At 66.9% G+C, this 52,610-nt stretch carries 39 protein-coding genes and 1 pseudogene; 24 read left to right on the top strand and 16 right to left on the bottom strand.

The window, feature by feature from the left end; translation table 11 throughout:
* Nucleotides 1–192: 192 nt before the first annotated feature.
* Nucleotides 193–1,392 carry a CaiB/BaiF CoA transferase family protein gene (locus tag WBB14_RS09360; RefSeq protein WP_424239572.1) on the bottom strand — a complete coding sequence of 400 codons (1,200 nt, stop codon included), beginning with the start codon at nucleotides 1,390–1,392 and terminating at the stop codon, nucleotides 193–195.
* A gap of 160 nt (nucleotides 1,393–1,552) precedes the next feature.
* Here WBB14_RS09360 and WBB14_RS09365 point away from each other — a divergent pair, with 160 nt between their 5' ends.
* The 8 genes from WBB14_RS09365 to WBB14_RS09400 all read left to right on the top strand — a co-directional run bounded on the left by WBB14_RS09365 (nucleotide 1,553) and on the right by WBB14_RS09400 (nucleotide 10,039).
* Nucleotides 1,553–2,605: an AraC family transcriptional regulator gene (locus tag WBB14_RS09365; protein ID WP_424239573.1), complete on the top strand. Its 1,053-nt coding sequence runs from the start codon at nucleotides 1,553–1,555 to the stop codon at nucleotides 2,603–2,605.
* 119 nt (nucleotides 2,606–2,724) lie between these two features.
* Nucleotides 2,725–4,257, top strand: a complete 1,533-nt coding sequence (locus tag WBB14_RS09370) for a class I adenylate-forming enzyme family protein (RefSeq protein WP_424239574.1) — start codon at nucleotides 2,725–2,727, stop codon at nucleotides 4,255–4,257.
* Complete coding sequence (locus WBB14_RS09375; RefSeq protein WP_424239575.1) at nucleotides 4,254–5,438, top strand: lipid-transfer protein; 1,185 nt, start codon at nucleotides 4,254–4,256, stop codon at nucleotides 5,436–5,438. The genes WBB14_RS09370 and WBB14_RS09375 overlap by 4 nt, the downstream gene beginning before the upstream one ends.
* A gap of 10 nt (nucleotides 5,439–5,448) precedes the next feature.
* Complete coding sequence (locus WBB14_RS09380) at nucleotides 5,449–5,892, top strand: MaoC family dehydratase N-terminal domain-containing protein (protein WP_424239576.1); 444 nt, start codon at nucleotides 5,449–5,451, stop codon at nucleotides 5,890–5,892.
* A 22-nt stretch (nucleotides 5,893–5,914) separates the two neighbouring features.
* Nucleotides 5,915–6,322, top strand: coding sequence for a MaoC family dehydratase (locus tag WBB14_RS09385; protein ID WP_424239577.1), 408 nt, complete (start codon nucleotides 5,915–5,917; stop codon nucleotides 6,320–6,322).
* A gap of 19 nt (nucleotides 6,323–6,341) precedes the next feature.
* The gene (locus WBB14_RS09390; protein WP_424239578.1) at nucleotides 6,342–7,166 is read left to right on the top strand and encodes an SDR family NAD(P)-dependent oxidoreductase; all 825 of its coding nucleotides are present in this window, start codon (nucleotides 6,342–6,344) and stop codon (nucleotides 7,164–7,166) included.
* Nucleotides 7,167–7,182: 16 nt separating this feature from the next.
* On the top strand, nucleotides 7,183–8,337 hold the full coding sequence (locus WBB14_RS09395) for an acyl-CoA dehydrogenase family protein (RefSeq protein ID WP_424239579.1): 1,155 nt from the start codon (nucleotides 7,183–7,185) through the stop codon (nucleotides 8,335–8,337).
* Nucleotides 8,338–8,377: 40 nt separating this feature from the next.
* On the top strand, nucleotides 8,378–10,039 hold the full coding sequence (locus WBB14_RS09400) for a long-chain fatty acid--CoA ligase (RefSeq protein ID WP_424239580.1): 1,662 nt from the start codon (nucleotides 8,378–8,380) through the stop codon (nucleotides 10,037–10,039).
* A 19-nt stretch (nucleotides 10,040–10,058) separates the two neighbouring features.
* Here WBB14_RS09400 and WBB14_RS09405 read toward each other — a convergent pair whose 3' ends face one another.
* The 9 genes from WBB14_RS09405 to WBB14_RS09445 form a co-directional block, all read right to left on the bottom strand.
* On the bottom strand, nucleotides 10,059–10,841 hold the full coding sequence (locus WBB14_RS09405) for a slipin family protein (RefSeq protein ID WP_424239581.1): 783 nt from the start codon (nucleotides 10,839–10,841) through the stop codon (nucleotides 10,059–10,061).
* Between the two features lie 46 nt (nucleotides 10,842–10,887).
* Complete coding sequence (locus WBB14_RS09410; protein WP_424239582.1) at nucleotides 10,888–12,342, bottom strand: NfeD family protein; 1,455 nt, start codon at nucleotides 12,340–12,342, stop codon at nucleotides 10,888–10,890.
* A 118-nt stretch (nucleotides 12,343–12,460) separates the two neighbouring features.
* Entirely contained in the window at nucleotides 12,461–13,441 is a 981-nt protein-coding gene (locus WBB14_RS09415) for a Bug family tripartite tricarboxylate transporter substrate binding protein (protein WP_424239583.1), read from the bottom strand.
* 29 nt (nucleotides 13,442–13,470) lie between these two features.
* Complete coding sequence (locus WBB14_RS09420) at nucleotides 13,471–14,688, bottom strand: CaiB/BaiF CoA transferase family protein (protein ID WP_424239584.1); 1,218 nt, start codon at nucleotides 14,686–14,688, stop codon at nucleotides 13,471–13,473.
* Complete coding sequence (locus tag WBB14_RS09425) at nucleotides 14,685–15,842, bottom strand: acyl-CoA dehydrogenase family protein (protein ID WP_424239585.1); 1,158 nt, start codon at nucleotides 15,840–15,842, stop codon at nucleotides 14,685–14,687. Before WBB14_RS09425 ends, WBB14_RS09420 begins: the two co-directional genes overlap by 4 nt.
* 33 nt (nucleotides 15,843–15,875) lie before the next feature.
* The gene (locus tag WBB14_RS09430; RefSeq protein ID WP_424239586.1) at nucleotides 15,876–17,081 is read right to left on the bottom strand and encodes an acetyl-CoA acetyltransferase; all 1,206 of its coding nucleotides are present in this window, start codon (nucleotides 17,079–17,081) and stop codon (nucleotides 15,876–15,878) included.
* Nucleotides 17,062–18,534, bottom strand: coding sequence for a 3-oxoacyl-[acyl-carrier-protein] synthase III C-terminal domain-containing protein (locus WBB14_RS09435; protein WP_424239587.1), 1,473 nt, complete (start codon nucleotides 18,532–18,534; stop codon nucleotides 17,062–17,064). The genes WBB14_RS09430 and WBB14_RS09435 overlap by 20 nt, the downstream gene beginning before the upstream one ends.
* A complete protein-coding gene (locus WBB14_RS09440) occupies nucleotides 18,531–19,406 on the bottom strand; it encodes a MaoC/PaaZ C-terminal domain-containing protein (RefSeq protein ID WP_424239588.1) in 876 nt (291 codons plus the stop codon). The genes WBB14_RS09435 and WBB14_RS09440 overlap by 4 nt, the downstream gene beginning before the upstream one ends.
* A gap of 8 nt (nucleotides 19,407–19,414) precedes the next feature.
* On the bottom strand, nucleotides 19,415–20,332 hold the full coding sequence (locus WBB14_RS09445) for an SDR family NAD(P)-dependent oxidoreductase (protein WP_424239589.1): 918 nt from the start codon (nucleotides 20,330–20,332) through the stop codon (nucleotides 19,415–19,417).
* 346 nt (nucleotides 20,333–20,678) lie between these two features.
* Here WBB14_RS09445 and WBB14_RS09450 point away from each other — a divergent pair, with 346 nt between their 5' ends.
* The 6 genes from WBB14_RS09450 to WBB14_RS09475 all read left to right on the top strand — a co-directional run bounded on the left by WBB14_RS09450 (nucleotide 20,679) and on the right by WBB14_RS09475 (nucleotide 27,051).
* Nucleotides 20,679–21,683, top strand: coding sequence for a LysR family transcriptional regulator (locus tag WBB14_RS09450; RefSeq protein WP_424239590.1), 1,005 nt, complete (start codon nucleotides 20,679–20,681; stop codon nucleotides 21,681–21,683).
* A gap of 76 nt (nucleotides 21,684–21,759) precedes the next feature.
* A complete protein-coding gene (locus WBB14_RS09455) occupies nucleotides 21,760–22,737 on the top strand; it encodes a tripartite tricarboxylate transporter substrate binding protein (RefSeq protein ID WP_424239591.1) in 978 nt (325 codons plus the stop codon).
* Nucleotides 22,738–22,946: 209 nt separating this feature from the next.
* The gene (locus WBB14_RS09460; protein ID WP_424239592.1) at nucleotides 22,947–24,182 is read left to right on the top strand and encodes a CaiB/BaiF CoA transferase family protein; all 1,236 of its coding nucleotides are present in this window, start codon (nucleotides 22,947–22,949) and stop codon (nucleotides 24,180–24,182) included.
* On the top strand, nucleotides 24,175–24,960 hold the full coding sequence (locus WBB14_RS09465; protein ID WP_424239593.1) for a crotonase/enoyl-CoA hydratase family protein: 786 nt from the start codon (nucleotides 24,175–24,177) through the stop codon (nucleotides 24,958–24,960). Before WBB14_RS09460 ends, WBB14_RS09465 begins: the two co-directional genes overlap by 8 nt.
* A 96-nt stretch (nucleotides 24,961–25,056) precedes the next feature.
* A complete protein-coding gene (locus WBB14_RS09470) occupies nucleotides 25,057–26,016 on the top strand; it encodes a tripartite tricarboxylate transporter substrate binding protein (RefSeq protein WP_424239594.1) in 960 nt (319 codons plus the stop codon).
* Between the two features lie 63 nt (nucleotides 26,017–26,079).
* Nucleotides 26,080–27,051, top strand: a complete 972-nt coding sequence (locus WBB14_RS09475) for a Bug family tripartite tricarboxylate transporter substrate binding protein (RefSeq protein ID WP_424239595.1) — start codon at nucleotides 26,080–26,082, stop codon at nucleotides 27,049–27,051.
* Between the two features lie 16 nt (nucleotides 27,052–27,067).
* Here the strand turns inward: WBB14_RS09475 and WBB14_RS09480 are convergent, their stop codons facing one another.
* On the bottom strand, nucleotides 27,068–27,985 hold the full coding sequence (locus WBB14_RS09480) for a LysR family transcriptional regulator (RefSeq protein ID WP_424239596.1): 918 nt from the start codon (nucleotides 27,983–27,985) through the stop codon (nucleotides 27,068–27,070).
* Between the two features lie 199 nt (nucleotides 27,986–28,184).
* On the opposite strand from WBB14_RS09480, the gene WBB14_RS09485 reads away from it, so the two are divergent.
* The 5 genes from WBB14_RS09485 to WBB14_RS09505 all read left to right on the top strand — a co-directional run bounded on the left by WBB14_RS09485 (nucleotide 28,185) and on the right by WBB14_RS09505 (nucleotide 36,075).
* Entirely contained in the window at nucleotides 28,185–29,345 is a 1,161-nt protein-coding gene (locus tag WBB14_RS09485; RefSeq protein ID WP_424239597.1) for an acyl-CoA dehydrogenase family protein, read from the top strand.
* A 28-nt stretch (nucleotides 29,346–29,373) separates the two neighbouring features.
* Complete coding sequence (locus WBB14_RS09490) at nucleotides 29,374–30,444, top strand: acyl-CoA dehydrogenase family protein (protein ID WP_424239598.1); 1,071 nt, start codon at nucleotides 29,374–29,376, stop codon at nucleotides 30,442–30,444.
* 51 nt (nucleotides 30,445–30,495) lie between these two features.
* Nucleotides 30,496–31,692 carry a thiolase family protein gene (locus WBB14_RS09495; protein ID WP_424239599.1) on the top strand — a complete coding sequence of 399 codons (1,197 nt, stop codon included), beginning with the start codon at nucleotides 30,496–30,498 and terminating at the stop codon, nucleotides 31,690–31,692.
* Nucleotides 31,693–31,734: 42 nt separating this feature from the next.
* Complete coding sequence (locus tag WBB14_RS09500; protein ID WP_424239600.1) at nucleotides 31,735–32,865, top strand: CaiB/BaiF CoA transferase family protein; 1,131 nt, start codon at nucleotides 31,735–31,737, stop codon at nucleotides 32,863–32,865.
* A gap of 315 nt (nucleotides 32,866–33,180) precedes the next feature.
* Entirely contained in the window at nucleotides 33,181–36,075 is a 2,895-nt protein-coding gene (locus tag WBB14_RS09505) for an autotransporter outer membrane beta-barrel domain-containing protein (RefSeq protein WP_424239601.1), read from the top strand.
* Between the two features lie 195 nt (nucleotides 36,076–36,270).
* On the opposite strand, the gene WBB14_RS09510 is transcribed toward WBB14_RS09505, so the two are convergent.
* Entirely contained in the window at nucleotides 36,271–43,599 is a 7,329-nt protein-coding gene (locus WBB14_RS09510; RefSeq protein WP_424239602.1) for an autotransporter-associated beta strand repeat-containing protein, read from the bottom strand.
* A 400-nt stretch (nucleotides 43,600–43,999) separates the two neighbouring features.
* Nucleotides 44,000–44,212, bottom strand: a pseudogene (locus WBB14_RS09515) (transposase); the annotation flags it as partial.
* 298 nt (nucleotides 44,213–44,510) lie between these two features.
* Between WBB14_RS09515 and WBB14_RS09520 the strand changes: the two are divergent.
* Together WBB14_RS09520 and WBB14_RS09525 are read left to right on the top strand one after the other, a co-directional pair.
* A complete protein-coding gene (locus tag WBB14_RS09520; RefSeq protein ID WP_424239603.1) occupies nucleotides 44,511–45,467 on the top strand; it encodes a Bug family tripartite tricarboxylate transporter substrate binding protein in 957 nt (318 codons plus the stop codon).
* Complete coding sequence (locus WBB14_RS09525; RefSeq protein WP_424239604.1) at nucleotides 45,451–46,659, top strand: MFS transporter; 1,209 nt, start codon at nucleotides 45,451–45,453, stop codon at nucleotides 46,657–46,659. The genes WBB14_RS09520 and WBB14_RS09525 overlap by 17 nt, the downstream gene beginning before the upstream one ends.
* 12 nt (nucleotides 46,660–46,671) lie before the next feature.
* Here WBB14_RS09525 and WBB14_RS09530 read toward each other — a convergent pair whose 3' ends face one another.
* The 3 genes from WBB14_RS09530 to WBB14_RS09540 form a co-directional block, all read right to left on the bottom strand.
* Nucleotides 46,672–47,457, bottom strand: coding sequence for a GntR family transcriptional regulator (locus tag WBB14_RS09530; RefSeq protein ID WP_424239605.1), 786 nt, complete (start codon nucleotides 47,455–47,457; stop codon nucleotides 46,672–46,674).
* Nucleotides 47,458–47,539: 82 nt separating this feature from the next.
* Nucleotides 47,540–48,535, bottom strand: coding sequence for an HpcH/HpaI aldolase/citrate lyase family protein (locus WBB14_RS09535; RefSeq protein ID WP_424239606.1), 996 nt, complete (start codon nucleotides 48,533–48,535; stop codon nucleotides 47,540–47,542).
* Nucleotides 48,536–48,583: 48 nt separating this feature from the next.
* Complete coding sequence (locus WBB14_RS09540; protein ID WP_424239607.1) at nucleotides 48,584–49,651, bottom strand: MaoC family dehydratase; 1,068 nt, start codon at nucleotides 49,649–49,651, stop codon at nucleotides 48,584–48,586.
* Nucleotides 49,652–49,870: 219 nt separating this feature from the next.
* On the opposite strand from WBB14_RS09540, the gene WBB14_RS09545 reads away from it, so the two are divergent.
* The 3 genes from WBB14_RS09545 to WBB14_RS09555 form a co-directional block, all read left to right on the top strand.
* Entirely contained in the window at nucleotides 49,871–51,037 is a 1,167-nt protein-coding gene (locus WBB14_RS09545; protein ID WP_424239608.1) for an acyl-CoA dehydrogenase family protein, read from the top strand.
* Nucleotides 51,034–52,278, top strand: a complete 1,245-nt coding sequence (locus WBB14_RS09550; protein ID WP_424239609.1) for a CaiB/BaiF CoA transferase family protein — start codon at nucleotides 51,034–51,036, stop codon at nucleotides 52,276–52,278. Before WBB14_RS09545 ends, WBB14_RS09550 begins: the two co-directional genes overlap by 4 nt.
* Before the next feature lie 46 nt (nucleotides 52,279–52,324).
* The coding region (locus tag WBB14_RS09555; protein ID WP_424239610.1) for an electron transfer flavoprotein subunit beta/FixA family protein at nucleotides 52,325–52,610 on the top strand (286 nt) is incomplete at its 3' end.

The following is a 52,610-nucleotide window of genomic DNA, read 5'->3' on the forward strand; positions in this document are numbered from 1 at the left end:
GAGCGTGACGGGGCGGGTCGGGAAGCCGGCGGCGCTGGCCGGCCGCTGCAAGGCCAGCGCGGCAGGCAAGGCCGCGCCCAGCTTGAGCAGGCTGCGGCGTCGGGCCGAGGGAGGACTGCAATGAGGATTGTTCATGTTGTCTCCGTCCTGGTTGTGGGTGCTTCAGATGCCGGGCGGGCAGGCCATATGTGCCTACAGCGCAATGCCGCGTCCGATCAGGCTGGCGACGTCCGGCTCGCTATAGCCGGCCTCGCGCAGGATCTGATTGCTGTGTTCGCCTGGCAGCGGGGCCTGGCGGCGTATGGCGAACTGGAAGCCAGACATCTTCACCGGGCTGGCGACGTGGGCATGGAGGCCATAGGCCGGATGCTCGGCCTGCAGCGGCATGCCGCGGGCGATGAACTGTGGATGCTCCAGGCTTTCCGCCAGCTTGAGTACCGGCGACACGCAGCAGTCGGCGCCTTCCAGCAGCTCCAGCCAATGCGCCAGCGGCTGCCTGCCAAACAGCTGCTGCAACTCGCCGCGCACGCGCGCCTGCTGCGCGGCGTCGCCGTTGCGGTGGAGCGGCGCCAGGTCCGGACGCTCCAGCCGCCGGCACAGCGTTTCCCAGAATTTCGGCTCGAGCGCGGCGACCGCCAGATAGCGTCCATCGGCGGCGCGGTACTGGCCGTAGCAGGCCAATCCGCCGGACAAGGTGTCGGCGCCTGCCGGGCGGGTGTCGCCGCGGGCGTTGAGCGTGGCCAGCGGCACGACGGCGGCGGCCAGCAGGCCGTCGGCGATGGCGATATCGATATAACGTCCGCGCCCGCTGCGCTGGGCGTCGTACAGCGCGGCCAATATGCCCATCACAGCGGTGAGCGAGCCCCCCAGAATGTCGGCCACCGGCAGGTTGGACAGCGCCGGCAGATCGGGCCCGCAGCCCATCTGGTCGGCGACGCCGGCGCAGGCGGCATAGTTCAGGTCATGGCCGGCGGCATCGCGTTGCGGGCCGTCCTGTCCGTAGCCTGTGATGCTGCAATAGACCAGTTGGGGATTGTGCCGCGCCAGGGTGGGGTAGTCGGCCTGCAGCCGCGCGGCCACGCCGGGCCGGAAACTCTCGATCACCACGTCCGCGCTACGCGCCAGCGCGGCCAGCGCCGCCTGCCCTTCGGGATGCTTGAGATCCAGCCGCAGCCCGCGCTTGTTGCGGTTGCAGATGGCGCGCAGAGGCGGGGGCGCATAGTCGCCCGCCTGCGTGTCTTCGATCTTGATCACGTCTGCGCCCAGGTCGGCCAGGTACTGCGCGCCCAGCGGGCCGGGCAGGAGCCGCGACAGGTCCAGGATCCTGACCCCAGCGAGCGGAGCGGTGTTCGGCGTATCCAAAGAGGGACTCCCGTAAATACGAAGTGGCATGCCCGCCACGGGCTCGGCCCAGTCTAGGCGCGGCTTTGCGGCCAACCAATGGCGGATTCGCTGATTCCGCTTGGCGGGAATGCTCACGCCAGCCATTCCTGTGCGCGCAGGCTTTGGCTACCATCGATCCATCGGCGTACGCCAGCCGCTGGATTCCCTCATGACCCATCACACCATTGCCGTGGGGCATATCGCCCAGATTCTGCAGGGCGCGCGCGGCCGGGGCGTGGACGTGGACCGGGTGCTGATGCGCGCCGGTGTGCCGCCTTCCCTGCTGCAGGCGCCGTTGGCGCGGGTATCGCAGGCGCAGCTCGCGCAGATAATGCGGGTTTTGCGCCGCGCCACCCGGGATGACTTCCTCGGCATGGGCCAGCATCCCGTACCCCTGGGGGCGTTCGATCATGCCTGCCGGATTGCGCTGCAGGAAGCTACCGTGGGGCAGGCGCTGCGCGTGGCGTTCCGCTACTACCACGGGGTATTGCGGGATTTCACCGCCCGCCTGTGCGTCTGCGGCGAGCGCGCGCGCATCGTGCTCGACTCGCGCGGTCCCAATAGCTGTGCGCGCTGGTATGGCGAGCGTACCTTCCTCCTCTTCACGCTGGGTGTGGCCAACTGGCTGGCGGCGCGGCGGATTCCCATTCTGGGCGTGGACTACAGCAGCGGCGCCCGCAGCGCCGATGCGCACAGGCTGTTCTACGCGCCGGTGCGCTATGGTCAGCCCGTCACGGGCCTGTGGCTGGAGTCGCGCTGGCTTGCGCTGCCTGTCGTGCAGAACGAGCAGACGCTCAAGCCTTTTCTGGCCAAGGCGCCGTTCGACCTGTTGGTGAAGTACCAGGACCGCACCACCCTGACCGACCGCATCCGGCGCCTGCTGCGCAACGATCTTTCCAAGGAACTGCCCTCCTTGGCCCAAGTCAGCGCGCAGCTCGCGATGACGCCGCAGACGCTGCGGCGGCATCTGCGCGATGAAGGCCAGGGCTTTCAGGCCTTGAAGGACGATCTGCGGCGCGACGCCGCCGTCGAATACCTGGGCCGACACGATCTTTCCTTGATGGAAATCGCCGAGCGCCTGGGGTTTTCCGAACCCAGCACCTTCCATCGGGCCTTCAAGAAATGGACCGGCGTATCGCCGGGCGAGTACCGCCGCAACCGCCTGGTCGGCGGCCCCTCGGCGCAACCGCGAGCCGCTGACACTTTTGGCCTATCGGTTTGACGCCTGCGGCCATTGCAGCGATCCGGCGTCAAGGGAGAAGCTAGGGGCATCGCGACGAACGCACGTCGTTCCCGACAGGGAACCGCCCAAGCCTACGCGCGCCGCAGGAGACAAGCACCATGTATCTGACACAAGGTCTGCATCGCGCAGGCCGGCTGCACCCCGCAAAAATCGCGCTGCGCGAAGACGCAAGACGCTGGACCTACGCCAGGTTGATCGATTGGACCGCGCGCAAGGCCGCCGTGCTGCGCGGCCATGGCGTGTTGCCGGGCGATCGGGTGGCGTTCTGGAGCGCCAACGGCGCGGATTATGTGTCCTGGATCCTGGCGTGCTGGTGGTTGGGGGCGGTGGTGGTGCCGCTGAATACGCGCTGGAGCGGCGCAGAGCTTGCACAAGCGCTCGCCGATTGCAGCCCGCGCCTGCTGCTGGTGGACGAGACGATGGCGCCGCGCATGGCCACCATCGACATTCCCGCAGGCACGGAACCGCTGTCTGCCGAGGTCCTGGAAGCCCACGCCACGGCGGCGGTGGAACAGGAGGATGTCCGCGCGGGCGGCGACACGCTGGCCGCGATTCTCTTTACCGGCGGCACCACCGGGGCGCCCAAGGGCGCCATGCTGACACACGCAAACCTGTGGACCGCCGCGGTGGGCAGGATGGCCACCGTGCCGACGTCGCCCGACAGCCATACCCTGCTGGTCGCGCCGCTCTTTCACGTGGCCGGACTGGGGCGGCTGATCGGACAATTTGTCGCGGGCGCATCGGTGGCGATACAGCGTGGCTTCCATCCCCGCGCGGTGCTGCAGGCTCTGCAGGACGATGGCATAACCGAGGTGTTGCTGGTGCCCAGCATGATCCAGATGCTGCTGGATGAGCCCGGGTTCGCGCAATATTGGCTGGGCGGCGTGCAGCGCGTGATCTGGGGCGCCTCGCCGATTTCGCGGGCCTTGCTCGACCGGGCGCTGGCGGCTTTTCCGCAAGCGGAGTTCGTGCATGCATACGGCATGACGGAGACCGCCGCCACCGTGGCTGTCAATGCGGAGGTGCGCCAGGGCGGCGCGCGCGCCGAATCGGCGGGACGGCCTGCCGTGGGCGTGGAAACGCGCATTCTTGCGCCCGACGGCAGCGAGGTGGCGCCGGGCGTCGTCGGCGAACTGGCGGTGCGCGGACCCATGGTGATGCAGGGCTACTGGAACCGGCCCGAAGAAACGCGTTGCGCGTTCAACCAGGGTTGGCTGCTGACCGGCGACGCGGCCCGCCAGGATGAAGACGGATATCTGTACATCGTGGACCGGCTCAAGGACATGATCATCAGCGGCGGCGAAAACATCTACGGGGCCGAAGTGGAAGGTGTGCTGGCCCGTCATCCACTGGTAGCGCGTTGCGCGGTCATCGGCGTGGCGCACGCGCGCTGGGGCGAGACGGTGCATGCGGTGATCGTGCCCCGTCCCGGCATGGCGGTGGATGCGGACTCCCTGGACAGGCATTGCCGCCAGCATCTGGCCCCCTACAAGTGCCCCAAGACCTATGAATTTCTTAACGAGTTGCCCATGTCGGCCGCGGGCAAGGTGTTGAAGTCCGCGCTCAGGCAGAACCATGAATCCAGGAGCGCGACCGTCGCCGCGCCCGCTCATCAGGAGAATCAGGCATGAATCGGAAAGTATGGGTGGCAGGGGTGGGCATGATCCCGTTCAGCAAGCCCGGCGCCAGCGAGGCATATACCGTGATGGGGGCGCGCGCCGTGCGCGAGGCATTGCGGGACGCCGGGCTGCAATACGATGCAGTCCAGCAGGCCTACGCCGGTTACGTCTACGGCGATTCGACTGCCGGGCAGGCAGTGGTCTACGGCGTGGGGCTGAGCGGCATCCCGGTATTCAACGTCAATAACAATTGCGCGACCGGTTCCTCGGCGCTGTTCCTGGCGCGTCAGGCCGTGGAAAGCGGCGCGGTGGAGTGCGCGCTGGCGGTGGGTTTCGAGCAGATGGTGCCCGGCGCGCTGAAGAGCGTGTACGAGGATCGTCCTTTGCCATTGCAGGATTTCATCTCGGCGATGACCGAAATGCAAGGTTATGACACGGCCAAACCGCGCGCGGCCCAGTTCTTCGGCGGCGCGGGCCGCGACTACATGAAGGAACACGGCATCGGCGCCGACATCTTCGCCCGCATCGCGGTCAAGGCGCGCCAGCATGCCGCGCGCAATCCCTATGCGGTGTTCCGCCAGGCGGTCACGCTGGACGAGGTGCTGGCCGCGCCCATGATCTTCGATCCCCTGACGCGCCTGCAATGCTGCCCGCCCACCTGCGGCGCGGCGGCCGCCATTTTGTGCTCGGACGAATTCGCTCGCCGCCATGGACTTGCGCCCATCGTCAGCATCGCCGCGCAAGCCATGACGACGGACACGCCGCCCACCTTCGGCGCAGGCGACATGCGCAAGGTCGTGGGCTTTGACATGACACGGACCGCGGCCGACCGGGTTTATGAGGCTGCGGGCATCAGTCCCGACGATGTGGATGTGGTGGAGTTGCACGATTGCTTCACCGCCAATGAGTTGATCACCTACGAAGGCCTGCGCCTGACGCCGGAGGGCACCGCCGAGAAGTTCATCCTGGAGGGCGACAACACCTATGGCGGCAAGGTCGTGACCAATCCATCGGGAGGTCTGCTGTCCAAGGGCCATCCGCTGGGCGCCACCGGCCTGGCGCAATGCACCGAGCTGGTGTGGCAGCTGCGCGGCCAGGCGGATCTGCGCCAGGTCGAGGGCGCCAGGCTGGCGCTGCAGCACAACCTGGGACTGGGCGGCGCCTGCGTGGTGACGCTGTACCAGGCAGCTTGAGGAGAACGCCATGCTGGATGCAAGCCATATCGGCGCCGCCTTGCCCGCGTTCAACGTGACCGTCGAGGCGGGCCGGCTGCGCTTTTTCGCCCAGGCCACCGGGCAGAGCGACCCCATCTACACCGACGAGGCTGCCGCGCGCGTGTCCGGGCTCCCTGGGTTGCCGGTGCCGCCGACCTTCTTCTTCTGCCTGGAGATGGCAAGCCCGCATCCTTCCGCCATGCGTGAACTGTTGGACATCGACATTGCCCGGGTGCTGCACGGCGAGCAGGCTTTCGTCTACCACGCCATGGCGCATGCGGGCGACGAGTTGCGCTTCGAACCGCGCATCGCCGACATCTATACCAAGAAGGGCGGCGCGCTGGAGTTCGTCGTGCGCGAAACCCGGGTGACCGACGCCGCCGGGCGCCTGGTGGCCGAACTGCGCGCGACCACGGTCGTGCGCAATGCATGAGGAGCGCGCGATGAGCTCGGTTATGAATCGTGAATCCAAGGCTGGCGACGAGCTGCCCGGCTTTACAGCCGGGCCGGTCAGCCGGCTGGGGCTGGCGCTGTACTGCGGCGCCTCGGGCGACCACAACCCGATACACGTGGACCTGGATTTCGCCCGCGCCGCCGGCATGGACGACGTATTTGCCCACGGCATGCTGTCGGCCGCCTATCTGGCCCGTCTGCTGACGAACTGGGCGCCGCAATCGGCGCTGCGCGAGTACGCCGTGCGCTTCGTGGCGATCACGCATGTGGGCGACGAGGTCCGCTGTACGGGCCGCGTGGTGGAACGCTTTGAAGCGCAGGGCGAAACCCGTCTGCGGGTGGAACTGCATGCGCGTAGCCAGACCGGAGAACTGCGCTTGAGCGGCGTGGCGGTGCTGGCGGTCCGGTAAACCAAGAGAGGAGAGTGCGATGGGTACATTGGAAGGCAAGGTAGCGCTGGTTTCGGGCGCGGGACGCGGCATCGGTCAGGAAATCGCGCTGAAGCTGGCGCGCGAAGGCGCGAGCGTGGTGGTGAACGATCTGGATGCGGGGCCGGCGGAGGAAACCGTCGCGCTGATCCGCAAGCTGGGCGGCCAGGCGCAGGCCTGCGCCGGCAGCGTGATCGAATCGGGCTTCGCCGAGCGCTTCGTCGGCACCGCCGTGCACAGCTTCGGCGGCCTGGACATCATCGTCAACAATGCCGGTTACACCTGGGACAACGTGATCCAGAAGATGACGGACGAGCAATGGGACGCGATCCTGGCCGTGCACCTGTCCGCGCCGTTCCGCATCCTGCGTGCCGCGTCCGGCTTCATCCGCGTGGCAGCCAAGGCCGAAGCGGAGCAGGGCAAGGAAGTGTTCCGCAAGGTCGTGAACATCTCGTCCACTTCCGGTGTAATGGGCAATGCGGGCCAGGCGAACTATTCCGCCGCCAAGGCCGGCATCAACGGCCTGACGCGCGCATTGGCCAAGGAATGGGGCCGCTACAAGGTCAACGTCAACAGCGTGGCCTTCGGGCTGATCAAGACGCGCCTGACGGAAGCGCCCGCCGATGGCGACGCCACGCTGGACATCGAAGGCAGGCAGATAAAGGTGGGCGTCAATCCGCAGGTGCTGAAGAACGCCGAAAGCTTGATCCCCATCGGCCGGGCTGGAACCCCGGCGGAAGCCGCGGGGGCGGTATACCTGTTCTGCCTGCCCGAGTCCAACTACGTCAGCGGCCAGGTCCTGGTCGTGGGCGGCGGCCGTCCTTGAGGGCAGGGGAATGAGCATGGACACGCCACGGCAAGGCTGGATGGACGCGGACCTGACGCTGTTCCAGGATTCGACGCGACGCCTCTTCGACAAGGAGTTCGCGCCCGACGAAGAGCGCTGGCGCAAGCAGCAGCACGCAGACCGCGAGGTCTGGAACAAGGCGGGCCGCCTCGGCCTCTTGTGCGTGAGCATGCCCGAGGCCTACGGCGGCGGCGGGGGCAGCTTTGCCCACGAGGCCATCGTGGCGGCGGAGCAGGCGCGCGCCATGGTCCATGGCTTCAGCAACAACGTGCATAGCGCCATCCTGGCGCACTACATCCTGAACTACGGCACCGAGGCGCAGAAGCAACGCTGGCTGCCGCGCATGGCCACGGGCGAGCTGGTGGGCGCCATCGCCATGAGCGAACCCGGCGCCGGGTCCGACCTGAAGAGCGTGCGCACCACCGCCACCCAAGAGGCCGGGGAATACGTGCTCAACGGATCCAAGACCTTCATCACCAACGGCTTGCATGCGGACCTGGTCTGCGTGGTGGCCAAGACCGACGCACAGGCAGGCGCCAGGGGCGTCTCGCTGATCATGGTGGAAACCCAGGGCCTGGCGGGTTTCAGGCGCGGGCGGCTGCTGGAGAAGCTGGGTCAGAAGAGCCTGGACACGGCCGAGCTGTTCTTCGATGGCGTGCGCGTTCGCCAGGATTGCCTTCTGGGCGGCGTGGAAGGCCGCGGCTTTGCCCAGCTCATGCAGCAGCTGCCGCGCGAACGGCTGCTGATTGCGGTGGGCGCGGTGGCCACCATGCGGCGCGCCATCGAGGAAACCCTGGCCTACGCCAGCACGCGCCAGGTCTTCGGCCAGGCGCTCATCGAGTTGCAGAACACCCGCTTCAAGCTGGCAGAGTGCGAGACCGTCGCCACCATCGGGGCGCGCTTCGTCGACGATTGCATCGAGCGCCAACTGGCGGGCACGCTGGACCTGTCCACGGCGGCCATGGCCAAGTGGTGGACGACGCAGATGAACTGCCAGGTGATCGACGAATGCCTGCAGTTGCACGGCGGCTACGGCTACATGCTGGAGTATCCGATAGCCCGGATGTACGCGGATGCGCGGGTCGGCAAAATCTACGGCGGTTCCAACGAAATCATGAAGGAAATCATCGCGCGCGGCATGACAGCCTGAGGCGTTTGGGAAAGAGCCGCAACGAGCCCGAGGAGACAAGATGCAGCAAGCGCACTATCGGTTTTGGCCCAAGGGACTGCCGAAGGAAATCACCCCGCCGCAGTCCAGCCTGTACTTCAACCTGGAGGCGTCCGCCACGCGCTATCCGGACAAACCCGCCATCGTGTTCTACGACACCGTGCTCGACTACGCGCGCCTGAGGCGCGAAGTCGACGCCATGGCGGGGTACCTGCAGCACAGCGCCGGAGTGAAACCGGGCGACCGTGTCCTGTTGCTGAGCCAGAACTGTCCGCAGTTCGTCATCGCGTATTACGCGATCTTGCGCGCCGATGCGGTGGTGGTGCCCGTCAATGCCATGAGCACGCAGGATGAGCTCGCGTACTACCTGGAGGACAGCGGCGCCCGCGTGGCCTTCGCCGCGCAGGAACTGTGTGCGCGTCTGGGCAACTCCGTCGAAGACGGACGCCTGGACCGTGTCATCGTCCACACCTATTCGGATTACCTGGCAGACCCGGCTACCGACGCGCCGGAATGGGTCGCCGCGCCCAGGCGCGCGCCCGCTGTGCGCGGCGGCGTACCCTGGTACGGCGCGCTGGCGGTCAACGCGCAACCATTGCCACATCGGGCGAGCACGAAGGACCTCTGCCTGCTGCCCTACACCTCGGGCACCACCGGCCGGCCCAAGGGCTGCCGCCATACCCACGGCACCATGGCCGCGTCCCTGGCCGGTTCGCAGCTTTGGCGCGGACTGACGTCCGAGGCGGTCATCATGGGCGTGGCGCCGATGTTCCACCTGCTGGGCATGCAGAGCTGCATGAACACGCCCATTCTGCTGGGCGCCACGGTGGTGGTGCTATCGCGCTGGGATCGCCAGGCGGCCGCCCGGCTGATGGCGCGCCACCGGGTCAGCGTCTGGGCCGCGCCGCCGGCAATGATCGTGGACTTCTTCGCGCAGCCCGGCATCGAAACGCTGGACCTGTCCAGCCTGGCGCAGCTATGCGGCGGCGGCGCGCCCATGCCCGAAGCGGTCTCGGCCATGCTGGCCAAGCGCTACGGCATCACCTACAACGAGGCCTACGGCCTGACGGAAACCGCCTCGTTCCTGCACTGCAATCCGTTGGACCGCAACAAGCGCCAATGCATAGGCGTACCCACCTTCGGCGTGGACACGCGGATCGTGGACCCGGCCACGCTGGCCGAGCTTCCCCAAGGGGAAACCGGCGAACTCGTGACGCGCGGCGCGCAGGTCATGCTGGGGTACTGGAACAACCCCCAAGCCGACGACGACTCCTTCTTCGTGCTGGACGGGCAGTGCTACTTCCGCACCGGCGACCTCGGCCGGGTGGACGAAGAGGGCTACTTCTACGTGACCGATCGTTTGAAGCGCATGATCAACGCATCCGGCTACAAGGTCTGGCCAGCGGAGGTGGAGAACGCGTTGTACGAGCACCCGGCAGTGCACGAGGCTTGCGTGATCGGGGTGCCGGACGCCTTGCGCGGCGAAACGGTGAAGGCCCTGCTGGTATTGCGTGACGAGGCGCGCGGCAGCGTGCGCGAAGAAGAAGTGATCGCCTGGGCCCGGACCCGCATGGCGGCCTACAAAGCGCCGCGCATCGTGGAATTCGTGGATGCCCTGCCCAAGTCCAGTACCGGCAAGATCCAGTGGCGGCAGTTGCAGGACGCGGGCAAGGCAGCGGCCTAGCTCGTGCGCGTGCGCAAGATCAGGGGCCGGCAGGCGGCTCCTGGGCCTTCCCCGCCAGCCCTTTGAGCAAGCGGCCGAGTTCCACGGGAAAGGGGAAGACGATGGTCGAGCTGTTTTGCGCACCGATCATGGCCAGCGTGCTCAGATAGCGCAGCTGCATGGCTTCGGGTTGTTCCGAGAGCGTGCGCGCCGCGTTCAACAGCATCTGCGCAGCCTGCTCTTCGCCTTCGGCGTGGATGATCTTGGCGCGCCGTTCGCGCTCCGCCTCGGCCTGCCGGGCGATGACGCGGATCATGCCTTCGTTCAGGTCGATGTGCTTGATTTCCACGTTCGCCACCTTGATGCCCCACGCGTCGGTCTGCGCGTCGAGGATGCTCTGCACCGCATTGTTGACCTTGTCGCGCTCCGAGAGCAGTTCATCCAGATCATGCTTGCCCAGCACGGAGCGCAGGGTGGTCTGCGCCAGTTCGCTGGTTGCCTGCCGGAAGTTCTCCACCTGGATCACGGAGCGTTCCGGATCGATCACGCGGAAGTAGATCACGGCATTTACCTTGACCGACACGTTGTCGCGCGAGATCGCGTCCTGGCTGGGCACGTCGAACACGGTCATGCGCTGGTCCACGCGGACCATTTGTTGCACCACGGGTATCAGCAGGATCAGCCCCGGGCCCTTGACCCCGGTATAGCGGCCGAGCGTAAATATCACGCCCCGCTCGTACTCGCGCAGGATGCGGACCGACAGGGCGAACAGCGCGATGGCCAGCGCCAGGATGGGGGCGTAGAAGGCGAGGTTCATCAACATGGCTGGCTCCGCTTGGGTAGGATATCTGCGTGGTCGGGAGAGGGCGTCATCGCTTGGACGGCGGCAGGCCGGCGTCTGGCTGCACGAGCAAGGTCACGCCCCGGACGGCGGTGATCACCACGGTGTCGCCTGCCGCGAGCCCGGCCGGACCCACCGCGCGCCAGCGCTCTCCCGCCGCCGCCACGTAGCCTTGCTCATCCGCCCAGCTCAGCACCTTGATCCGCAGTCCGATCAGCGCCTCGGCGCCGCTGACGATGGGCGCATGGCGCGAGCGCAAGGCCAGCCGGCCGATCAGGAAGGTCATCCCCAGGCTGGCCGCGGCGACTCCCGCCACCAGCGGCAGGGACACGCCCAAGGCCGGCGTGTCGGTGTCGATGAGCAGAATGGCCCCGAGCACGAAGGAGACCGCGCCGCCCATGCCCAGGACACCCAGCGTAGGCGCGAATATCTCCGCCACCATCAGCGATGTTCCCAGCAGGACCAGCGCGATCCCGGCGTAAGTCAGCGGCAGCGCCGCCAGGGCGTACAGGCCGATCAGCAGGCAGATGGCGCCGAAGATGCCCGGAAACAGGGCGCCCGGACTCATGAACTCGAAGATCAATCCGTACACGCCCGCCATCAACAGCAGCAGCGCCAGATTGGGATTCGTAATCACGCTGAGCACCTGGGTGCGCCAGTCGGGCTCGCGCGCAAGCAGGCGCAAGTCGCGGGTGTGCAGAGTGGTATCGGCGCTGCCGACGCGGACGCGGCGTCCGTCGGCCTTGGCCAGCAGGTCGGGCACGTCGTCGGCGACCAGGTCGATCACGTTCTGCGCGCGCGCTTCGCCGGCCGTGAGGCTGGCTGCGGCGCGCACAGCCTGTTCAGCCCAGTCGGCATTGCGGCCGCGCAGCGCGGCGAGCGACCGGATGTAGGCCACGGCGTCATTGATGGCCTTGGCTTCGCCCGCATCCTTCGGCGCGGCCGACGCGGTCTTGTCCGCGGGTTCCGCTGACGGTTTCTTGCCGGCCTGGTCAGCTGGCCCGGAGGGGCTGTCGGCCGGCCGGGGCGGGCTGCCGCCCAGTGCGATGGGCGTGGCCGCGCCCAGATTAGTGGCGGGCGCCATGGCCGCGACATGGCTGGCGTAAAGAATGTAAGTGCCGGCGCTGGCGGCGCGTGCGCCGTTGGGCGCCACGTAGGAAATCACCGGAATCGGCGACGCGAGAATCGCGCGGATGATGTCGCGCATGGAGGCGTCGAGTCCGCCGGGGGTGTCGATCCGCAGCACGATTGCCGCCGCATTCTGCTCCCGCGCCGCCTGCAGGCCGCGGATGACGTAGTCTGCCGTGGCGGGGCCGACGATGCCGTCCAGGGACAGCACGACGGCGGCTTGCGGGCCGCCGGCAGGTTGCGCGTTCGCGCCGGCCGCACAGATCGCCATTGCCGCCAACAGCGCCGCCACGCGGCGCAGCTTGCGCAGCATTGAACAGCTTCCGGACAGCAGGCTCAGGATCGGGGCGGCCATGAGCTGGTTTCCTCCGACGCGCAGCGCCGGACGGCAGGGCGGCGCTGCTGCTATGTCCAGAGTACTACTTTCGCCAATTAATTCAGAGCGTTGCGGAAGATAGACGCGGACGGCATGGCTACCTCAGGGTGATCCCCGTCTGCTGCACTACCTGGGTCCAGTACTGGCTGTCATCCTCCATCCGCGCGGCGAGATCGCCTGACGTACCGCCTTCAGCGATCAGCCCCAGTTGCGCATAGCGTTCGCGCACTTGGCTCGATCCAAGCACGCTTGCAACATCTTTCGTGATTTGATCGACTACGGGCTGCGGGGTGCCGGGAGGCGCATAGAGACCGACCCAGGTGTCCCGGTCCAGCCCGGCAATGCCCAGCTGGGCGAAGCTGGGCACGCCGGGCAGCAGCGCCGAGCCCGCGGGCGTAGTGACGGCCAGCACGCGCGTCTTGCCCGTTTGCGCCGCCTTGGTGGCGCCGGCTGCGCTCAGGAAGGCGCTGCCGACATGTCCCCCTATCAGGCCGCTGAGATTGGGGCCTTCTCCCGCGAAGGGAATGTGGGTGATGTCGATGCCTTTTTCGCGCTTGAGAAGTTCGCCGAAGAAGTGGGTGCTGGTGCCCTCGCCGCTGGAGCCGTAGCTCACGGCGCCCGGTTTGTCGCGGGCCAGCGCGACGTATTGCGCCAGGTTTTCCGCCGGAACCGCCTGCCGGTTGACCAGTAGCGCAACCGGCGTGGTAAAGAGGGTGGAGACGGGCAGCAGGGCCGCCGCCGCCGGCGCGGCGCCGTCCTGGCTGCGGGTCAGCTGTTCGTTCAGCGTGGAATTGGTGGCCGCGACCAAGGTGTAGCTGGGCGGACTTTTGGCGGCCAGGGCCAGGCCGATGCGGCCGGAGGCGCCGGGACGGTTCTCGACGATCACGGCCTGGCTCCATAGAGAGCTCAAGCGCTCGGCCAGGATGCGGGCGGCGCCGTCGACCGCGCCGCCCGCCGGATAGGGCACGATCAGCCGCACCGGCTGGTCGGGGTAGGCGGCGGCTGCGGCGGCGGGCCTGGCAGCGAGCGCCGTCAGCGCGGTGATCGTGAACGCGGTCAGGCGGATGGCTTTCTGCATTCCTTGTCTCCCTTGTGCATGTTGAACACTCAGATCACGCCTGCCGCGCGCAGCCGGGCGATGCTGTCCGGCGTCAGCCCCAGCAGATCGGCGTAAACGGCGTCGTTGTCCTGCCCCAGATCCGCGCCGGCATGCCTGGGCTGCGTCGGATCGCGGGTGAAGCGCGGCACGACGCTGGGCATCTGCAGCATGCCGAAGTCGCGGTCGGGGACGTCGACGATGGAACGGCGCGCCACCACGTGGGGATCCTTGACCACCTGGTCGATGCCATAGATCGGAGCCAGCGTGCCGTTCGCCTGTTCGAAGGCGGCCAGCACCTGCTCCAGGTCGTGTCCGGCGCACCAGTCGATGAAGATGCGGTTCAATTCCTGTTCGTGCTGGACCCGGCTGGCGTTGTTGGCGAAGCGCGGGTCTTGCGTCAGGTCGGGGCGGCCGATGGCGCGGCAGTTGTTGGCGAACATGGAATCGATCGAGCCCGCCATGGATACCCAGTGGTTGTCGCGGGTCCGGTAAACCGCGGACGGCGCGGAGTAGGGGCTGCGGTTGCCGTTGCGGGCGGGCACCGTGCCGAGCTGCTGGTAGACCCCGGGCATGAAGTCCAGCAGCCGGGTGATGCACTCCGTCAGCGCCAGGTCTATTTCTTCGCCGGGCCGGGCGGGGTCGCGCGCGCGCGGCCATAGCGCCGTGAGAATGCCGATGGCGCCAAACAGCCCGCCGATGGAATCGCCCAGCGGCATGCCCGCGTGCATGGGCTCGTCATCGGCATGCCCTGTGATGGTGGTCAGCCCGCCCATGGCTTCGAAGATCCGCGCGAAGCCCGGCCGTTCCGAGTAGGGGCCGGACTGGCCGAATCCCGTGACGCGCAGGATCACCAGGTTCGGCTTCAGCGACCACAGCACTTCCTTGGTCAGGCCCCAGCGGTCTAGCGTGCCTGGCCGGAAGTTCTCGATCAGCACGTCAAATTGCGGCAACAGCTGTTTGAAAATGTTGGCGCCCTCGGGCGTGCGCAAGTCCAGCGTGGCGAAGCGCTTGCCGCGCTGGGCTGCCTTCCACCAGATGCTCCTGCCGTCCTTGAACGGCGGAAAGGCGCGCATTCCGTCGCCCTTGCGCGGCAACTCCAGCTTGAGCACGTCGGCGCCGTAGTCGGCGAGCAGAGTGGCGGCGAAGGGGCCGGCCAGGACGGTGGCGATGTCCAGTACCCTGAGCCCGGCCAGGGGGCCTGTCTTGGCGTCGCTTTGCGTCATCATTGCGGCGCCAGTTGGCGGGCGATGATCTCCTTCATCACCTCGTTGGCGCCGCCATAGATCTTCTGGCCGCGCGAGTCCACGTACATGCGCGCTATCGGGTACTCGCGCATGAAGCCATATCCGCCGAAGAGCTGCAGGCAGCGGTCGACCGTCTCGCACTCTTTCTGCGTACCCCACCATTTCGCCATTGCCGCGGTGGCGGCGTCCAGCCGTCCTTGTTGTTGCCAGACGATGCATTGGTCGATGAAGACCCGCGCCAGCGCGGCCTCGGTCTTCATCTCGGCGAATTCGAAGCGCGTGTTCTGCAGCTTGAACAGCGGCTGGCCGAAGGCCTGACGCTGGTGCACGTGTTCCAGCGTGAGGCGCAAGGCCCGCTCGATGCTGCCGACGGCGCGTATGCCGATCAGCAGCCGCTCATAGGGCAGCTGCGCCATCATCTGGGAGAATCCCTGGCCCTCCGCGGCGCCCAGCAGGTTGGCGGCGGGCACTCTGGCCTCGTCGAAGAAGAGCTCCACGGTGTCCTGCGCCTTGAGCCCGATCTTGTCCAGCGGCTCGCCGCGCCGAAAACCCGCCAGATCTCGGGTTTCCACCATCAGCAGCGACACGCCCTTGGCGCCTAGTTTGGCGTCGGTCTTCACCGCCAGCATCACCAGGTCGGCGTGGCGGCCGTTGGTATTGAACGTCTTGGACCCATTGATGGCGTAGCTGTCGCCGTCGCGCCGCGCGCGGGTCTTGATGCCCTGCAGGTCGGATCCGGCGCCGGGTTCGGTCATGCCGATGGATGCGACGATATCGCCGCTGGCCATGCCGGGCAGCCAGCGCCGCTTCTGCTCCTCGCTGCCGTAGTGGTGCAGATAGTGGGCGACGATGTAGTGCGGGCCGAAGCCGGGGCCGAAGCCGCATTCCGCGCTGACTTCGACCAGCGCAGCCAGATGGGCGTAGTCGCCGTCGCCGCCGCCATACTCCGACGGCAGGTCCGCCAGCAGGAAGCCCATCGCGCCGAGCTGGTTCCAGGCCTCGCGGTCGATGTAGCCTTGCGCTTCCCAGGTCGGCACGCGCGGCAGCAGCTCGGCGTTCCAGTAGCGGCGGGCGGTCTGCTGGAACTGTTCGATCTCGGGCGTGCGCCACGGTGATTGGTAGTCGTCCATCAACATGTTGTGTCTCCTTTTCGTCCGTTGCGGCGTCGTTCAGGCGCCGTACTTGCCCAGCACAGAGACGCTGCACACGTTCTGCCAGGGAAAGCCGCCCAGGTTGTGGATCACGCCGATGGCGGGGTCGTCGGCGCGCTGGCGGGCGCCGGCGCGCCCCAGCATCTGCAGGTACATCTCATAGGCCATGCGCAATCCGGTGGCGCCGATGGGGTGGCCGAAGCATTTGAGGCCACCGTCGATCTGGCAGGGGATGGCGCCATCGGCGTCGTAGAAGCCATCCAGCACGTCATGGGCGCCGCGGCCTTCGGCCGAGATGTGCATGTCCTCCATGGTGACCAGTTCGGTGATGGAGAAGCAGTCATGCACTTCCAGCAGGTCGATCTGTGCGCGCGGCCGTCCTATCCCGGCCTCTTCATAGGCGCGCGCCGATGCCACCCGCGTGGTCTGGAAGTAGCTGCCGTCCCAGCTGTCGTGGCCGGCTTCGCTGCCGCTGGATACCGCGAGCTGGAGCGCCTTGATCGCCACCAGGTCGCGCTTGCCCAGGCCGCGCGCGATGTCCGGGGTGGTCAGGATGGCGCAGGCGGCGCCGTCGGAAACGCCGCAGCAGTCATACAGGCCCAGCGGCTCGGCGATCATCGGCGCGTTGATCGCGTCTTCCATGGTGATCGGATTGCGCAGATGGGCCTTGGGATTGCGGCCGGCGTTGGCGTGGCTTTTCACGGAGATGTGGGCGATGGCCCGCTTCAGGTCCTGGGCATCGACGCCGTGCTTGGCGCGGTAGGCGCTGGCAAGCTGCGCGAACGAGCCGGGCGCGCTGATGTTCGGCCACACGATGTCGTTGAGCGGACCGCGCGGACGTTGGGGCAGGCCGCCGTAGCCGGTGTCCTTGAGCTTCTCCACGCCGAAGGCCAGCGCGAAGTCGCAGGCGCCGGACGCCACCGCATAGGCGGCGCCGCGCAGCGCCTCCGACCCGGACGCGCAGAAGTTCTCGACCCGCGAGACGGGGATGTTGGGCAGCCTCAGGGCGACGCCCAGCGGCACGCCGCCGCTGCCCAGGTGCTGGGTTTCGATGCCGGTGCCCAGCCAGGCTGCCTGGATCTGCTCCTTACCGATTCCGGCGTCCCGCAGGCATTCGTCGAAGGCCTCGACCGCCAGGTTCTCGGCGCTGCGGTCCCAGCGCTCGCCGAAGTGCGAGCAGCCCATCCCCAGGATCACCACCTTGTCACGAATTCCCGTTGCCATGCCTGTTCTCCTTGGGGGCGGCGACCATCGCCTTCCAGAAATAGCGGGTGTAGCCGCGCGCGGCGTCGTGCGCCTTGATGCGAAAGCTCATGCGCAGCGCCAGGCCCACCGCCAACTCGTCTTCGTCGATGTCGGTGTAGTCCATCATCAGGCGGCCTCCGCCTTCGAACTGCACCATGCCGTAGCAGGCCGGCGGATTGGGGGTGTAGGCGAGGCGGTCCGCGGTGTAGCTCATGATCCTGGCCGGCGTGTCGGCAAACGGCAGATCCTCCTGCGCGCCGATGGCGCCGCAGGCGGGATTGACGCAAACGTCGGTGCGCGGCCACTGGGCCGTGCCGCAAGCGCCGCAACGTCCGCCGAGAAAGCCGTGCACCGCCTTGCGGTTGCGGTATTCGACGGAGAGCGGCGTGAGCTTGTCGTTGTCGGCGCGCATGCCGCGCTCCAGCGGAAGCTGGTCGTTGAACACCAGGAACTTCATGTAGTTGTCCTCGGCCTTGCCGCGCGCCAGCCAGCCTTGCGCGCCCTGACGGCTGGGCAGGGCAGCCAAGGCCTGGGTGGTGCGAAGCACCAGTACGTCGACCCCCTGGCCGAATGCGACCAGTACCAGTACCTGGCCGGGGACCGCCGCGCCCAGCGCATGCGCCAGCATCAGCAGGGGATGGGCGCAGCCGGCGTTGCCTACCGTGGACGCCAGGGTGTCATGCACGCGTTCGGGTGCGATGCCGGCCTGCTTGGCGATCCGCTGCGCCACGCCCTTTTGCGGCAGCGCCACGCACAGCGTGTCCACCTGGCCGGGTTCCAGGCCGGCCTGGCGCAACGCCGCCGAGATGGCGCCCGGAATCTGCGCGCCGTGACCTTCCTCGCGTATCCAGCGCTCTTCCCAATAGGTATCGGTGGTGGCGCCGGCGCCACGATAGTGGTCGGCCATGTCGATGGTACGGCTCTCCAGCGCCAGGGGTTCGGCGATGACCGCGCCGTCGCCCACCAGCACCGCGCCGGCGGCATCGCCGTACAGGAGCTCCTGCGCGCTGGCCACCTTGGCTTTGCGGCGATCGCTCGCCACGACCAGCGCATTGCGCCCAGCGCCGCCTCGCAGCGCCTGCATCAGGGCAGAGGTGGCGCCGCGCTGCGAGGACGCGACGTCGATGGCGCCGATGTCCTCGGCCAGATTCAAGGCCTGCGCCACGATGCTTGCGTTCAGCCGGCTGGCATAGGGCAGCGAGGTCGAGGCCAGAACCAGGTCGCCGACCGCGGGCGCATCGACCCCGCTCAGGCAATCGCGCGCCGCTTCGACTGCCATGGTGACGGCGTCTTCATCGAAGCCGCACATGGACCGCTCGCCGGCGCGATGCGCCGCCAGCGACGCGTCGTACCAGGAATGGCTGCGCACGATCGCCTCGCGCTGCAGGCGCAGGCGCGGGATGTAGGCGCCGAAGGAAAGTATGCCCCTCATGCGCGGACTCCTTGCGGCGGGTCGATGATGGCCAATCCATTGTTCAGCACCACTTTCCGGCGCTCCAGTGCCGTGGCGCGGAAACGCACCTCGCCGCTGGCGCCCCAAGCCTCGACGCGGATGGTCTCGCCGGGATAGACCGGCGCGCTGAAGCGCACCTCGATGCGTTTCAGCTTGGCCGGCTCGTAGTCGCACAGCATGCGCAGCAGCCCGTGGCAGGCGATGCCGTAGGAGCAGAGGCCATGCAGGATGGGCCGATCAAAGCCGCCCGCGCGGGCGACTTCCGGGTCTGCGTGCAGAGGATTGAAGTCTCCCGACAGGCGGTAGAGCAAGGCCTGGGACGAAAGCGTGGGCAGATCGCAGACGTGCTCGGGCGTGCTTTCAGGCAGTTTGACTGCCGCCGGCGATGGACCGCTGGCGCCGCCGAAGCCGCCATTGCCGCGCGCCATCACGGCCTGTTCCACGGTAGCCAACAGGGCGCCATCGTGCGTTTCCAGCGTGCGCTCCACGAAGAACAACGCGCCCACGTCCGGCCCCTTGTCGAGGATGTCCTTGATCCGGGTGCGGCCGATGACGGTGCCGGCGGGCGCCAGCGGACGATGCAGCTGCACCGACTGGCTGGCGTGCAGCACGCGGCGCCAGTCTATGCCGGTATCCGGTTCCTTCATCCAGAAACCGGGGTATCCCAGCACCGCGGCCTGGGTCGGCACGGCCAATTGGCGGTCCTCGTAGACGAAGGGCAGTTCGCGCGCATCCAGCGGGTCGCGGCCCAGGCCCAATCCCAGCGCGTACAGGATGGAGTCCTTGGACGTATAGGTCTGCTCCACCGGTTCGAAGTGGCGCCGCAGCAGCTTGTCGGGGTCGAGTCTCATGGCGGGCCTCATACCGGAGTCCAGGCGAACGCCTCGCGCGCGCTTTCCAGCGGCACCAGGCTGGGCTGCATCGCGGGGATCGCATGTTCGGCGATGGCCTCGACGGTCCAGCCTTCCGAGCGATGCACGCTGCGCACCGGCCGCGGCTGGCTGAACAGCATGATCTCGTTCTTGCGCACGCCGAAGATCTGGCCGCTCACGCCGGCCGCCAGATCCGACAGCAGGTACACGACCATGGGCGCGATCTTGTCCGCGGTCATCTGCTTGAAGCGTTCCAGCCGGCTCTTCTGCTCTTCGGTTTCATCGGGCAGGGTGCCGATGAGGCGGCTCCACGCCCAGGGCGACACGCAGTTCGAGCGCACGTTGCAACGCTCCATTTCCAGCGCGATGGAACGCGAGATCCCGACGATGCCCAACTTCGCCGCGGCGTAATTGGCCTGGCCGATGTTGCCCACCAGGCCGGCGGCCGAGGTCATGTGCACGTAGGCGCCGGACTGTTGTTCTCGGAACATCGCGGCGGCGGCGCGGCTGACGTTGTAGGCGCCTTGCAGATGCACGTCGATGACCTGCTGCCAGTCCAGGCTGCTCATCTTGTGGAACATGCGGTCGCGCAGGATGCCGGCGTTGTTGACCACGCCGTCCAGCCGTCCGAAGTGGTCGATAGCCGCCTGCACCATGCGCGCGGCGGCTTCGGGGTCGGAGACGCTGTCGCCGTTGGCGACGGCGCGCCCGCCCGCCTGGCGGATTTCCGCGACCACGTCGGACGCCGGATCCAGCGTACCTGCGCCTTCGCCGTTCGGACTGCCGCCCAGATCGTTGACCACGACCGCAGCGCCCTCGCGCGCCGCCAGCAAGGCGATTTCGCGGCCGACGCCGCGGCCGGCGCCTGTCACAAGCACGACTTTCCCTTCAAGAACTCCAGCCATTTCATCTTCTCCGCAGGTTGATGCGTTTACCCGGAATCGGGATGGGCCAACTGTAGGCATGGCAGGAAAGCGGGGTAAGCCCGCGCAGCGGATGGCAGGTATGCAGGATCGGCAACGCTGAGGCCGATCCATCGCGATCCGGGTCGTGCTGCGTGGCAGCAAGAACGTTCGAGGAGCCGCTTCGGGTTGATCCCGATACGCCATGGCTGAACATGGGCGCGCGCGTGGCATGGCGCGACGCAGCACCCGCGGTCCGGCGCCGCGCCCCGCCGAGCGGCCGCTATCCGCCCTGATATGATCAAAAAAAATCAACGCAGGCTGTCCCGTCCCAGGCAGGAGACAGAAAGTGAAACTGGTGGTCCGCGCAGCCGATGAGCTGAAGATCGAGAACGTGTCCGCTTTCGTCGCGACTGCGGAGTCAGGCAGCTTTTCGCAGGCGGCGGTGCTGCGGGGATGCTCGCAGTCCATGCTGAGCCGGCGCGTCTTGGAGCTGGAAGAGCTGCTGGGCGGCCGCCTGTTCAACCGCACCGGCCGCGGCGTGTTGCTGACCGAGCTAGGCGTGGCGCTGCTGCCGGTGGCGAGGGGGTTGCTGGATGGCGCCACCGGTTTCCTGGAGCTGGCGTCCTCCACCAACGAGCAGCCCTCGGGCACCGTCGAGATCGCGCTGCCGCGCTGGGCCGCGGAAGGCCCAGTGTCGATGCTGGTGAACCGCATCTCGTCGCAGTTTCCCCGGATCCACCTGGTCATACACGAAAGCTACAGCCGCGACGTGATGGACAGGCTGGCGGCGGGCAAGCTCGATATCGGCGTTTTCAACAGCTACCATGCCGACCCGCCCGCCCAGGCGCAGCGCCTGTTCTCGTCCGACCTGGTGCTGCTGGGTCGGCGCGACTCGCCGCTGCTGCGCGATCCCACCGTGCCGTTGGCCGCATTGAACGGCCTGTCCATCGTGATGCCGCCTTCGCCCAATCCCGTGGAGGCCGTGGTGCGCGAACGCACCCGCGACATGCGGCTGGAGTTGCGCGCCGAACTGGAAATAAACTCGGGCGCGATGATCCGCGAAGTGGTGCGCCGCTGCGGCCGCCATGCCATCACCCAGGTGCATCGCATCGAGGACTACCTGGACGAAGGCGACTTGGCGATTTCCCGCATCGTCGAACCGGCGCTCACGCTGCACACGTTCTGCGCCACCGGCGCCAAGCACCGCATCAACCGCGCCAGCCTCGCGGTCGAGCGCTGCCTGGTTGCGGTGCTGGCAGAGCACTTCGTCCGCTTGCAGCAGGCCGCGCAGATGCGCGAAGCGCGCTGGGCCAAGGCATGGCAGACGGCTGTCCAGACCGTGCATAGCTGATCGTCGGTTCGCGCATGGCACGCCGGAGTTCTTGTCGCTATCGTGACAGGCCACAAGAACCCGAGGAGACGAAACCATGTCCGTTGCCAGAACCGCGTGGCGCGCAGCCGCGCTCGCCTGCGCCGCACTGCTTGCTTCGATGTCCGCCGTAGCCGCCGATGCCTATCCGTCGCGTCCAATACGTTTCATCGTGCCCATCGGCCCCGGCAGCAGCGGCGACACGATGACGCGTACCTTCGCCGAGCATCTGCGCAAGGTGGCGGGCCAGTCCACGCTGGTGGAGAACCGGCCTGGCGCGGAACTCTCGCTAGGCACCCAGGTGGCGCTGAGCGCGCCCGCCGACGGTTATACCGTGGTGTTGATCAGCCCCAGCGCGACCGTGATCAACCCTTTGTTCGTCAAGGACTTGCCATACCGGCCCGAGGATCTGCTGCCGATGCTCAACGTGACCCGCCACGTGGCCGTGCTGGTCGCGTCAGTGAGCTCGCCGTACAAGAGCTTGGGCGACGTGGTTGCCGCAGCCCGCCGCGACCAGGGCGGCGTCAGCCTCGCTACCTACGGCAACAGCTATCGCCTGGGCGCACTCGACCTGGCCAGGCGCGCGGGCGTGAACTTCAACCAGGTACCGTACAAGGGCGCCGCGCAGGCGGTGGCGGATGTGGTGGGAGGATCGGTGGACCTGGCGTTGATCGACATTGCCGGCGCAGCGCCCTTGGTTGCCTCGGGAAAAATCCGGGCGCTGGCCGTGGCGGGGGACCAGCGTCATCCACTGTTGCCCGATGTGGCGACGGTGCAGGAATCCGGCTATCCGGGCTACTCCCTGTACATTTTCATCGGCTTCGCCATTCATGCCAAGACGCCCCCCGCCGTGGCAGGCAAGCTTGAAGACATGATGCGGCAGGTCATGGACGATCCGGCGCTGCGCGCGCAGCTTGCCCAGCAGAGCGGCGGCGAGGTGGTGGGCGCCGGGAGCAAGGAGTTTTCGCGGATGATACAGGCCGAGGCGGTGCGATATGGGGAGTTGGCGCGCCTGGTCGGCGGTGGCTCGCCATGATGCCTGCGGGCGTCGCGTCGCGGCCCGGGGATAGTGACCTGCCAATATTCTGGATGTATCGGCTGACCCAAATATAGTATTTCCGGCGCTTGCAGTTCTTACCTAGGATGTCCGGCAAGGCATTCTGGAATGGGAGCTGTCATGTTCGAAGGTGGTGCTAGCAGGGTATCCGGGACGCGGGTCCGGGCAGGGCGTTCGGGGAGCGGCGCATGAGCGGCCCGCTGGAAGGCGTGCGTATCCTCGATGTCACGACGGTGCTGATGGGCCCCTACGCCACGCAGATACTGGGAGACCTGGGCGCAGACGTGATCAAGGTCGAGCCGCCGGCCGGCGATAACGTGCGCGGCATTGGTCCGGCGCGCCATCCAGGCATGGGCGGAATCTTTCTGCACGCCAACCGCAGCAAGCGCAGCGTGGTGCTGGATTTGAAGCAGCCAGCGGGCCGCGAAGCGCTGCTGAAGCTGGCGGCCACCTGCGACGTCCTGATCTACAACGTGCGGCCCCAGGCGATGGCGCGGCTGGGGCTGTCGTACCAGGAACTGGCGCAGGTCAACCCCGCCATCCTGTACGTGGGCGTGTACGGCTACGACCAGCGCGGCCCCTATGCAGCGCGCGCTGCGTACGACGACCTGATCCAGGGCGCGGTGGGCATTCCGGCGCTGTCGGTCCAGGCCGGCGGCGAAACGCCGCGCTACGCGCCCAGTGCCATCGCCGACCGTATCGTGGGCATCAGCGCGGCCAACGCGGTCAGCGCCGGCCTGTACCACCGCGCGCGGACGGGCCAGGGGCAGGCCATCGACGTGCCCATGTTCGAGACCATGGCGCAGCTGATCCTGGGCGACCACATGGCGGGCCAGTCCTTCGAGCCGCCGCTGGGGCCAGCCGGATATCCGCGGATCCTGAACGCGGACCGGCGCCCTTATGCGACGTTGAACGGGCACATCTGCGTGCTGATCTATGCCGACAAGCAATGGGCGGCATTTTTTGAACTGATCGGGCAGCAAGGCCGCGAGTCCGCCGATCCCAGGTTCCGTGACATCGGCACCCGCACCCAGCACATCCATGCGATCTACCGCCTGGTGTCGGATGAGATCGCCAAGCGCACCACCGAGGATTGGCTCGAAGCGTTCGAGGCGGCGGATATTCCGGCCATGCCCATGCACACCGTCGAATCGCTGCTGCGCGATCCGCAGCTGGAGGCCGTCGGATTCTTCAGTACCGTCGAGCATCCCAGCGAGGGCAAGCTGCGCACCATGGCGGTGCCGTCGCGCTGGTCCGGCACGCCGCCAGCCCCCTCGCGGCCCGCGCCGCGGTTGGGCGAGCACAGCGTCGAGGTGCTGAAGGAGGCCGGCTACCCGGACGCTGCCATTGCCGCGCTGCTGCGGGATGGCGTGACCTCGATGGCGGCTGACGCTGCCGCAGCGACCGGAGCCGTCCATGACTGATTTCCTGAAACGCGAGCGCCATGGCGCCGTACTGCTCCTGACCATGAACCGCGCAGCCACGCGCAACGCGCTGTCCGATCCCGACGCGATCGACGCGCTGGTGGACGTCTGCGCCGATGTCAACGCGGACATGTCGGTGCGCGCCGTGGTGCTTACCGGCGCACATGGCGTGTTCTCTTCCGGGGGCAACCTCAAGACCCTGTCGGCGGCGGTCGGCGCCGGGCTGGGGGAGCCTGTGCGCAGCCGTCAGGCCTACCGCGACGGCATCCAGCGCGTGCCGCTGGCCCTGTGCAATCTGGAAGTGCCGACGATAGCGGCGGTCAATGGGCCGGCCATCGGCGCGGGCTGCGATCTGGCGTGCATGTGCGATATGCGCCTGGCCGCCGTGGAGGCGCGTTTCGCCGAGAGCTTCATCAAGCTGGGCCTGACGCCGGGAGACGGCGGCGCCTGGCTGCTGCCGCGGGTGGTCGGCATGTCGCGCGCCTGCGAGCTGGCGTTCACCGGCCGCAGCGTCGATGCCGCCCAGGCGCTCGATATGGGGCTGGTCTCGCAGGTGCTCAGCCAGGAGGCGCTGCTTCCGGCCGCGATGGCTTTGGCGCAGGAGATTGCCCAGCATTCCGGCCACGCGCTGCGCCTGACCAAGCGGCTGTTGCGCGAGGGCCAGCACACGCGGCTGGATACCTTGCTGGAACTGTCAGCGGGCTTCCAGGCGCTGGCGCATCACACGCAGGAGCACGCCAGCGCACTGGACGCGTACCTGGACAAGACGCGCGGCTGAGGGGCTTCGGCCCTGGCCACGGCAGCCTCGCCGGCGCGCAACCCATAACGAGGCGACACAAGGAGGAGACCCATGCAGACAAGGAGAAGAGCGCTGGTGGCCGCTTTAGGCGCGTTGGCCGGCTTGCCGCTGGCGCGCGCCGCCATCGCGAACACGGCGGCGTGGCCGGCGCAGCCCTTGCGGCTGATCCTGCCCTACGCGGCGGGAGGTCCGACCGATGTACTGGCCCGGGCCGTGGCGCAGCATGTGGCGCGCGAACTGGGCCAGCCGGTGATCGTCGAGAACAAGACCGGCGCCAGCGGCAACATCGCCGGTGAAACCGTGGCGCGCGCCCGGCCCGACGGCTATACGCTGCTGTACCACTCGTCCGGCCTGGCGATCAGCCCCGCGCTCTATCGCCAATTGCCCTATGACCCGTTGCGCGATTTCGCGCCGGTGGGGCTGACGGCCTCGATTCCGCTGGTGCTGATGACGAACAGTGCTTTGCCGCCCAAGGACACCAAGGAGTTCATCGCCTACCTCAAGGCGCGTCCCGATGCGCTCAGCTATGGGACCGGCGGCGTCGGCAACATCACGCATCTGAGCGTGGCGCTGTTCCTGCATGCGACCGGCACGCGCGCCGTGGGCATTCCGTTCAAGGGCACCAATCCGGCCATGGTGGCGATGCTGGGCGGCCAGGTGCAATTCATGGTGGACGCGATAAGCTCGGCGTTGCCCTACATCCGCGACGGCCGGGTCAGGGCGCTGGCCGTCACCGGCGCCGAGCGGTCGCCCGCGCTGCCGCAGGTGCCCACGCTGCGCGAAACGGGCCTGCAGGACCTTACGATGAGCACCTGGCAAGGCGTGCTGGCGCCGGCCGCGACGCCGCAGCCGGTGATCCAGCGCCTGAACCAGGCGGTGGCCGCGGCGGTGCGCGATCCGGCCATTGCCGGGCCGTTCACTGCGCAGGGCGTGGACCTGCGTAGTTCCTCGCCCGCGGAGTTCCAGGAATACCTGGGACAGGAGGTCAGGCGTTGGGGCGACGCGGTCAGAATGGCGGGCATACAGCCCGAATGAATACGGCAAACGCCATGGCTGCATAGCCACGGCCATGAACGCAACAGCCTTGCGGAGACAAGCATGAACATCAGGACCCTGGCCATGACGGCCATGCTGGGCGCGGCGCTGGCGTCGGGCGGCAACGCCCGCGCGGCAGACAAGTATCCCTCGCATCCCGTGAAGATCATCGTATCGCTGCCGCCGGGCAGCGGCGCCGACACGACGGCGCGATTCCTGTCCAAGCATCTGGCGGAGCAGTTCGGCCAGCCTTTCATCGTCGAGAACCGGCCGGGCGCCAACAGCTTCATCGCCGCCCAGGCCGTGGCGACCGCCGCCCCGGACGGCTACACCATGTTCGTGGCCAGCAATTCGCCCATGACGACCAACGCGGCCGTCTTCAAGCACCTGCCATATGACGCGATCAAGGATTTCTCTCCGGTCGCGCCCATTGCGCGCTTTCCGATGGTGCTGGTGGTGCCGGCCAGTTCGCCCTACCGCAACGTGGCGGACCTCGTGTCGGCCGCCCGGGAAGCGCCCGGCAAGCTGAACTTCGCGAGCGGAACCGCGACCTATCAGGTAGTGCTTGAGCTGTTCCATGAACAGAACGGGATCAAGGCCACGCACGTGCCGTACAAAGGCACTTCGGCCGCCTTGGCGGACCTGGCGGGCGGGGTGGTTCAGTACAGCCTGGCGGACGTCAGCGCTGCGCTGCCGCTGATCCGCGGCGGCAAGCTGAGGCCGCTGGCCGTGACCAGCGCCAAACGCATCAAGGACCTGCCGGACGTACCCACCATGCAGGAAAGCGGCACCAAGGGCTACGAGGCCTATGCCTGGACGGCCGCGTTCTTTCCCGCCAAGGTCGATCCCGCCATCGTGGCGCGCGTGTCGGATGCGGTGCAGGCGTTGGTGCGCAGCGACGAGGGCCGGGCGTTCATGGCCAATCTGGGCGGCGAGTCGTTCGTGGGAGGCCCCGACACGCTGGCGGCATTCCAGAAGGACGAACTCGAGTCCATGCGGCGTATCGCGAAGCTGGCCAACATCCAGCAGGAGTAGGCGCGCCCGCGTCCTGTCATGCGGAGACCGCTGCGGCGGTCTCCGGCCGCATCAGGCGGCAGGCCATTTCGACGAAATTGGCGGTGGTCGGCGTGGCGTTGTCCGGGTGCACGGCCAGGGCAATGCCCACCTTGATGGTTTCGGCCAGCTGCGAAACATTCACCAGGCGCACGTTGCTGCCGGCTTGCCGGCGGGCCACCGCCGGCACGATGGCTACCCCGAGCCCGCTTTCCACCAGGCTCAGTATGGTCTGCACCTGGATCGCTTCCTGCGCGATGCGCGGCACTACGCCCGCCTGCTGGAAGGCATACATGACCAGTGCGTGCATCCCCGGCACATGCGTGCGCGAGTAGCCGATGAACGGCTCATCCGCGAGCTCGCTCAACGCAACATCCGCGCTCTCGGCGTAGCGGCTGCCGGCTGGCACCGCCAGCATCAGGTGGTCCGGCTGCAGCAGGGTGACGCGCGCCGCCGTGGGTTCCAACACGGGGAAGCGCACCAGCGCCACGTCCAGCGTGTGCGCGTCCAGGCGTCGCAGCAGATCGACGGTGGTGGACTCTTCGATGATCAGGTCGACGCGCGGGTAATCCTTGCGGAACTCCGACAGCAGCCGCGGCATCAGCGAATAGGTGGACGAGCCAACGAAGCCCACCTTCAGCACGCCTTGTTCGCCGCTGGCGCCTTCTCTTGCCGCGCGGCGGATCTCCTCGGCATAAAACAGGGTGGTGCGCGCATATTGCAGCACGACCTGGCCGGCCGGCGTGGGCCGCAGGCCGGCTGGCAGCCTTTCGAACAACTGCACGCCGAGTTCCTGTTCCAGCTTCTTGATCGCGGTCGACAGGGGCGGCTGAGCCATGTGCAGGCGCTCGGCGGCGCGATGGAAGTTGAGCGTCTCGGACAGGACCAACAGCTGCTTGAGCTGGCGTAGCTCCACGGGTGTCTCCCTTGATGCGCCGGGCTCGCGATATTTGTGATGTATTACCCGGTCCACATCTAATATTAGACCGGGATGTGACCCCCGTGTAGATTGCCATGGAGCCCGCGCGCACCGCGCCGGGCAGGGTATTCACGGCACTTTCGGCAGTTCGAATGCATGCGGCGGCGCCGTGCCGCCGCGCGTTCCGGGGATCACATTGGGCGCTATCAACGAGGCACTGCGGCTTGCCGCGATTCCTGCGCAGGACGAGGCTTTGCGTCCGTCCGTGCGCGCCTTCTTGCGCGACGCGCTGAAGGACATGCCGGCGGACCGCCGCGCGCGTTCCTGGATGGGTTACGACGCGGAATTCAGCCGCGCGCTGGCGCGGCAGGGATGGCTGGGCCTGACCTTGCCCGCCGCCTACGGTGGCGCGGCGCGCAGCAATTTCGCCCGCTTCGTGTTGAGCGAGGAGCTGCTCGCGGCGGGCGCGCCGGTGTCGGCGCATTGGATTGCCGATCGCCAGACCGCGCCGCTGATCCTGCGCTACGGCTCGCCCGCGCAGCGCGATTTCTATCTGCCGCGCATCATACGAGGCGAAGCCTTCTTCGCCATCGGCATGAGCGAGCCAGACACCGGTTCCGACCTGGCCAGCGTGCGCACGCGCGCCACCCCCGACGCCGGCGGTTGGCTGCTGAACGGCCGCAAGATCTGGACCACCAACGCGCACCGCTCGCATTACATGTGCGCGCTGGTGCGCACATCGGGCGTGCCGGAAGACCGGCACAAGGGACTGTCGCAGATGATCTTCGACCTGTCCCTGCCTGGCATCGAGATTCGTCCGATCCGCGACATTGCGGGCGACGCCCATTTCTGCGAAGTCCTGTTCGACAACGTCCGCCTGCCGCGCGATGCGCTGGTAGGCGAAGAGGGCAGCGGCTGGCAGCAGGTCACGGCCGAACTGGCGCTGGAGCGCAGCGGCCCGGAGCGGATCTACTCCAGCATGTTGCTGATTGACGGTTGGCTTGCGCATCTGCGCCGGGCGGCGTCGCCGGACCCGGCGCATGTCCGGCTGGCGGGGCGCCTGGCCGGACGACTGGCGGTGCTGCGGAGCATGTCGCTGGCGGTGACGCAGCGGCTCAACGAGGGGGCCGACGCCAGCCTTGGGGCCGTGCTGGTGAAGGACCTGGGCACGGAGTTCGAACAGGCCGTGCCCGAATGGATAGGCCAGGCCTTGCGCGCGGACGCGGGCCCGGCGCCTGACGAGACGCTTGCACGCACGCTGGCTTACCTGACGCTCATCAATCCGACCTTTTCGCTGCGGGGCGGCACTCGCCATATCCTGCGCGGCATCATCGCGCGCGAGCTCGGCCTGCGCTAAGGCCCATCGACACCTGAAGGAGGGCCCCATGGCGGCATCCATCCAGCAAGACCTGTACGACGAATTTGCACGCGCCCTGGCTGGCTTGTGCCCGCCGGAGCGGGCCCGCGAGATCGAGGCGCAGGGCGGCGCAACCGACCCGGCTAGCCTCGCTGCCCGCACCTGGCAGGATATCGACGCGCTCGGGTATGTGGACGCTTTGACGCCTGCGGAACTGGGCGGCGCCGGATTGTCGCTGGCCGATGCCGAGGGTCTGCTGCGCGCGGCCGGCGCGTCAGCGTTGCCTTACCCGCTGGCCGACACCATGCTGGCGCGCGCCCTGTTGCGCAGCAGCGGCCAGACCGTGCCAGAGGGGCCTATTGCATTGGCCCGGGCGCTGCCGGGGCCTCGCGGTTTGCGCTGCGCTCAGACTCCAGGAGCCGGACTGGCGCGCACGCTGCTGGTCCAGCGCGACGGCTGCCTGTTGCTGCTGGCGACGCCGGCAGCATCCGATCCCGGCGTGTTCCGGCCGCTTGCCAGCGGCGCGCCCGCATGGACCGACTCGCCGCCTGTCCTCGGCCGCATCGCCTTGCCGGACGACGCCGTGCAGGCCTGGCGCAACGCCGCCGACGCGGCTGGAATCGCGGGCGCAATGCAGGCCGTGCTCGACCGCTGCATCGCCTTCGTGGGCGAACGCCAGCAATTCGGCAAAGCGCTGGGGCGCTTCCAGGCGATTCAGCAGGAAATCAGCGTGCTGGCGGAGCAGGTGGCATCCACCGCCATGGCGGCGCGGCTGGCTTGCTCCAGCGGCGCCATGTTCCCCGACGCCACGCTTGCGGCGTGCGCGCGGCTGCGGGCAGGCGAAGCCATTCCCGTCGTGTGCTCTCTGGCGCACGCGATCCACGGGGCGATCGGGATCACCGAAGAGCTGGCCCTGGGCCTCTACACCAGGCGGCTGCATGAATGGCGCGCCACCGGCATGAGCGAAGACGCATGCGCCAGCCTGATCGGAACCCAGCTGCTGGCGGGCGAAAGTCCATCGATGCTGGAGTTCGTGCGCAGCCTCATGGCGGCCGTGCCGGCGGATAGCGATGCCGAAGCGGCGCGCGTCCTCACATAGCGCGAGGCAGGCCGTTTTTTTTCGAATCCCATGCAACCGAGGTAATCATCCATGCCCTCAAGTTCAGATTCCGTCGTCATCGTCGGCGCGCAGCGCACGCCCATCGGCGCGTTCCAGGGAGTCTTGTCGCACTACACCGCGCCCCAGTTGGGCGCGCACGCGCTGGCGGCAGCCATGCGCCAGGCAGGCCTGCCGTCCGATGCGGCCCAGGAGGCGTTGATGGGCTGCTGCCTGTTTGCCGGCCTGGGGCAGGCGCCTGCGCGCCAGGCCGTGCTGGGCGCGGGGCTGCCGACCACGGTGCAGGCGACCACGCTCAGCAAGATGTGCGGCTCGGGCATGAAGGCCGTGACCCTGGCGCACGACATCCTGCGCGCCGGATCGGCGGATCTGGTGCTGGCCGGCGGGATGGAATCGATGAGCAACGCGCCGCATCTGATACCCAGGGCGCGCCAGGGATACCGGCTGGGCGACGGCCAGTTGCTGGACCATATGTACCGCGATGGCCTGCAGGATGCCTATGAAGGCCATCTGATGGGGCACTACGCAGATCTGGCCGCGCGCGAGCATGGCATCAGCCGCGCGCAACAGGACGTCTATGCGGAGCAGAGCGTGCTGCGGGCTCAGGGCAGCATCGCGGCAGGGACTTTCGCGGCCGAAATCGCACCCATCGCGGCGCGGGCCCGACGCGGCGAACCGGCGGGCGCGCTCGTGGCCGAAGACGAGACGCCAGGCCTGTGCGATGCGACGCGGCTGGCCAGCCTGAAGCCGGTCTTCACCGCCGATGGCACCGTCACGGCCGGCAACGCGTCCTCGATTTCGGACGGCGCGGCCGCCCTGGCGCTGACGCGGCTTGGCCACGCGGAAACGCTGGGGCTGGCGCCGCGCGCGCGCATCGTCGGGCATGCTGCCGCGGCGCTGGCGCCTGGGCAATTCCCCGTCGCGCCGGTGCAGGCCATCTCGCGCCTGCTCGACCGGGTGGGCTGGAGCCGAGACTCGGTGGACTTGTTCGAGATCAACGAGGCCTTCGCGGTGGTAGCCCTGATCGCGCTGCGGGATCTGGGCCTGCCGGCCGAGCGGGTCAACGTTGAAGGGGGCGCCTGCGCGCTGGGACATCCGGTGGGCGCCACCGGCGCGCGCATCATTGTCACGCTCTTGCACTCGCTGGAGCGGCGCGGACTGCGCCGCGGCGTGGCCTGCCTGTGCCTGGGCGGGGGCGAAGCCACGGCCATCGCCATCGAATTGCCTTGATCCGGCGGCGCGTCCGCCGCCTAGACATGGGAGGACGAGAACATGGGACCACTGGCTGGAATCAGGATCATCGAATTGGCCGGCATCGGGCCGGGGCCGATGGCGGCCATGTTGCTGGCCGACATGGGCGCGACGGTCCTGCGGATCGAACGCAAGGAGCCCGCCGACCTGGGCGTCAAGCGCGAGCTCAAGTACAACCTGCTGTTGCGCAGCCGCCGCTCGATAGCGTTGGACCTGAAGGACGCGCGCGCCGTCGCGCTGGTGCTGCGGCTGCTGCGCAAGGCCGACGGGCTGATCGAAGGATTCCGTCCAGGCGTGACCGAACGGCTGGGCCTGGGACCGCAAGCCTGCCTGGCGGAGAATCCCCGGTTGGTCTATGGCCGCATCACAGGCTGGGGCCAGGACGGGCCGCTGGCGCAAGTGGCCGGGCATGACATCAACTACATCGCCGTCACCGGCGTGCTGGACGCCATCGGCCGGGCTGGCCAGCCGCCCACGCCTCCGCTCGCATTGGTGGGCGATTTCGGCGGCGGCGGTCCCTATCTGGCATTGGGCATGCTGGCCGCCATCATCGAAGCGCGCCAGTCCGGGCAAGGCCAGGTGGTCGACGCCGCCGTGATGGACGGCGTGGCTTCGATGGCCACGGCCTTCTTCGGGCTGGCCGCGTCGGGGTCATGGCAGCCCCAGCGGGGTACCAACATCCTCGATTCGGGCGCGCCGTTCTATGACGTGTACCCATGCGCGGACGGCCTGTGGCTGTCGGTCGGCCCGATAGAACGCCGCTTCCACGAACTGCTGCTGCGGCAGCTGGGCCTGGACGACGATGCCATCCGCGAACTGGGAAACCATCAGGACAGGGCCACCTGGCCTCGCCTGCGGACGGCGCTGGCCGCCGCCTTTGCCCAGCGCCGCCGGGACGAATGGTGCGAGAGGCTGGCGCAGCTGGACGTGTGCGTGGCGCCCGTGCAAACGTTGGGAGATGCCGCCGGACATCCCCAGGTCAAGGCGCGCGGCACGCTGCTGGATGTGGACGGCATCACGCAGCCCGCGCCAGCGCCGCGCTTCAGCAGGACGCCCAACGCCAGGCCCACGGCGCCGCAGCCTCCGGATGCCGGGGCGTTGAGGGATTGGCTGGATCCGGAGGACTTCGAGGCATTTGGCGCAACCCTGTGAAGGCGGGGTCTTGCTCCGACCCGCTACGTTAGGAAATTTCCCAGGGGAGTTGGGGCTTTTTTCTAACGTTTTTCCTTGGGCAGAAGACGATTCTTACATCAATGGCCGTGTCAATAGGTGTATGCGTTTGCCTTTGACGTAACTTTTACAACAAGGCGTTTTGCAGGCCCCGAGACGCTGGGCTGGTCGCAAGGTTGTGCTTTGCTCACGAGGGCTTTCGGTCACCGCAGCGCCAGCCAGTGAAAACGCCTATTAAGAAAACCATCTCACATGCCGTACCGGTAGGAGGTCGCGTCTACTCAGAAAGGACTGTTCATGGTCGTCAGGAATTGCCCACGCAAGGGATGGTTGAAGTCGGCCGTCTTCGTTTTCTACGCGGCGAACTTCGCCCATCCCGCCTACGGCCAATCGGTCTCCAGTTCCGGCGACATTCAGCCTGGGCCGGCCCAGACGCCACATTGGAATGTCGGCGGCGATCTGACCGTTGGAGATACCCTCGCCGGGACGTTGACCATCAGCGCGGGCGGATCGGTAGTCAATGACTCGGCATACATTGGAAACAGCAATGGCGTCGCAGGCGCCTTGACGGTGTCGGGCCGTGACGGCAATGACGTCGCTTCCACCTGGACCAGCCTCGGTTCAGTGCTGCTCGGAGTCGACACCGGCAGCAGCGGCACAGTGACAATCATGGACGGGGGCCGGGCGCAAAGCGAATCGGCCAGCATCGGCTTCGAGACCGGCGGCGTTGGGAACGTTCGCGTTTCCGGGCCGGGGTCCACCTGGAATCTCGCCACGGGCAACGCGTTCGAGATCGGCGGGCGTGGCCGGGGTTCGCTGCGGATCGACAATGGCGGCGCCGTGCACAGCGGTCAGGCGATCATCGGCTGGGAAGTCGGCGGTGAGGGGAGCGTTACTGCGTCCGGCCCGGCAACGGTCTGGGACCCGCTGAACAACATCTACGTGGGGTTCGACGGAACGGGCGAGCTTCACGTCCAGGATGGCGCCACCGTTAGCACGGTCGGGTCGACAGCGCCAGGCGCCGCGGCGACGATTTACATCGGCAGGGGCGTGGACGGCGTGGGCGCCGTGACCGTATCGAGCGCAACGACCGATGTTTCGACGCTCGCGGCAAGCGACCGCATCGAAATCGGCTCGGCAGGCGCGGGAACGTTGACCATCGAAAAGGGCGGGCTGGCTGTCGCCGCCCGCAACACGTGGCTTACCGTTGACGCAAGCGCCACCGGTACGCTGAACCTGATCGGCGATGCCAGCGGCCGCGGCGTGCTGGAGACTGGCTCGGTCGTCAAGGGCGCCGGCGACGCCACCTTCAACCTGGATGGCGGCATCCTGCGCGCCAATCGCGATGAGGCCAACTTCCTGAAAGGCTTCTCCACGCAGGCAGTAGGCAGCAACGGCGCGGGGTTCGATACCAACGGCCACGAAGTGGGCGTGACGACTGCGTTCTCAGGGACGTCGCACTTCAACAAGCTGGGCGCGGGCAGGCTGACCTTGTCAGGTAACAGCGCGGGATTCACGGGCAATACGGATGTCCAGGCTGGAACGCTGCAGGTGGATGGCGTTCTTGGCGGACCGGTGAATGTGCTTGCGGCCGCGCGATTGACCGGCACGGGACGCGTGGGCGCGACGATCAACCGCGGCACGATCGCGCCGGGCCCGCGCAGCGGCTTCGGCGCCCTCACGATCACCGGCGACTATGCGGCACAGGGTGGCAACCTGGAAATCCGCACACAGCTGGGTGCGGACAATTCGCCGACGGACAAGCTGGTGATCACGGGCGACAGCGCTGGCGCCACGCCGGTCACGGTGAAGAACGTGGGAGGCGCTGGCGCGCAGACCCAACGAGGCATACAGATCGTGCAGGTCAATGGCATCTCGGCGGGGCAATTCAACCTGGCCAATGGCGATTACGTCATCAAGGGACGTCCGGCCGTGGTGGCCGGCGCCTATGGCTATGTGCTGCAACAGGATTCAGCTGATGGCGGCTGGTATTTGCGGTCGTCCCTGACCGATCCGGGGACTCCGACCGATCCGGGGACTCCGACCGGTCCGGGGACTCCGACCGGTCCGGGGACTCCGACCGGTCCGGGGACTCCGACCGATCCGGGGACTCCGACCGATCCGGGGACTCCGACCGATCCGGGGACCCCGACCGGTCCGGGGACCCCGACCGATCCGGGCACATCCCCGACCGGTCCTGGCACGCCCACGACCGGTGGCGGTTCGCCGGGCGCCGAACCGCCCTTGCTTTATCAGCCCGGCGTGCCGGTCTATGAAGCCTATGCCAGTACGCTGCTGCACCTGAGCCAGTTGCCCACCCTGCGCCAGCGGGTCGGCAATCGCCTCTATGATCCGGCGGACGTCGGCCGCAACGGCGTATGGAGCCGCGTGGAGGGCACGACGGGCAGGCTCGAACCCGCGGCGTCCACCACGGGCGCGCGCCAGAACGTCGATAGCTGGAAGGCGCAATTCGGCGTTGACCGCATCCTGGCCGGTAAGGAAGAGGGTTCTCGTCTGGTGGGCGGCCTGGCCTTTCACTACGGCAAGGCCGACACGCGTGTGTCGTCGGCATATGGCAACGGCTCGATCGACACCACTTCCTATGGCCTGACGCCGACACTGACCTGGTACGGCAAGAATGGCCTTTATATCGATACCCAGGCGCAGGCGACCTGGTTCGACAGCGACCTGAACTCAGGGCTGGCTGGCAAATTGAAGGGAGGCCAGAAGGCCCAGAGCTATGGCTTGGGTATCGAAGCGGGCAAGGCTTTCAGCGTGACGGAGGAGTTCGCCCTGATCCCGCAGGCGCAGCTGACCTACGTATCGACCCGCTTCGACAGCTTCAACGACAAATTCGGCGCGCGCGTGGGAAGCGACAAGGGCGACAGCCTGCTGGGCCGTTTCGGCATCGCGCTGGACTACAAGAGAAATTGGCAAACGGCCGGCGTGAAGCGGGAATCCAGCGTCTATGGCGTCGTCAACGTGAAGCATGAATTCCTGGACGGAACGAGTGTCCGCGTCGCCGGCGTGCCGGCGGCCAGTCGCTTGGCGCGTACCTGGGGCAGCATCGGAGCGGGCGTGAATTATGGATGGGGTGAGCGCTATGCGATCTACGGCCAGGTCGAGGCCGATGCGGATTTCTCCGGCAGCCATATCGTCACCGCCACCGCGGGTTTCAGGATGGCCTTCTAGATTGGACTGCGGTTTGCGCGCCCTTCGCCTTCCGGGAAACCGCGCGTACGCTGCAAGGCCACGCGAGATGACGGGCGATTGAAAAATCCCTACGAAGCGGGGTCCGCGTCGTAGGGATCGGGCAGAACATATCATGGGACGCTCAGTGGCAGCCTGGCGGCCTTGCGCCGAAGCGCCTCATACCGCATGCGTTGGTCAATAGCGCCAGCGCACATTGAGCGAACCGGCATGCTCGCGATTGCCGCCGCCGTATTGGCCGTTGTAGGTCAATGCCAGCGTGGTGTCGCGCGATACGGCGACTTCCGCGCCCAGCTCGGCCAGAGCGGCATTACGCGCGATCGGCGTACCGGCCACCGTGAACGCCTGGCTGCCCTCGAAGGCCATCGTCGTCTCCGCGGTCAGGCCGCCAAAGGCGTGACGCCAGCCCGCCATGGCATGCAAGCGCGCTTCAGCGCGGCCGACGGTGAAGTCTGTCTGCGTACGCAAGCCCAGCGTGCTGCTGGTTTGCTTGTCGCTGCTGCTGTGGCCGTTCAAGGCTGCCGAGCCGCCTGACTCCGAGAATCCGCGCGTGCGCAGATCGCTCCAGGCAAAGCCCACGAAGGGTTCGATACGGGTGCTATCGGTCAACGGCATCGAGTAGCCCAGCTCGGTAAAGAGCTGAGTCGTGTTCGCGCCGTAGTCGGCCGTCAACTTCTCCTGTGTGCTTGCCACGGTGGCATAACGCTTGGTGTTCACGTCATGCCAGGTGTAGGCTGCGCCGGCCAGAAAGTTCAACTTGCCCGCGCCCACCGCAAACGACTTGCCGCCGTACAGCGTGGCGCTATAGCCCGACACATCGGCTTGCGAGGATCGGTCATCGACGCTGATCTTGCTGTCGGTGTAGCCGACGGCGGCACCCAGGCGCCAGCCGCTGTGGCCTACCTCATGATCGGCGCCGATGAACAGGCCGCCCGTGTGCTGGCGCGCTTGCGCGGCGTTGCCGTTTTCCTTCTGCGTTTGCCAGTTGCCCACCAGCTCGGCCCAGGCAGGTTGGGCATTGGACGAGGGCAAGGCCGAGGCCGGCAGCGGACCGCCGGCTTGTGCCGTAGGCGCGCCCGGGCTCATGCCGGCGTTCAGATTCGTGCGCAGGCGCTGCAGCGGCAAGGTGCGCGGCGACGAGCTGCTGCCCTGCAGACTGGATACCACGCTGGCGTGGGCTTCTCCGCTCAGGCTGTTGAAGACTTCCGGCGGCGCGCCTTCGGGTAGCGTCAGGATGTACTTGTGCAAGGCACTACCCGACGGCAGGCTATCCAAGGCATTGGCCACCGAGCGCTGGTTCGACGTACTCGCGGCATCGGCAAAGGCAATCGGCGTACTGGGCGCTGTCTGTTTTCGCTCCAGCTGCAGCTTGACCTGTTGAGCCCCGTAGCTCAGCGAGGGGTTGAGGTATGCGTAGTTCGACGACACGGTATTGAACGTGCCATTGACCGCGTTGGCCGTCAGGATGGTGTAGGCCTTGGCCGCGTCAAAGCCAGCTTCAGGGCCCACGTGCAGCACCCCGCCCGCCAGGGAGGCCGTGCCGGTCACCGCGATGCGGTCGCTGGTGTTCGATGCAGGATCGGCATGGACCTGGTACGACGAGCCCGCCAGGAAGGTCAGGTCGCCATTGACGGTCAGGGCGCCATAGGCATGGCCCGATGGGCCGGTGCTGCCCGGAGCGATGACGCTGCCGTTGGCCAGCGTGGTCGAGCCTATGGCGCCGCTGCCACTTAGGCTTGCGCCGCTGGCAACCGTCAGGTTGCCTCCAAGCGCGGCCCCCGCGTGCAACGCAAGCGCTCCGGCATTGAGCTGCGTGCTGCCGGCGAAAGCGCTGCTGTCGCCCGTCAACGTCAAGCGGCCAGATCCTGTCTTGGTCAGGCTGCCGTTGCCGCTGATGGCCTGGGCCAGCGTGGCATCGCTTGCCTGGTTCAACTCCAGCGCGGCGTTGTTGGTGATGACGCCGCTGCCCAGGTTGGCCACCGAAGCGACCAGCCTGCCAGCGTTGATGGTGGTGTTGCCGGTGAATGTGTTGGCGCCAGCCAGCGTCAGGCTGCCAGCCCCCGTCTTGGTCAGGCTGCCGTTGCCGCTGATGGCCTGGGCCAGCGTGGCATCGCTGGCCTGGTTGAGTTCCAGCGCCCCGTTGTTGGCGATGGGGCCGCTGCCCAGGTTGGCCACCGAGGCGACCAGCTTGCCTGCGTTGATGGTGGTACTGCCGGTGTAGGTGTTGGCGCCGGCCAGTGTCAGGCTGCCGGCCCCCGTCTTGGTCAGGCTGCCGTTGCCGCCGATGGCCTGGGTCAGCGTGGCATCGCTTGCCTGGTTGAGTTCCAGCATCGCGTTGTTGGCGATGGCGCCGCTGCCCAGGTTGTGCACCGAGGCGATCAGCTTGCCTGCGTTGATGGTGGTGCCGCCGGTGTAGGTGTTGGCGCCAGCCAGTGTCAGGCTGCCGGCCCCCGTCTTGGTCAGGCTGCCGTTGCCGCCGATGGCCTGGGACAGCGTGGCATCGCTTGCCTGGTTGAGTTCCAGGGCCCCGTTGTTGGCGATGGCGCCGCTGCCCAGGTTGGCCACCGAGGCGATCAGCTTGCCTGCGTTGATGGTGGTACTGCCGGTGTAGGTGTTGGCGCCAGCCAGTGTCAGGCTGCCCGCCCCCGTCTTGCTCAGGCTGCCGTTGCCGCCGATGACCTGGGCCAGCGTGGCATCGCTGGCCTGGTTCAGTTCCAGGACCGCGTTGTTGGTGATGGCGCCGCTGCCCAGGCTGTGCACCGAGGCGATCAGCTTGCCTGCGTTGATGGTGGTGCCGCCCGAGTAGCTGTTGGCGCCGGTCAGAGTGGTTGTGCCAGCGCCGTTTTGCACCAGATTGCCACTGCCGCTGATCTGGTTCGCCAACGTGATTGCGTCGCTGCGATCGATCGCCAGCGTGCCATTGTTGCTCACGGCTCCTGCTCCGAGGCTCCCCATCGTGCCGCCATTGCCCAGCTGCAGCGTACCGTCAGCGATGGTGGCGGCTCCAGGAGCCAGGTCCAGGTCCAGCACCCAGGCGCCGGCGCCGCTCTTGACCAGTCCCCCGGCCAAGGCGGTGCTGCCGCGCACAGCCTGGGAATGCAGCTGCATCGCGTTGCCAGCGGCCTCCAGCGTCAGCGTAGAGCCGACGTTGCTGCCCAGGTCCAGATTGCCCAGGATCTGGCTGCCGGCCTGTAATCTCACATGGTTGGCACTGGAGGAGTCCAACAGCAGATTGCCCGCCAGCGTACCGGCATTGTCCAGTGTGCCGCCGTGGGTCAGCATGACGGTATTGGCCAGCGTCACGCCGCTGTTGATCTGCAGGGTCGCGTTCCGGCCTGCCGTGTTGTCCACCGTTACCGCGCCGGTGCCCAGCGCGTGGTCGCTGGCGGCCGCCAGGGTGCCCTCGGCCACCGTTGTGCCGCCGCTGTAGGTGTTCGAACCAGAAAGCGTGAGCGTACCGCCGCCGACCTTCAGCAGGCCCGTGGCCGATCCATCGACGATGGTCGCCGCGATGGCGGCGCTGATGCCTGCGTCGGTGTTGATGGTGCCCTGCGTGCCCGAGGCTGGCGAGAACGCCAGGTTGCCGCCCGTCAGGTTGTAGCCATTGGTGCTGAACTGCAGCGTGTCGAAGGACTGGGTGCCGGCCACGGACACGTTGCCGCCGGCGCTGCCTCCGAAGACGGCGACCGATCCGTTCCACCCTTGGGTCGCGGTGCCCGCGCTGTCCGTCCAGTTGGTGCCCGACGCACTCCAGGTGCCAGCGCCACCGGCGATGCTGCCGTTGCCGCTGGTCTGCCCGCCGTTCCAGAACTGCAGGCTTTGCCCTGCGCCCATCACCGACAGAGTGATTTGGCCAGTCGTGCCCATGTCCAAGGTGTGGCTGCCGGGCCTGAAGCCCGATTGCGTGCTGTTGACCTGGGTGGACGCAAAACTGCCCGACAAGCTGCCGTCATAGTTGAACAGGCGGTACCAGCCGGCCGAGGCCGCATTGGCGGTCAACGTCCCGCCCAACGTAAGGTTGCCCCCTACGGACACCAGGTCATTGCTAGCGCCCCCTACCACGCCGGCTTGGCCCAGCTCGTAGCGGGTGGCCGAGTTGGCGTGTAGCGTGAGATTGCCATCCACGGTCAAGGTGCCGGGACCGCCGTGGCCGGGAGACAGGGTCGCGCCCGAAGCGATTTCGACATCGCCGGCAATGCGGCCGGTGCCGCCCAGCGCGCCGCCGCTGTTGGCCGTGACGGACCCGTTCACCGAGCCGTCAATCAGCAACGCGCCTGCATTGACCTGGGTGTTGCCCGCAAAGGTGTTGGCGCCCGCCAGGGTCAGCGTGGCCGATCCGTTCTTGGTCAGCCCACCGGTGCCAGTAATCGTCCCTTTGAGTGTCAGGTCGTGGCTGCCCAGCACGTTCAGGCCGCCGGTGCTGGTATTTACGCGGTTGGTCAGCGTTACGGCGGCACTGCTGTCCAGCGAGGTGCCGCTGGCGGCGGTCAAAGAGCCGCTGCCCAAGGCGGTGTTGGAGGCGACGATCAGCGTACCGTTGTTGAGGGTGGTCCCGCCGCTATAGGTGTTCGAGCCGCTCAGGGTCAGGGCGCCGGCACCGGTCTTGGTCAGGCCGGCCGAGCCGTCGATCATGCCGCCGAGCGTCAGCGCGTCGCTGCCCGGCAGGGTCAGACCGGCGTGCAGGTGCACGGCCTGGTCCAGGGACAATGGCGCGGAACCGATCAGGCTGGCGCCTCCGCCGACGGTCAGGTCGCCGGAACCGAGCGCGCCGGCGTTGTTGATCGTGATGCTGCCGCCGTTGAGGACGGTGCCGCCGCTGTAGGTGTTCACGCCCGTCAGGCTGAGATTGGCGGCGCCGCCCTTGCTCAGGCTGCCGTTGCCATCGATGACGCCTTGCAGGGTGAGGTCGCTGAGGCCACCGACGGCCATTGCGCCATTAAGAGTGATGTGGTTGGCCACGGCACGTGCCGACAGCGTGTCGAGGGTGCCGCCTGAGGCGATCAGGCGGCCTTGCCCCAGCGCGTCGGCGCTTCCGATGTACAGCGTACCGGCATTGAGCAGGACGTTGCCCTGGAAGGTGTTGGCGCCGGCCAGCTGGAGGTTGCTGCTGCCATTCTTGGTCAGATTGCCGCTGCCGCTGATCACGCCATTCAGGCTGAGGTTGCCCCGGCCGTTGATGGTCAGGTCGCCGTTGAGCCCGATCAGGTTGGTCGCGGTCAGGTTGTCGCTGGCGCCGAGGGTGGTGCCGGCAGCGGTGGTCAGGGTGCCCGTACCCAGGGCTGAGCCGTTGTCGAGCAGCAGGGTCCCGGAATTCAGCGCGACACCGCCCAGGAAATCGTTGTTCCCCGCGAGGGTCAGGCTCGCGGCGCCATTCTTGGTCAGGCCGCCCGCGCCGGAGATCGCGCCGTTGAGCGTCAAGTCGTTGGATCCAGCGACGGTGACGTTGCCGCCGAGCGTCGCAGCATTGCCGACGGTGCGCGCCGCATTGGTATCCAGGGTGGTGCCCGCCGCGGCGCTGAATGTGCGGCTGCCAAGAGCGTCGTTGCTGTCGATGATCAACCTGCCGGCGTTCAGTTGTAGACCGCCAGTGAAGTTGTTGGCGCCACTGAGGGTCAGGGTGCTGGCGCCGTTCTTGACCAGGCTGCCGCTGCCGGTGATGAACCCGGCCAAGGTCAGCTCGTTGCTGCCGGTGAGGGTCAGCGTGCCGCTGGCCAAGGTCACGGCATTGGTCAGGATATGGTCGCTGGCCGTGTCGAGAGCGGCAGTTGCCCCGGACACCCTCAGGGTACCGCTGCCGATTGCGCCGACGCTGCCAAGGATCAGCTTGCCGGCGGCGATGTCGACTCCGCCTGTGAAGTCGTTCACGCGAGTGAGGGTCACCTCGTTGCTGCCGGATTTTTTCAACGAGCCGGTGCCGGTGATGTTGCCGCTCAGGGTCAGCGCCTGGCTGCCGTCCAGGCTCAACGCCGCGCTCAGGTTGATGCCAGTGTCCAGGGTCAGTGGCGAGGCGCCTTGCAGCGTCGACGCGGCGGTGACCGACAGACCTCCGCCGCCGAGCGCCGCGGCGCTGCCGAGGATCAGGGCGCCGCCGCTGAGGATGGTGCCGCCGCTGTAGTCGTTGGTGGTGTTGTTCAGGACTAGCGTGTTGGTTCCGCTCTTGGTCAGCGCGCCGCCACCGCTCAGTCGGCCGTTCAGGGTCAGTTGGTTGGAACCGCCGATGGTCAGCCCGCCGGTACCCAGGGTGAATGCACTGGGCACGTTCAGTAACGGGACCAGAGCACGCAGCGTTCCGCCGTTGGCGGCGACGGTGGCGATGCCGAAGACCGAAGCATCGTTGATGGTGGCGATACCGTCCCTCAACTCGGCCGTGGGGTTGGCGAAACCACTGAGCATAGGACCGAGTATGGTCCAGGTGCCGCTGAGGACTTTGAGGTTGGGAAAGTTCTTGTAGGTTGTGACGGAGACGACGCCGGTGCCGGCAGAACCGGAGCCGGGATTGTTGGCAGCGGCGACGTTCTGCAGGATCAAGGTGTTGGCGCCATTCAAGCCGCCATCGACGAGGCCCGCGGCGGCGAACTGGAGGCCTGGCCGGTTCGCTACGCCCATCGCGCCCGCTACCCCGCCACCACTCTGGACTGTCGAGCCGGTCACCGCGATGAACGTGTTCCCGGTGAAGCCGCCCGTGCCCATGGACAGGCTGCCGTGGAGGGCGCCTGCGTTGATGAAGGTGTTCCCCGCCGTCGAGCCCTGGAACGCGATCCGCCCGATGATGGTGCGAGCGGGAGCGTTGGTGAAGTCGACTCGCGGGCCCGCGCCCCCGGCACTGTTCGACGGGTTGTAGACGGTGACCACCGGGATATCCGACGCGGTCAACGCACCGGCGGTGATCAGCGGCACGGCATCGATGGAGCCGTTGTTGGTGAAGTTCACGATGCCGTTCGCGCCATTCTTGACCTCGTAGGCCATGCCGGTCAGATTGGGCAGGCTGGTTTGCTGCGCATCGCCGATCGCCTTGGCGCCCCCATTATTGTTGATGGTAACGACGCTGTTGTTGGCGTTGCCCAAGACCACCCCGGAGGAGAAGTCGACCTGCGGTGCCAACAGCGTCGGGCCGATCGTACCGAAGTTGTTGAACCTGACGTTATCGCCGTCGAGGATGAGATCGGCGCCCGTCGATGAATACACCGTGGCGCCGTTGGCGACGTTGACCGTGAGGTTGTTCACTGACGTGCCGTAAGTTCCAAGGACGGAACCAGTGCAGTCCACCGTTCCACCTGCGGCTGGAATCGTAGGCCAGCAGGCCGCCAGCGCAACGGGAGCCGCTCCGGCCAGACCCCATGCCAACGCCACGGCCGTTGCAACGGCATGCCAGCGCAGCGCAGGCGCCTTTGCGGCACGGGTGCCTGCGACCTCAACCCCCAAACCGCCACCGCCACGGGCTATCTCCGGCACGGCCACCCAACTGCCCAGGCTCGCGTTCCAGAGCGTGCGGTAAATACGGTTCATCTTTCTGTTTCCTTGATGATTGGGCGAAGGAGGGGAGCGGTGGCGCAGCGTATGGCTGCGTATGACGGATTCAAAATCACCCGGGACGTGACTCGCTGCGATATCCACGCCGGCGAAGCGCGCGGCGATTCAAATCGATGCATTTGATGACGATTTCGGAATGGCCCCGCCCGCGGAAGTTGGGCTACGAGTCGTCGGCGCAATGCCTGCGTCGATCAGGTCGGTGACCCAATACGCCGCGTTGACCTGCCGCGAGGGAGTCAAAATAAATATCCAATAATTTCCAAGTGAAACTTTGCCACAGGCAGCTTCTAGCGGGCATCACTGAAATTTGGTATTTGGGTTGCTTTGTTGAGGGTTTGAGCACGCCGAATAAAGTTCGCCTTTTGTAGGTACGGTGCGCCTCCGCCAGGATCTCGGCCTTGAGCTTCTCCTCGACGAACATCGTGCGCCGCCGGGCGTTCTCGGCCCCCAGCTCCTTTATGCGCGCCATCAGCGATACGTCCATGCCGCCGTACTTGGAACGCCACTTGTAGAACGTTGCCGACCTGATGCCCACCTCGGGGCACAGCTCGGGCACTGCCAAGCCTGCTTCGGCCCGCAGGCACGGGATGGCGGATGTTGGAGGCCTAAGTCTGTCGGCAGGCGGACGAAGTTAAGTTTCCTTAATATGTTCGTACAAACTATTCCTGGAGATTCTCTGGATAGAACTTCAATTCAATGACATATCAAACGCTTATGTGATCGTAATCCCCTATCTCCAAATCTTGGTGTTGGCGTATTATGTACGTACCTAATTATTTGGGTCTCATCTAGACCCGACCGGATGTGTTTCCGTCAGGGGGGCATGTGCGGACATACCAGGTGCGTTACAGCATCGGCACGGAGGTGACAACATGGGCTGGTCAAGAATGACGTCGCGCGTTTTGCTATCGGCGTGCGCGCTGTGGGCGGGTGCGGCGTGCGCGGAGTATCCGGAGAAGGCGGTGCGGATATTGGTGGGGTTTCCCGCGGGGCAGACTACCGATGTGATTGCGCGCATGCTGGCGCAGCAACTGACGGGTGATCTGGGGCAGACGTTCTTTGTCGAGAACAAGCCCGGCGTGGGAGCGGGTCTGGCCGCCGAGGAAGTGGCGCGATCGCGACCCGACGGCTATACGCTGCTTGCCACGTCCAGCGGTCCGCTGGCGGTCAATGGTTGGATCTACAAGAGCCTGCGCTATGACAGCAGGACGGACTTCCAGCCCCTGGCGATGATAGGGCTCTTTCCGCTGGTGCTGGTCGTCCACCCCGAGTCCCGCTTCAAGAGCCTTGCCGACCTGGTCGAATACGCCAAGAAGCATCCGACCGCGATCAACTACGCATCAGGCGGTAATGGCGTCACCAACCATCTAGTGATGGAAATGTTCCAGCAGCGCGCTGGAATCAAGCTGAACCATATCCCGTACAAAGGCGGCGTGGCGGCCATGACCGACGTGGTGGGCGGGCAGGTCGATGTCATGTTCGAAGTGGCGTCGATTGCCGAACCGCTGGTGCGCAGCGGGAAGTTGAAGGCGTTGGCAGTGGCGAGCGAGCATCGCGTGGCGACGTTGCAGTCGGTGCCGACCATCGCTGAGTCGGGGTATGCTGGTTTCCGCGGCGACCCTTGGATAGGGGTGGTAGCACCGAAGAATTTGCCGCAGTCCGTCGTCGACAGGCTGGCCGGCGAAATCATCCGCATCGCCCAGGCGCCGCAATGGACTAAGCGCATGGCCGAACTGGGCGCCATTCCACAGGTGATGGGACCAGCGCAATTCAGCACTTTCATCGGCGCCGAAGTCGAGCGCTGGGGCGAGGCGGTGAAGGCGGCCAATGCCAAGGCAGAATGACGCCAGCGTCCAGCGGGACGGGCGGCGGCCGGTGGCGATACTGGCTTGCACGCTGGCGATCCAGGCCGTCAGCACCGCCGGCGCGCTGGCGTTCGCCGTACTGGCTCCGTTGATTCCCGGTGCGCGCACGGCGGAGGTGGGCCTGTTCCTCGCCGTGGTCTATGGCGGGGCGATGATAAGCAGTGCGTTGAGCAGCATGCTGGTTGGAGGGCTGGGTGCGGTGCGCGTATCGCAGGCGGCCCTGGCGCTTCAAGCCGTGGGCCTGGCGTTGCTGACGGTCGAGGCGCCGTTTGCGCAGCACGCCGCGGCGCTGCTGTGCGGCCTGGGTTACGGCATCATCACACCCGCCAGTTCTCACATTCTTGCGCGCACGACGGCGCAAGAGCGGATGTACACGGTTTTTTCGCTGAAACAGACCGGCGTGCCGCTGGGAGGCCTGCTGGCCGGGGCCATTTTGCCGGCGCTGGCGGCATGGTCGTCGTGGCGCACGGCCTTGCTTTTCCTGGCGGGGACGGCCTGCATAGTGGCGCTGGCCTCGGACTGGCTGCGCGCGCAATTGGATGAACCGGCTGCACCGCGCGCAACCGGGGCGGGGCAGTGGCACAGGCCCGTCATGGACGTATTGCAGCGCGCGCAGCTGCGCACCATGGCGGGCATTTCGCTGTTGTTCTCCGCGTGCCAGCTTTCGGTCAGCGGCTATCTGATGGTGTTCCTGCTGCGGGATCTGCAACTGAGCGTCGCGCGCGCCGTGCTGGTCTACGCCGTGGTCCAGGGCGCAGGCATGGTGGGCCGCGTGGCATGGGGGCGGGTTGCCGATCGGACGCGTTCGCCGCGTGGCGTGCTGATGCTTATCGGCGTGTTGATGGCGGGCAGCGCCCTGGGGTTGGCGTTCACGCCTGCACAACCCGCCATGCTGGTACTGTGCCTGCTGGCGGCGCTGCTGGGCGCGACGGCGATTGGCTGGAACGGGGTGTTCCTCGGCGAATTGGCGCGTCTGGCACCTGCGGGCAAGGTGGCGTCGGTGACCGGCGGGACGATGTTCTTCACGTACATCGGGGTAGTGACAGGTCCGCCAGCGTTCGGCCTGCTGGCGGAACAGTCCAGCCTGGGCGTGGCATATGGGGCGCTGGCCGTCTTGCCGCTGATGGCGCTGTTGCTGCTTGGTTCGAGGGCAAGCTGGAGGGCGGCCTGAGCAGGCCGCAGCCTACGGATTGAGGTTGGGCTTGAGACTGCGCTTGAGCTGGAACGCCACGGTTACGCGGTCGGCCGGGTAGGTGGTGTCGGTGATTTCGAGGATTCTTCCGGTCGCGTCCTTGTAGTGCCGGATGAGGCGCAGGCCGGCGCTGCCGGCCTGGACCCGCAGGCGCTCGGCCAGCGGGGCTTCGATCAGGGTGGCGGTGACCATCTGCCGGATTTCGTCGATGACGACGGCGTACTCGCGCTCGATCAGCGAACTGACCAGGGTCTGGGGCTGGAGCCGGATCGTGTCGACCAGGCCGGCCAGCGTGGCGTCGATGTAGATGTCCGCCTGTGCGACAGGCGCGCCGGCCCGGCGCACGTCTTCGCGCGTTCCGCTGAGCAGGACCCAGGAACTGCCCACGGGCGCCTCCAGGCGCCGCGCCTTGTTGCGGTCCAGGGTGACGTGGCGCACGTCTTCGATGGCACGCACTTCCGTGGCCGCGACGCGTATCAGGTCTTCGGGCGTGCCGAACGATTGCACGAAGGCCGTGTCCGGGTTCGCGCTTTCGACCAGGGTACCCACTGCCTTCTTGCGCGAGATATAGCCCAGGTCTTCCAGCTTCTTCAGCGATGCGCGCACCGTATGCCGGCTGACGCCATACTGGTCCGCCAGCTCGTGTTCCGTGGGCAGCAGGCTGCCGACCACGTGCCGGCCTTCCTGGATGTCCCGCAACAGCGTATTGGCCAGTTCCACATAGCGAGGCTGGCCGCCAGTGGATGCGGTCGGGGTGTTCTTTCGGGTGGCGGTCATGAGGTGCCTGGAAGGGGGAACGTGGGCTTCGGGAGCATTGTAAGGCCCCGCCTTCCTGCGGACTTCGGACCGCCCGCGCGGATCAATCGGCGAAGAAGCGGTGTTGCGCCTCGGGCGGCAGCGTCATGCCGGTAATCCTGGCCTTGCGCAGGACTTCCCAGAAGTAGCGGTAAGTGGCGCGGTCGTGGAGCTCGCCTTCGTACTGGATCGGACCCCAGTCATTGTCCTGGGCGGCCAGCAGAATGTTGGCGGCATCCTCGACTTCCGAGAATTCGGGCTGCATCGCCTGCACAATGGGTTGGATCTGCGCGGGATAGATGCTCCACATGCGCAGGAAGCCGAACTGCCGGCGGGCGCGGCCGGCGTCGTCGGCGATGGTGATGGGATCCTTGAGATTCAGGCATACGTTATGGGCTGGAACGACGCCATGGGCCAGCGCCGCGGCCACCACGTCGGCCTTGGCGCGCACCAGCAGCGCGTGTTCGAACTGACCCGGGCTGCGCATGGCGCTGGCCGCGATGGCGCCATGGTGGCCGCTGACGAAATCCATCAGGCCGAAATCCAGCACCTCGACGGTAGGCAGGGCGGCGATCGGAAAGGCATCGCGCAGGGCGCCGTGAGTCTCCACCAGGACGTGGGCGGGGATCTGTCTTTCCAGGCCGGCCTTGCGCGCGGTCTCGCCGATATAGCCGATGACCTCGGCAGCCTGCTGCCAGCTGGTGGCCTTGGGGATGGTGATGTAGGCGACGCGTTCGCCTGCCTGGCTCACGATGATGTCCACGTCCTGGCGCCAGGCCGGATGGGACGGATCGTGGATGCGCGCGCCGGCCCGGTCGAATTTGTTGCGCGCCGAGTTGATCATGCGCGCCACCATTTCGGCATGGCCACGTTCCTGGCCGGCGGCGGCGCCGTCCTCGCAATCGCAGGTGATGTCGAAGATCGAGCCATACTCGGCCTGCAGGTCCATGGCCTTGCCGATCAGCTTTTCGCTGCCGGCGAAATGTTCGCAGACGGGCAGCACAGGGAAGGGGCTTTCGCCAGCGAAGAGCGCATCGCGGGGATGGATGGCAGTAGTCATGTCGGTGCTCGTAGGGGATGTGGTTGAAGACGGGTTCGCCCGGGCCGGTCAGGCCCGGCGCCTGGGCATGGCGATGGTGTAGTCGATGTCCAGCACGACTTGCGCCGGATGGCTGGGCCGGCCGGCGCCGGCGTCGGGAAAGGCGATGGCTGCGGCGCCGGCGTTCTTGATGCCGATGGTGCGCAGGCGCAGGGCGCCCATGTGCGCCTGTCCCAGGTCGATGCGTTGCAGCACCGTCGTGGCGCAGGCGATGGTGTCGCCCGCGTAGGTGGGGTTTACATGGCTGCCGCCGTTGATGGCCAGGATGGAAAGGCCGTTTTCCAGGCCGTCATAGGACAGGGCGCGGCATAGCGACATGACATGCCCGCCATAGACCAGCCGTTGGCCGCCTTGCGCGCTCATGGCGTAGCCGTCGAAGTGCGCGCGAGCGGTGTTCTGGTAGAGGCGAGTGGCGATGCTGTGGTCGCTGTCGTTGATGGTCATTGCGCCAGGGTGGTCGATCCGCTGGCCCTCGTCGTAGTCTTCCCAGAGCTCCCCGGCGCCTGTGACCTCGGTAATGCGCAGGGCTTGCGGCGTGTATCCGTGTTGCCCCAGCTGCGCGGCGCCGATGGCCGCCTGCATTGAGGGCACCAGGGTTTCGGGGCAGGCGGCCTGCGGGTCCCTCTTGTGCACCATGACCCAGCGCACCCATTGCAGGATCTCCTGGTGGCGCTGGTTGCGCGCGGTCGAGCGCACATAGACGACGCCGGTCTTGCGGCTGGAGTTTTCCTTCAGGCCGATGATCTCGGACTCGACGGCCAGGGTATCGCCCGGGTACATGGGCGCGATGAATCGTAGTTCCGCATAGCCCAGGTTTGCCGCCGCGTTCAATGAAATGTCCGGCACGGTCTTGCCGAAGGCGGTGTTGAACACCAGCAGGTCCTCGAGAGGCCAGTTGCCGCAGCCCAGCAGTTCGGCATTGCTGTGGGCGGTGTACAGCGCGCTGCGGCTGCCCGTGAGCCCGATATAGAGGCTGCGATCGCCGTCGGTGAGGGTGCGCGGCGTCGCGTGGCGGATCTTCATGCCCAGCCGGAAGTCCTCGAAAAAATTGCCCCTGCGGTCGTTGCTCAGTCCCATCTGCCCAGTCTCCCGTCCGGATTGCGCGGCACCGGCAGGGCCGCTTTTAGGGTTAATGTTCGTACATATTGCATATCAAAAACGTCAATGTCAAATCCAATAAATTTAGAAAATCCTGGATTTTTATGCAATTTTATTTTTGAAAGGGGTTGCGCACCTCGCTTTCGGCAAATAATATGTACGTACATTTAAGGAATCAATTTTTGAGCGGGGACGAGAATGCAGGCACAAAGCGAAGAGCGGCGCATGATCCAGGAGGCCGCGCGCCAATTCACGATGGAACGCGTGCTTCCCGTGGCCAACCGGCTGGACCCGGAGAAAGGGAAGATCCCTCGTGAACTGATCGATGAAATGGCCGAACTGGGTTTTTTCGGCATCCTGATTCCCGAGGAGTACGGCGGGCTGGGGTTGGGCGCCTACGAGTACTGTCTGGTGGCGGAGCAACTTTCGCGCGGATGGATGAGCGTGGGCAGCCTGATCGCGCGCGGCAACGGGCTGATCGGCGCGCTCAAGGGCCTGACGCCACAAAAGAAGGCGGAGTACCTGCCACGCATGGCGCGCGGCGAATTCCTCGGCGCTTTCTCCCTGTCCGAGCCCAACGCCGGTTCGGATGTGGCCAACATCTCCTGCCGCGCCGTGCGCGATGGCGACGACTGGCTGATCACGGGCAGCAAGTACTGGTGCACGTTCGCGGACGATGCGGACTTCATCCTGGTGATCTGCCGCAGCGACCCCGTGGTCGATCCGAAGGCGCGCCACAAAGGGCTGTCCGCGTTCATGATCGAGAAGCCGCGCGGCGAACTGCCGGAGGGCGTCCAGGGCAGCGTCATCCCCAAGATCGGGTATCACGGCTGGACGACCTGGGAGCTCGCATTCGACAACTGCCGCGTGCCGCATTCGGCCATGGTGGGGGATGAGGGCAAGGCGTTCTATCTGGCCTGCGCCGGCCTGGAAACCGCGCGTGCGCACACAGCGGCGCGTTCCATCGGCCTGGCGCAGGGCAGCCTGGAGGATTCGATCCAGTACGCCAGGCAGCGGGCGCAGTTCGGCAGGCCGATAGCGGACTTCCAAGCCATCCGCTTCAAGATCGCCGATATGGCGACGCAGATCGAGGCCGCCCGCGCCTTGCTCTACGCCGTGTGCGAGAAAATCGATCGCGGCGTGCGTACGGACACCGAAGCGTCCATGGTCAAACTGCTGGCCAGCGAAATGAGCGAACGGGTGACCAGCGAAGGCCTGCAGGTCCACGGCGGCGCCGGCTACACCACGCATTGCGCCGCCGAGCGCTATTGGCGCGATGCGCGCCTGACCAAGATCTTCGAGGGCACTTCCGAAATCCAGATGCGCATCATCTCCGATGCGCTGCTAGGCAAGGTGCAGGCATGAGCCGGACGTTCCCCCAGGACTCCACGGGAGCGGCGGGCGCGCTCGCCGGATTGCGGGTGATCGATCTCACACAGATGCTGGCGGGACCTTTCTGCACGCAGATATTGGCCGACCATGGCGCCGACGTCATCAAGGTGGAAAGCATGGGAGGCGACGGAACCCGGGTGACCGGCCCGTTCCTGGCCGAGGATGCGACCCGGGACTACGGCGGGTACTTTCAGAGCATCAACCGCAACAAGCGTTCCATTGCCATCGATCTGAAGAGCGAAGCCGGCAGGGATATCCTGCGCCAGCTGATCGATGGCGCGGACATCGTCATCGAGAACTTCCGCGCGGGTGTGATGGAGCGGCTGGGGCTCGCGTATGAAACGCTGCGGCAGACCAATCCCCGGCTGATATACGGCACGGTGCGCGGCTTCGGCGATCCGCGCAGCGGAGCGAGTCCCTATGCGCATTGGCCGGCCTATGACGTGGTTTCGCAAGCGATGGGCGGAATGATGGGCATCACCGGGCCGAATGCCGAAACGCCGACAAAAGTAGGGCCAGGCGTGGGCGACACGGTGCCAGCGCTCATGCTGTGCGTGGGCGTGCTGGCGGCGGTCCGCCATGTGCAACGGACCGGCCGGGGGCAGTTCGTCGATGTGGCCATGACCGACGCCGTGCTGGCCATGTGCGAGCGCATCGTCTATCAATACTCCTATACGGGCCAGGCGCCCAAGGCGGAGGGGAATCGGCATCCCCTGCTGTGTCCGTTCGGCTTGTTCCGGTCGCTGGACGGCCATGTGTCGATTGCCTGCGCGACGGATGCGTTCTGGGAGACGCTGGCCGGCCTCATCGGCCGCCCGGACATGGCCAAGGATCCGGCGTTCGCCACCAACGCGGCGCGCGTGCGGAATCAGCAGCAGGTCATCGATGCGGTGGAGGCATACACCGCCGTGCGCACCAAGGACGAGATCGGCGCGGCGCTGGGCGGCAGAGTGCCATTCGGGCCGGTTTACACCGCTGCGGAGATTTTCCAGGATGAGCACTATGCGCGCCGGGAGATGCTGGTGGAGGTGGAGCAGCCTGGCGCGAACCGTCTGGTAAGCATCGTAGGGGTTCCGGTCAAGCTGAGCGAGTCGCCGGGCGCGGTGCGCCGCCGCGCGCCGCTGCTGGGCGAGCATACGGACGAGATCCTGCAGGCAGCCGGCTATGACGAGGACGCCGTGGCGCGGTTGCGCGCGGCGCAGGCGGTTCGTTGATGCGCCTGCATCGAGATGAAGGATTCAAGCCATGGGAGTATGCCCGATGAAAATACTGGTACCCGTCAAGCGCGTCGTTGACTACAACGTCAAGGTGCGCGTCAAGTCTGATCAAACCGGCGTGGATATCGCCAATGTGAAGATGTCCATGAACCCCTTTGACGAGATCGCCGTCGAGGAAGCGACCCGCCTGAAGGAGAAGGGGGCGGTTGCTGAAGTCGTGGCGGTTTCTTGCGGCGTTGCGCAATGCCAGGAAACGCTGCGCACGGCCATGGCCATTGGCGCCGACCGCGGCGTGCTGGTGCAGACCGATGCCGAGCTTCAGCCGCTGG

Origin of the sequence: Achromobacter sp. (assembly GCF_049647645.1) — a bacterium.
Taxonomy (GTDB): Bacteria; Pseudomonadota; Gammaproteobacteria; order Burkholderiales; family Burkholderiaceae_B; genus Achromobacter.

Excerpts from the sequence above, each read along its gene's own strand:
- WBB14_RS09445 (WP_424239589.1), bottom strand. The coding sequence starts at position 20,332 with ATGGCTGGAGTTCTTGAAGGGAAAGTCGTGCTTGTGACAGGCGCCGGC.
- WBB14_RS09400 (WP_424239580.1), top strand. The coding sequence starts at position 8,378 with ATGCAGCAAGCGCACTATCGGTTTTGGCCCAAGGGACTGCCGAAGGAA.
- WBB14_RS09390 (WP_424239578.1), top strand. The coding sequence starts at position 6,342 with ATGGGTACATTGGAAGGCAAGGTAGCGCTGGTTTCGGGCGCGGGACGC.
- WBB14_RS09405 (WP_424239581.1), bottom strand. The coding sequence starts at position 10,841 with ATGTTGATGAACCTCGCCTTCTACGCCCCCATCCTGGCGCTGGCCATC.
- WBB14_RS09500 (WP_424239600.1), top strand. The coding sequence starts at position 31,735 with ATGGGACCACTGGCTGGAATCAGGATCATCGAATTGGCCGGCATCGGG.
- WBB14_RS09370 (WP_424239574.1), top strand. The coding sequence starts at position 2,725 with ATGTATCTGACACAAGGTCTGCATCGCGCAGGCCGGCTGCACCCCGCA.
- WBB14_RS09360 (WP_424239572.1), bottom strand. The coding sequence starts at position 1,392 with ATGCCACTTCGTATTTACGGGAGTCCCTCTTTGGATACGCCGAACACC.
- WBB14_RS09380 (WP_424239576.1), top strand. The coding sequence starts at position 5,449 with ATGCTGGATGCAAGCCATATCGGCGCCGCCTTGCCCGCGTTCAACGTG.
- WBB14_RS09545 (WP_424239608.1), top strand. The coding sequence starts at position 49,871 with ATGCAGGCACAAAGCGAAGAGCGGCGCATGATCCAGGAGGCCGCGCGC.
- WBB14_RS09410 (WP_424239582.1), bottom strand. The coding sequence starts at position 12,342 with ATGGCCGCCCCGATCCTGAGCCTGCTGTCCGGAAGCTGTTCAATGCTG.
- WBB14_RS09540 (WP_424239607.1), bottom strand. The coding sequence starts at position 49,651 with ATGGGACTGAGCAACGACCGCAGGGGCAATTTTTTCGAGGACTTCCGG.
- WBB14_RS09435 (WP_424239587.1), bottom strand. The coding sequence starts at position 18,534 with ATGAGGGGCATACTTTCCTTCGGCGCCTACATCCCGCGCCTGCGCCTG.
- WBB14_RS09505 (WP_424239601.1), top strand. The coding sequence starts at position 33,181 with ATGGTCGTCAGGAATTGCCCACGCAAGGGATGGTTGAAGTCGGCCGTC.
- WBB14_RS09395 (WP_424239579.1), top strand. The coding sequence starts at position 7,183 with ATGGACACGCCACGGCAAGGCTGGATGGACGCGGACCTGACGCTGTTC.
- WBB14_RS09550 (WP_424239609.1), top strand. The coding sequence starts at position 51,034 with ATGAGCCGGACGTTCCCCCAGGACTCCACGGGAGCGGCGGGCGCGCTC.
- WBB14_RS09490 (WP_424239598.1), top strand. The coding sequence starts at position 29,374 with ATGGCGGCATCCATCCAGCAAGACCTGTACGACGAATTTGCACGCGCC.
- WBB14_RS09415 (WP_424239583.1), bottom strand. The coding sequence starts at position 13,441 with ATGCAGAAAGCCATCCGCCTGACCGCGTTCACGATCACCGCGCTGACG.
- WBB14_RS09525 (WP_424239604.1), top strand. The coding sequence starts at position 45,451 with ATGCCAAGGCAGAATGACGCCAGCGTCCAGCGGGACGGGCGGCGGCCG.
- WBB14_RS09365 (WP_424239573.1), top strand. The coding sequence starts at position 1,553 with ATGACCCATCACACCATTGCCGTGGGGCATATCGCCCAGATTCTGCAG.
- WBB14_RS09530 (WP_424239605.1), bottom strand. The coding sequence starts at position 47,457 with ATGACCGCCACCCGAAAGAACACCCCGACCGCATCCACTGGCGGCCAG.
- WBB14_RS09425 (WP_424239585.1), bottom strand. The coding sequence starts at position 15,842 with ATGTTGATGGACGACTACCAATCACCGTGGCGCACGCCCGAGATCGAA.
- WBB14_RS09430 (WP_424239586.1), bottom strand. The coding sequence starts at position 17,081 with ATGGCAACGGGAATTCGTGACAAGGTGGTGATCCTGGGGATGGGCTGC.
- WBB14_RS09385 (WP_424239577.1), top strand. The coding sequence starts at position 5,915 with ATGAATCGTGAATCCAAGGCTGGCGACGAGCTGCCCGGCTTTACAGCC.
- WBB14_RS09465 (WP_424239593.1), top strand. The coding sequence starts at position 24,175 with ATGACTGATTTCCTGAAACGCGAGCGCCATGGCGCCGTACTGCTCCTG.
- WBB14_RS09495 (WP_424239599.1), top strand. The coding sequence starts at position 30,496 with ATGCCCTCAAGTTCAGATTCCGTCGTCATCGTCGGCGCGCAGCGCACG.
- WBB14_RS09535 (WP_424239606.1), bottom strand. The coding sequence starts at position 48,535 with ATGACTACTGCCATCCATCCCCGCGATGCGCTCTTCGCTGGCGAAAGC.
- WBB14_RS09520 (WP_424239603.1), top strand. The coding sequence starts at position 44,511 with ATGACGTCGCGCGTTTTGCTATCGGCGTGCGCGCTGTGGGCGGGTGCG.
- WBB14_RS09440 (WP_424239588.1), bottom strand. The coding sequence starts at position 19,406 with ATGAGACTCGACCCCGACAAGCTGCTGCGGCGCCACTTCGAACCGGTG.
- WBB14_RS09475 (WP_424239595.1), top strand. The coding sequence starts at position 26,080 with ATGAACATCAGGACCCTGGCCATGACGGCCATGCTGGGCGCGGCGCTG.
- WBB14_RS09460 (WP_424239592.1), top strand. The coding sequence starts at position 22,947 with ATGAGCGGCCCGCTGGAAGGCGTGCGTATCCTCGATGTCACGACGGTG.
- WBB14_RS09455 (WP_424239591.1), top strand. The coding sequence starts at position 21,760 with ATGTCCGTTGCCAGAACCGCGTGGCGCGCAGCCGCGCTCGCCTGCGCC.
- WBB14_RS09510 (WP_424239602.1), bottom strand. The coding sequence starts at position 43,599 with ATGAACCGTATTTACCGCACGCTCTGGAACGCGAGCCTGGGCAGTTGG.
- WBB14_RS09420 (WP_424239584.1), bottom strand. The coding sequence starts at position 14,688 with ATGATGACGCAAAGCGACGCCAAGACAGGCCCCCTGGCCGGGCTCAGG.
- WBB14_RS09375 (WP_424239575.1), top strand. The coding sequence starts at position 4,254 with ATGAATCGGAAAGTATGGGTGGCAGGGGTGGGCATGATCCCGTTCAGC.